The 57,671-nt window shown below is 36.3% G+C and carries 43 protein-coding genes, 2 tRNA genes, 1 other RNA gene and 1 pseudogene (1 of these 47 running past the window's edge); 29 read left to right on the plus strand and 18 right to left on the minus strand.

Annotated features, from left to right (window positions below):
- Positions 1–132, plus strand: a 132-nt coding sequence (locus ACFIK6_RS05255; protein ID WP_375642136.1) for a DnaB-like helicase C-terminal domain-containing protein, incomplete at its 5' end; no start/stop codon positions are given.
- Between the two features lie 151 nt (positions 133–283).
- Here ACFIK6_RS05255 and ACFIK6_RS05260 read toward each other — a convergent pair.
- Positions 284–360 (minus strand) — tRNA-Met (locus ACFIK6_RS05260).
- A gap of 164 nt (positions 361–524) precedes the next feature.
- Here ACFIK6_RS05260 and ACFIK6_RS05265 point away from each other — a divergent pair.
- Complete coding sequence (locus ACFIK6_RS05265; protein WP_375642137.1) at positions 525–1,481, plus strand: Gfo/Idh/MocA family protein; 957 nt, start codon at positions 525–527, stop codon at positions 1,479–1,481.
- 49 nt (positions 1,482–1,530) lie between these two features.
- Positions 1,531–2,649, plus strand: a complete 1,119-nt coding sequence (locus ACFIK6_RS05270; protein ID WP_375642071.1) for a DegT/DnrJ/EryC1/StrS family aminotransferase — start codon at positions 1,531–1,533, stop codon at positions 2,647–2,649.
- Positions 2,650–2,973: 324 nt separating this feature from the next.
- Here the strand turns inward: ACFIK6_RS05270 and ACFIK6_RS05275 are convergent.
- Positions 2,974–3,616 (minus strand): annotated as a pseudogene (locus ACFIK6_RS05275) (hypothetical protein).
- Between the two features lie 27 nt (positions 3,617–3,643).
- Positions 3,644–4,240 carry a DUF1134 domain-containing protein gene (locus ACFIK6_RS05280; protein WP_375642072.1) on the minus strand — a complete coding sequence of 199 codons (597 nt, stop codon included), beginning with the start codon at positions 4,238–4,240 and terminating at the stop codon, positions 3,644–3,646.
- Between the two features lie 213 nt (positions 4,241–4,453).
- On the opposite strand from ACFIK6_RS05280, the gene chpT reads away from it, so the two are divergent.
- Positions 4,454–5,092, plus strand: a complete 639-nt coding sequence (chpT, locus tag ACFIK6_RS05285; RefSeq protein ID WP_375642073.1) for a histidine phosphotransferase ChpT — start codon at positions 4,454–4,456, stop codon at positions 5,090–5,092.
- A gap of 224 nt (positions 5,093–5,316) precedes the next feature.
- On the opposite strand, the gene ctrA is transcribed toward chpT, so the two are convergent.
- Positions 5,317–6,018 carry a response regulator transcription factor CtrA gene (ctrA, locus tag ACFIK6_RS05290; RefSeq protein WP_273724203.1) on the minus strand — a complete coding sequence of 234 codons (702 nt, stop codon included), beginning with the start codon at positions 6,016–6,018 and terminating at the stop codon, positions 5,317–5,319.
- A 565-nt stretch (positions 6,019–6,583) separates the two neighbouring features.
- On the opposite strand from ctrA, the gene ACFIK6_RS05295 reads away from it, so the two are divergent.
- Positions 6,584–6,970, plus strand: a complete 387-nt coding sequence (locus ACFIK6_RS05295; protein WP_375642074.1) for a flagellar export protein FliJ — start codon at positions 6,584–6,586, stop codon at positions 6,968–6,970.
- A gap of 145 nt (positions 6,971–7,115) precedes the next feature.
- Here ACFIK6_RS05295 and ACFIK6_RS05300 read toward each other — a convergent pair whose 3' ends face one another.
- Complete coding sequence (locus tag ACFIK6_RS05300) at positions 7,116–7,391, minus strand: DUF1153 domain-containing protein (RefSeq protein WP_273724205.1); 276 nt, start codon at positions 7,389–7,391, stop codon at positions 7,116–7,118.
- Positions 7,392–7,794: 403 nt separating this feature from the next.
- Here ACFIK6_RS05300 and mnmA point away from each other — a divergent pair, with 403 nt between their 5' ends.
- Positions 7,795–9,018: a tRNA 2-thiouridine(34) synthase MnmA gene (gene mnmA / locus ACFIK6_RS05305; protein ID WP_375642075.1), complete on the plus strand. Its 1,224-nt coding sequence runs from the start codon at positions 7,795–7,797 to the stop codon at positions 9,016–9,018.
- Between the two features lie 278 nt (positions 9,019–9,296).
- Here the strand turns inward: mnmA and ACFIK6_RS05310 are convergent, their stop codons facing one another.
- On the minus strand, positions 9,297–10,106 hold the full coding sequence (locus ACFIK6_RS05310) for a TrmH family RNA methyltransferase (RefSeq protein WP_375642076.1): 810 nt from the start codon (positions 10,104–10,106) through the stop codon (positions 9,297–9,299).
- A gap of 755 nt (positions 10,107–10,861) precedes the next feature.
- On the opposite strand from ACFIK6_RS05310, the gene ACFIK6_RS05315 reads away from it, so the two are divergent.
- Positions 10,862–11,770, plus strand: a complete 909-nt coding sequence (locus ACFIK6_RS05315; protein ID WP_375642077.1) for a cation diffusion facilitator family transporter — start codon at positions 10,862–10,864, stop codon at positions 11,768–11,770.
- Positions 11,771–13,074: 1,304 nt separating this feature from the next.
- Here the strand turns inward: ACFIK6_RS05315 and ACFIK6_RS05320 are convergent.
- Positions 13,075–13,911, minus strand: a complete 837-nt coding sequence (locus tag ACFIK6_RS05320) for a DUF1460 domain-containing protein (RefSeq protein ID WP_375642078.1) — start codon at positions 13,909–13,911, stop codon at positions 13,075–13,077.
- 653 nt (positions 13,912–14,564) lie between these two features.
- Between ACFIK6_RS05320 and ACFIK6_RS05325 the strand changes: the two genes are divergently transcribed.
- Positions 14,565–15,785 (plus strand): MFS transporter, encoded by a 1,221-nt coding sequence (locus ACFIK6_RS05325; RefSeq protein ID WP_375642079.1) that lies wholly within the window; start codon positions 14,565–14,567, stop codon positions 15,783–15,785.
- 869 nt (positions 15,786–16,654) lie between these two features.
- On the opposite strand, the gene carA is transcribed toward ACFIK6_RS05325, so the two are convergent.
- Positions 16,655–17,851, minus strand: a complete 1,197-nt coding sequence (carA, locus tag ACFIK6_RS05330) for a glutamine-hydrolyzing carbamoyl-phosphate synthase small subunit (RefSeq protein ID WP_375642080.1) — start codon at positions 17,849–17,851, stop codon at positions 16,655–16,657.
- A 257-nt stretch (positions 17,852–18,108) separates the two neighbouring features.
- Here carA and ACFIK6_RS05335 point away from each other — a divergent pair, with 257 nt between their 5' ends.
- A complete protein-coding gene (locus ACFIK6_RS05335) occupies positions 18,109–18,561 on the plus strand; it encodes a GatB/YqeY domain-containing protein (RefSeq protein ID WP_375642081.1) in 453 nt (150 codons plus the stop codon).
- A 674-nt stretch (positions 18,562–19,235) separates the two neighbouring features.
- Here the strand turns inward: ACFIK6_RS05335 and ubiC are convergent.
- The 4 genes from ubiC to ACFIK6_RS05355 all read right to left on the minus strand — a co-directional run bounded on the left by ubiC (position 19,236) and on the right by ACFIK6_RS05355 (position 24,545).
- A complete protein-coding gene (gene ubiC, locus ACFIK6_RS05340) occupies positions 19,236–19,742 on the minus strand; it encodes a chorismate lyase (RefSeq protein WP_375642082.1) in 507 nt (168 codons plus the stop codon).
- Between the two features lie 716 nt (positions 19,743–20,458).
- Positions 20,459–20,710 (minus strand): GlsB/YeaQ/YmgE family stress response membrane protein, encoded by a 252-nt coding sequence (locus tag ACFIK6_RS05345; protein WP_375642083.1) that lies wholly within the window; start codon positions 20,708–20,710, stop codon positions 20,459–20,461.
- 863 nt (positions 20,711–21,573) lie between these two features.
- Positions 21,574–23,265, minus strand: coding sequence for a Na/Pi cotransporter family protein (locus tag ACFIK6_RS05350; protein ID WP_375642084.1), 1,692 nt, complete (start codon positions 23,263–23,265; stop codon positions 21,574–21,576).
- A gap of 62 nt (positions 23,266–23,327) precedes the next feature.
- Complete coding sequence (locus ACFIK6_RS05355) at positions 23,328–24,545, minus strand: mechanosensitive ion channel family protein (RefSeq protein ID WP_375642085.1); 1,218 nt, start codon at positions 24,543–24,545, stop codon at positions 23,328–23,330.
- Between the two features lie 134 nt (positions 24,546–24,679).
- Here ACFIK6_RS05355 and dnaG point away from each other — a divergent pair, with 134 nt between their 5' ends.
- The 3 genes from dnaG to ACFIK6_RS05370 all read left to right on the plus strand — a co-directional run bounded on the left by dnaG (position 24,680) and on the right by ACFIK6_RS05370 (position 30,076).
- Entirely contained in the window at positions 24,680–26,617 is a 1,938-nt protein-coding gene (gene dnaG / locus ACFIK6_RS05360) for a DNA primase (protein ID WP_375642086.1), read from the plus strand.
- Between the two features lie 390 nt (positions 26,618–27,007).
- The gene (gene rpoD, locus ACFIK6_RS05365; RefSeq protein ID WP_375656829.1) at positions 27,008–29,023 is read left to right on the plus strand and encodes an RNA polymerase sigma factor RpoD; all 2,016 of its coding nucleotides are present in this window, start codon (positions 27,008–27,010) and stop codon (positions 29,021–29,023) included.
- 591 nt (positions 29,024–29,614) lie between these two features.
- Entirely contained in the window at positions 29,615–30,076 is a 462-nt protein-coding gene (locus tag ACFIK6_RS05370) for a YcgN family cysteine cluster protein (RefSeq protein WP_375677439.1), read from the plus strand.
- Positions 30,077–30,104: 28 nt separating this feature from the next.
- Here the strand turns inward: ACFIK6_RS05370 and ACFIK6_RS05375 are convergent, their stop codons facing one another.
- Entirely contained in the window at positions 30,105–30,848 is a 744-nt protein-coding gene (locus ACFIK6_RS05375) for an SIMPL domain-containing protein (protein ID WP_375677440.1), read from the minus strand.
- 170 nt (positions 30,849–31,018) lie between these two features.
- Between ACFIK6_RS05375 and ACFIK6_RS05380 the strand changes: the two genes are divergently transcribed.
- Positions 31,019–31,095: transfer RNA gene (locus tag ACFIK6_RS05380), tRNA-Ile, on the plus strand.
- A 1,687-nt stretch (positions 31,096–32,782) separates the two neighbouring features.
- Positions 32,783–32,965: a hypothetical protein gene (locus ACFIK6_RS05385; protein ID WP_273722851.1), complete on the plus strand. Its 183-nt coding sequence runs from the start codon at positions 32,783–32,785 to the stop codon at positions 32,963–32,965.
- On the opposite strand, the gene ACFIK6_RS05390 is transcribed toward ACFIK6_RS05385, so the two are convergent.
- Positions 32,889–33,203 carry a helix-turn-helix domain-containing protein gene (locus ACFIK6_RS05390; protein WP_007347852.1) on the minus strand — a complete coding sequence of 105 codons (315 nt, stop codon included), beginning with the start codon at positions 33,201–33,203 and terminating at the stop codon, positions 32,889–32,891. The two genes, ACFIK6_RS05385 and ACFIK6_RS05390, sit on opposite strands and share 77 nt — an antisense overlap.
- Positions 33,204–34,516: 1,313 nt before the next feature.
- On the opposite strand from ACFIK6_RS05390, the gene ACFIK6_RS05395 reads away from it, so the two are divergent.
- Positions 34,517–34,828, plus strand: a complete 312-nt coding sequence (locus tag ACFIK6_RS05395) for a hypothetical protein (protein WP_375642089.1) — start codon at positions 34,517–34,519, stop codon at positions 34,826–34,828.
- A 738-nt stretch (positions 34,829–35,566) separates the two neighbouring features.
- Here ACFIK6_RS05395 and ACFIK6_RS05400 read toward each other — a convergent pair.
- Together ACFIK6_RS05400 and ACFIK6_RS05405 are read right to left on the minus strand one after the other, a co-directional pair.
- Positions 35,567–35,746 carry a DUF1508 domain-containing protein gene (locus ACFIK6_RS05400; RefSeq protein WP_142416545.1) on the minus strand — a complete coding sequence of 60 codons (180 nt, stop codon included), beginning with the start codon at positions 35,744–35,746 and terminating at the stop codon, positions 35,567–35,569.
- A gap of 391 nt (positions 35,747–36,137) precedes the next feature.
- On the minus strand, positions 36,138–36,677 hold the full coding sequence (locus ACFIK6_RS05405) for a helix-turn-helix domain-containing protein (protein ID WP_375642090.1): 540 nt from the start codon (positions 36,675–36,677) through the stop codon (positions 36,138–36,140).
- A gap of 360 nt (positions 36,678–37,037) precedes the next feature.
- On the opposite strand from ACFIK6_RS05405, the gene ACFIK6_RS05410 reads away from it, so the two are divergent.
- Complete coding sequence (locus tag ACFIK6_RS05410; RefSeq protein WP_375642091.1) at positions 37,038–38,090, plus strand: DUF475 domain-containing protein; 1,053 nt, start codon at positions 37,038–37,040, stop codon at positions 38,088–38,090.
- Between the two features lie 471 nt (positions 38,091–38,561).
- On the opposite strand, the gene pncA is transcribed toward ACFIK6_RS05410, so the two are convergent.
- Complete coding sequence (gene pncA, locus ACFIK6_RS05415) at positions 38,562–39,170, minus strand: bifunctional nicotinamidase/pyrazinamidase (RefSeq protein WP_273722866.1); 609 nt, start codon at positions 39,168–39,170, stop codon at positions 38,562–38,564.
- 46 nt (positions 39,171–39,216) lie between these two features.
- Complete coding sequence (locus ACFIK6_RS05420) at positions 39,217–39,753, minus strand: hypothetical protein (RefSeq protein WP_375642092.1); 537 nt, start codon at positions 39,751–39,753, stop codon at positions 39,217–39,219.
- Between the two features lie 161 nt (positions 39,754–39,914).
- On the opposite strand from ACFIK6_RS05420, the gene ettA reads away from it, so the two are divergent.
- From ettA to ACFIK6_RS05485, 13 genes are all read left to right on the plus strand, one after another.
- The gene (gene ettA, locus ACFIK6_RS05425; RefSeq protein ID WP_375642093.1) at positions 39,915–41,564 is read left to right on the plus strand and encodes an energy-dependent translational throttle protein EttA; all 1,650 of its coding nucleotides are present in this window, start codon (positions 39,915–39,917) and stop codon (positions 41,562–41,564) included.
- Between the two features lie 671 nt (positions 41,565–42,235).
- Entirely contained in the window at positions 42,236–43,174 is a 939-nt protein-coding gene (locus ACFIK6_RS05430; RefSeq protein WP_375642094.1) for an ArsR/SmtB family transcription factor, read from the plus strand.
- Positions 43,175–45,318: 2,144 nt separating this feature from the next.
- Positions 45,319–45,696 (plus strand): hypothetical protein, encoded by a 378-nt coding sequence (locus ACFIK6_RS05435; RefSeq protein ID WP_375642095.1) that lies wholly within the window; start codon positions 45,319–45,321, stop codon positions 45,694–45,696.
- Positions 45,697–47,062: 1,366 nt separating this feature from the next.
- Positions 47,063–47,572 carry a lytic transglycosylase domain-containing protein gene (locus tag ACFIK6_RS05440; protein WP_375656821.1) on the plus strand — a complete coding sequence of 170 codons (510 nt, stop codon included), beginning with the start codon at positions 47,063–47,065 and terminating at the stop codon, positions 47,570–47,572.
- A gap of 83 nt (positions 47,573–47,655) precedes the next feature.
- An RNA gene (gene rnpB, locus ACFIK6_RS05445) (RNase P RNA component class A) lies at positions 47,656–48,046 on the plus strand.
- Positions 48,047–48,310: 264 nt separating this feature from the next.
- Positions 48,311–49,309, plus strand: a complete 999-nt coding sequence (rsmH, locus tag ACFIK6_RS05450; protein WP_375677441.1) for a 16S rRNA (cytosine(1402)-N(4))-methyltransferase RsmH — start codon at positions 48,311–48,313, stop codon at positions 49,307–49,309.
- Positions 49,306–49,710, plus strand: a complete 405-nt coding sequence (locus tag ACFIK6_RS05455) for a hypothetical protein (RefSeq protein WP_375642098.1) — start codon at positions 49,306–49,308, stop codon at positions 49,708–49,710. The genes rsmH and ACFIK6_RS05455 overlap by 4 nt, the downstream gene beginning before the upstream one ends.
- On the plus strand, positions 49,710–51,452 hold the full coding sequence (locus ACFIK6_RS05460; RefSeq protein WP_375677442.1) for a peptidoglycan D,D-transpeptidase FtsI family protein: 1,743 nt from the start codon (positions 49,710–49,712) through the stop codon (positions 51,450–51,452). The genes ACFIK6_RS05455 and ACFIK6_RS05460 overlap by 1 nt, the downstream gene beginning before the upstream one ends.
- A 23-nt stretch (positions 51,453–51,475) precedes the next feature.
- Positions 51,476–52,927 (plus strand): UDP-N-acetylmuramoyl-L-alanyl-D-glutamate--2,6-diaminopimelate ligase, encoded by a 1,452-nt coding sequence (locus ACFIK6_RS05465; RefSeq protein WP_375642100.1) that lies wholly within the window; start codon positions 51,476–51,478, stop codon positions 52,925–52,927.
- Complete coding sequence (murF, locus tag ACFIK6_RS05470; RefSeq protein WP_375642101.1) at positions 52,924–54,345, plus strand: UDP-N-acetylmuramoyl-tripeptide--D-alanyl-D-alanine ligase; 1,422 nt, start codon at positions 52,924–52,926, stop codon at positions 54,343–54,345. Before ACFIK6_RS05465 ends, murF begins: the two co-directional genes overlap by 4 nt.
- Before the next feature lie 21 nt (positions 54,346–54,366).
- Complete coding sequence (mraY, locus tag ACFIK6_RS05475) at positions 54,367–55,437, plus strand: phospho-N-acetylmuramoyl-pentapeptide-transferase (RefSeq protein ID WP_375642102.1); 1,071 nt, start codon at positions 54,367–54,369, stop codon at positions 55,435–55,437.
- A 4-nt stretch (positions 55,438–55,441) separates the two neighbouring features.
- A complete protein-coding gene (gene murD / locus ACFIK6_RS05480) occupies positions 55,442–56,836 on the plus strand; it encodes a UDP-N-acetylmuramoyl-L-alanine--D-glutamate ligase (RefSeq protein WP_375677443.1) in 1,395 nt (464 codons plus the stop codon).
- A 144-nt stretch (positions 56,837–56,980) separates the two neighbouring features.
- On the plus strand, positions 56,981–57,671 hold the 5' portion of the coding sequence (locus ACFIK6_RS05485; protein ID WP_375656814.1) for an FtsW/RodA/SpoVE family cell cycle protein. The gene runs 464 nt beyond the window's last position; 691 of the gene's 1,155 nt are visible here — the first part of the coding sequence; it begins with the start codon at positions 56,981–56,983; the stop codon falls past the right edge of the window.

Raw genomic sequence — 57,671 nt, forward strand, 5'->3', positions numbered from 1 at the left:
TGGCAAGAGGCAATGGAACAAGCCAAGGGTAAAGCCGAGGTTATTATAGCAAAACAACGCCATGGTCCGACAGGAATTGTTCCCCTTGCCTTTCAATCCGATTTTACATGCTTTAGTGATTTGGAAAAATAGGAGCAGAAAAATGCGTTAAAGGGAGCTTTAATACCCTTTGAGAACACCTTTAAAACTCTTTGAGAAAAAAATAAATTGGTACAAAACCTAGTGTCAAAATATACAAAACCCGCTGGCAAGCTACACAAGCTACACACACAACAAAAAGTAATGGTAGCGGAGGAGGGATTTGAACCCCCGACACAAGGATTATGATTCCTCTGCTCTAACCTACTGAGCTACTCCGCCAAAATAAGCAATCACAATTGTAAATAATTACATCTTTTGCGGATATAAGGGGTAGAATAGTAAGATGTCAAGCATCGTTTTTAAGCTTTTCTCTTGTCATTCTATATTATCCTCGATATGTAAAAGTGTAATTTTCATATGATAAAGTAAGGTAAGGCATGAAAATGGTGCCACGTGTAGCGGTTTTAGGATGCGGTCATTGGGGTGAAAATCATATACGGACACTTCACTCTCTCGGGGCTTTAGCAGCGGTTTCTGATATTGATAATGATCGTGCTGCTAGTTTTGCAACGATGTATGGTGTAGAGGTTGTTACACCAGATGATCTTTTTACTCGTCGAGATATTGATGCGCTAGTATTAGCGTTGCCGCCACAATTGCATACGCAAAATGTGCTCTGTGCTGTTAAAAATGGTAAAGATGTTTTGGTGGAAAAACCAATAGCCTTGAATGTTTCTGATGCTAAACGCCAAGTTCAGGAGGCTGAGGCTTATGGGCGAGTTTTTATGGTGGGCCATATTTTACGTTTTCATCCAGCTTTTGAAAAAATGTGTGAATTGGTGAAAAACGGAGAAGTGGGAGATGTGCGATATATTTATTCCCATAGATTAGGCTTTGGAAAATTTCATACACACAGTGATGCTTTATGGGATCTTGCCCCTCATGATCTCTCAATGATTTTGGCGTTGACAGGATGTGAACCTTCCGAAATTCGCGGTGAGGGGGCTGCTGTCGTTAATCAGATTTCTGATTTTTCTCATATTCATATGACTTTTCCAAATGGTGTGCGTAGTCATCTTTTTACTTCACGCTTGAGTTCTTATCGTGAGAGGCGTTTAACTGTTGTGGGGACAAAGGCTATGCTCGTTTTTGATGATATGGAACCGTGGAGTCGTAAATTGGCAATGCACCATTTTGCCGTTTGGAAAGAAAATCAAGAGTGGGCTTTTAGCATGGATGAGCTGAATTATATTGATGTTTGTGAAGACTTACCGCTTACTTGCGAATTACGTCACTTTCTTCATTGTATTGAAACGCGTCAATCACCTCGTACAAATGGTGATGATGCTATTGCGGTTTTACGGATTTTAACAGCTGCTGGTGTCAATTATGATAGATAAAAGAGATAGGTAGCGCTTTTGCATTCTTGTGATGATCAATGGAGTTAATATGCAATTCATCGACCTTGGGGCGCAGCGTGCGCGTATTGAAGATAAAATTAATTCTGCAATTGCGCATGTGGTCGCTAGTGGGAAGTATATTTTGGGGCCAAAAGTAACAGAGTTTGAAGAGAAATTGGCAGAATATCTGGGCGTTAAACATGTGATTGCATGTGCTAATGGAACAGATGCTTTGAAGATGCCTCTTATGGCTAAAAATATTGGTCCAGGGGATGCTGTGTTTTGTCCTAGTTTTACATTTTCAGCAACGGTTGAAGTGGTTGCTTTGGTGGGGGCTGAGCCTGTTTTTGTTGATGTTTTACCTGATACATTCAATATTGATGTTGAAAAACTTTCTCACGCTATCGAAATGGTAAAAAAAGAGGGACGTCTAAAGCCAAAGGCTATTATTGCCGTTGATTTATTTGGGCTTGCTGCTGACTATGTGCAAATTGCTCAAGTGGCAGCAAAAGAAAATCTTTTTGTAATTGAAGATGCTGCTCAATCTATGGGCGGAAGAAGCGGTAATACTATGTGCGGTGCTTTTGGTGATGTGGCTGCTACAAGTTTTTATCCTGCAAAACCATTAGGGTGTTATGGCGATGGAGGTGCTATGATGACTAATGATGATCATTTTGCAAAACTTTTACGCTCTATTTTGTTTCATGGTAAAGGTGAAACGCAATATGACAATGTACGTATTGGTATGAATTCGCGCCTAGATAGTATTCAGGCTGCAATTTTACTAGAAAAGTTTGCGATCTTTGAAGATGAAATGGAAAAGCGTGTAGAAATTGCTCAACGCTATTACAATGGCTTAAGAGATATTGTTACAGTTCCAGAAATAGGAGAAAATATTCGTTCTGCTTATGCACAATATACGATTAAGGTAAAAGAACGTGATAAATTAAAAGATTTCTTACAAAAAAATTCTATCCCTACAATGATTTATTATAAAACTCCTTTACACCAACAGCCAGCTTATAAACACTTCCCTTATGTAAAAGATTCCCTTTCTGTTTCAGAGTCTTTAGGAGAGTGTGTTTTAAGTTTACCAATGCATCCTTACTTGACACAAACGGATCAGGATATGATTATTCAAAAAATAAGAGATTTTTATCACTCTTGAGAGCGTGTTTTATCCTTAAAATTATGGTCAAAGCTCTATTGGTGACCCATTTTAGAAGGTATTTTTTGTTAGAGTGTGTAATCAATGTTTTTGGTATTATTTACTTTCTAAGAGCTATGAAATGTTGTCCTTTAGAGCGGTGATATGATTAGAAAGTGAATCTGCTTGACAAGAAGATGTTTTTTAATAGAACTGTATGGGTTAGGAAACCTTGTCCTTTAGCTTAGCAAGAAAGTCGCGTTTAATAAAAAGGATTTGGGTTATGAAAGTTACCGTGAACCTTTGTTGATTTTACTCTTCATTTAAGGTGTTTTAAAAGATAACCTATTTAAGGGGGCTTTTGGAGAGAAGAGTTATTTTTTTGCGAATACGTGATGCTAGGTCATTTTTGCTTTTGGATTTTTGAATCAATGTGTTGATGGGTGATGTATTCCCCTCTTGTAGCGCTATTTGAGCTGCTAATGTTGCTGCGAGTTCTTTTGTTTCTTCACGGAGTTCTTCCAGCAATTGGTGGTTAGCGGTCGTGTTAAGCTCATAAGTTTGGATTTTTTGTAAACGTTGCTGATAGTGTGCGATTTTTTCACGCATCATTTTTCTTTCCTTTGAAAGTGTGTATTGTGGCGATATTTTGTTTGATTGCTATCGCTTCTTTGGTGAGAGCGTCTTGTGTGGGGAGGCATAGCCGATAAAATTGTTCTGTTACTTGGCTCAGTTGTATTTTTTGTTGGGCGTATTTTTTTTGCAAAAATTCGTACTTTTGTTGGTTGTTTGCTAATTCTACAGCATGTTGTGCACGAAGAAAATCGTGATTTGCTTCTATTTCCGCGAGTGATAATGGCATTTGCGCACAAACATCTTTATACGCAAAATGAACGGCTTTACGCCAAATAAAAGGAGATAAAAGGACCAGTAACCAGGAAGTGAAAGAAACTCCAAGTATAAAAAAAAGAAATGATTGAATAAGCATAATGCCCCTTTTCAAATAAGAATACGTTTAAAATGGATTCCATGTCGGTCTAGGTGTTAATTTTAAATACCCTACATTGATACCAAGGCGTGCGCCGACTCCTGTACGTATTGGGATTAACAAGGTATTATGGTATTTGAGGACATGAAAACCAACACCTGCAATTAAATAGGCCGAACCTGAAATACCACCATAGCGTCTCCATAAATTATTTATGCCATTAAGATTGTAAACTAAGATCATTAAACGGGAGCCTTGGCCGCCAAAATCCCATCCTACTGAGGGACCTTGCCAAAAAACTTTATGTTGACCATAGCTTTTGGTAAAAATCCTTCCTTCGCCATAGGTTAATCCAGCAAAAAAGGCACCAGAAGCTTCTTCTCCTAAAATATAGGCATTGGGATAACCGTATTTTGAAAAAATATTTTGAATTGCAACAGCCAGACCACTGGCTGTTTTTCCAAAAAAAATATGACCAGAATCAATAATTTCTTGGAGTGAATAATGGGGTTCGTTTTGCTCTATTGGTTTTAGTTGAGCATGTGCAGTGTTTATGGTGATGAATAAAAGGAAGATTAAAGATATAATATTTTTGTACCAGTATTTGAGCAGAGAGAGAGCCATGGAGTTTTCTCCTTTTATTAGTGATAAACAAAAAGATAATATTAGAATTTTCATTCTATTCAAATAAAAAATAAGATATAAGGTTATTTAAATTCTTGAATTTATTTCTGATTTTTTTAGCATGATTGTTAATTTTTCCTATTATGCATCAGATGTTAAGAGTTTTTCTTTAAAATAAAGTTTGTTTTTTGAATCTAGGAGTTTTCAATCATTATGACGTTAGATATTTCTTTGAAGCCTATGGATCTTGCTGCTTTGCTTTGTAGTCGTATTTGCCATGATTTGATTTCACCTGTGGGGGCTATTCAAAATGCAATGGAGCTTTATGATGAAGGAGGAGCTGAAGAAGATGCTTTGCAATTGGTGCGTTTATCCGTTGCGAGTGCTACTGCACGTCTACAATTTGCGCGATTGGCTTTTGGTTTTTCTGGTGCAAGTGGAGGACAAATAGATACACGGGCTGCAGAGCAGGTTGCTCAACAATATATGAAAGAAGAAAAAGCAACTTTAAAATGGCAATCTTCTTCTTTATTGTTAGAAAAAGATGAAGTTAAACTTTTGCTTAATTTATTATTGATTGCAAACGCAACAGTTTCTCGTGGTGGTGAAATTGTTGTTATGATTTTGCAAGAAGAAAATAAACGTTCTTTTCGATTTGAGGTTTTCGGTAGAACTCTCCGGATACCCCCTCATTTTCTTGCGTTATTTCGTGGAGAAGTTCAAGAAGGGCTTATTGATGCACATGTCATTCAATTTTATTACACAATGTTACTTGCTCAGATGACAGAGATGAAAATAAATATTGATGAAAGTGATCGTTGTATTGTTTTAGAAAGTGTAAAAAAGCTTTGAATAAGAGAGAAGCGCTTAAGCCGTGTTGGGAAAAGTGGCTTCAGTTGAACTTATGAGCGATAGGATTATATGTGTAAATTTGGTGTGCTTACTTCTTAAGCTTTAAGCGCTTTCTATATGAGATTTTTGGTGTGCGAGTTTTCTATTTTTAATAGAGAAAAGATCCTCGAGAAAAAATCTCGGCCCGCTACACTCCGAGATTTTACAATGTGCATGTTCACTGCTTAAGCGGTTTTTCGTACGTTCTCTTCAACTGGATCACGTAATACGTAACCACGTCCCCAAACTGTATCAATGTAATTTACATTAGAAGAGACTGCTTCCAATTTTTTCCGCAATTTACAGATAAAAACATCGATAATCTTTAGTTCTGGTTCATCCATTCCACCATAGAGATGATTGAGAAACATTTCCTTGGTAAGAGTGGTACCTTTGCGTAAAGAGAGAAGCTCTAGCATTTGGTACTCTTTACCGGTTAAATGAACGGGGCGCCCTGCAACTTCGACGGTTTTTGCGTCAAGGTTAACGGTAAGATCACCGGTAACAATAACCGATTGTGCATGTCCTTTAGAACGACGAACAACTGCATGGATACGCGCAATGAGCTCATCCTTATGAAAAGGCTTCGTCATATAGTCATCTGCTCCAAAGCCAAAACCACGGACCTTGTCTTCAATGGCATTCATACCAGAAAGGATCAGGACAGGAGTTTTTATTTTTGCCAACCTTAGAGTCCGCAAAACATCATATCCTGACATGTCAGGCAAATTCAGATCAAGCAAAATGATATCATAATCATAGAGTTTTCCTAAATCGATACCTTCTTCACCCAGATCGGTGATATAAACATTAAAGTTAGCCGACTTTAACATCAACTCAATGCTTTGAGTAACTGCTCTATCATCTTCAATTAATAATACGCGCATTTTAGATCCCTCACTTCGCTCCTTCACGAATCATAAGGAGCATTTCTATTTTATATCAGTTAGCAAAACCACTGCTATAAAAACAATTCATTAAATCAAACACTTACAACAAAGTGTTTATAAACATTTCAGTAGTACGCGTAACAATCACTACTCAATTCCCCACTATCCATGATAGTGGTTAACAAAATATTTTTATTTTTGAAAGAGGCTACAAAATTATTTTAGAAAAATCGCTTATTTTTTAACATAATAAAAAAAGAAGGGCTTTCTCTATAAACTTTAACTTAAAAAAAATTGTAAAAGAGCATTATAAATTACTTTTTTACAATTTCAGTGTTTGTTTACTGAGCTTTAAACCTCTTCATTTTATAATGGGGTGGAAAAGTAAAGAAATAGTTATTGCTCTTTAAAGCAGCTTGTCTTGTCAGATGCTTTAAAGAAAGGCAAAAATTATTATAATTTCAAGTTAATAGACTGTTTTTGTCGGATAGACATATAACTAGAAGATATTTATTGGGTGTGAATGCGAGTTTTGAGTTGGCGCAATCAAGGAGTAGTGAGTATGAAGCCACGAGAAAATATGGTGCGATTGAGGATGTTTCAAGTGCGTGGAAAGCGCCGTGAAATTGCACAGCTTGAGATGATGATCGCAGAATTTGAACGAATGGTGTTAGAGCTGGAAGCACAGATTACTAATGAAGAACGTAAATCTGGAAATAATGATGTTCACCATTTTGCTTATTCTGCTTTTGCGCGTGCAGCGCGGCAAAGACGTGATAACCTGATCAATTCGATTCGTGATTTACAGCTTCAAAAAACAAACGCTGAAATTGCTCTCCATGAAGCTAATACAGAGCTGCAACGTGCACAGCTTTTGGAAGCACGAGAAAAGAAGATTGCTGCGGATGATGAGAATATTTTGATTCAATCTAATTCAATGGTTGGCTAATTTAATGGCTGAATGATCAAAGCAATTATTAAAAATCCATTCTTTCAGATTTATCTTTTGGATATGGTATAAAACAGCCAAACTTTTATCTAGTTTGGCTGTTTTATAAATTGCTTTATGTTATCAAATCGTAATCAATGGCAACTTAATGCCTGTAGTTTTGAATCTTGGTCGTTCGTAATCCCGCTAAACCGTGTTCATCGATCAAACTTTGCCATGAAAGAAATTCTTCTACAGTCAAAGTATAACGTTGGCACGCTTCGTCAAGACTTAACAATCCACCTCTGACAGCCGCAACAACTTCAGCTTTGCGACGAATCACCCAGCGCCGTGTTGTTTGCGGCGGTAGGTCGGCAATTGTAAGCGGACTTCCATCTGGCCCAATAACATATTTCATTTGTGTTTTTATCAAATTGCTCATTCGTATCCTCTACCTTGAGTCAAGGATTTGATTCGTTTATAGAGCATGAAATTTAAAAAAGAGCTAAAAGCGCTGAAAGAAAAAATTAATAAAGTGCTTGAGCATGTAAAAAGAAGCTCAAGTTGAGGTGTGTAGAAGAGATTCTTGCAATATTTTACCGGATTTTTCAAAAGAGCAAAAAAGGTTTTCTAAAAGGATTTCTCCCAAACGATTGCTATTATGCCTTATTTCTATCATTCTTTTTTTGTTTGCAGCAGCTTTTAAGAGAGTAATGCCTATGGTTGTGGAAAGGATAAAAAAATAATATAAAGACAACCTGTCGTGTAAAAGTGCTGAAGAGCGCGCATCAGAATATTAACATATGGGTAGCCATTAAACAGAGCATTAAATAGAGAATAAATATATGTTTTTAAACAGTCTTGATTTACCAGGACAACCTAAGGATTCTCGCATTGTTGTTGCAATGTCAGGGGGGGTTGATTCATCGGTTGTTGCAGGTCTTTTGAAAAAGGAAGGGTATAATGTTATTGGCATTACGTTGCAGCTTTATGATCATGGGGCAGCGACGCATCGGGTGGGGGCGTGTTGTGCAGGACAAGATATTGAGGATGCACGCCGCGTTGCAGAAACATTAGGAATACCGCATTATGTTCTTGATTATGAAAAGCGCTTTCGCGAAGCTGTTATTGATCCTTTTGCGGAGAGCTATGCTCATGGAGAGACACCAGTACCATGTATTGCATGTAATCAAACGGTTAAGTTTGCTGATTTATTAGCAACGGCACGCGAATTGGGGGCAGATGCTTTGGCTACGGGACATTATATTCGTTCGCGTTCCCATGGAGCGCATCGAGCACTCTTTCGTCCTCTCGATAATGATCGTGATCAGAGTTATTTTCTCTTTGCAACGACACAAGAACAGATTGATTATTTGCGTTTTCCACTTGGTGACCTTCCAAAAGCTCGCGTTCGTGAAATGGCAGCAGAAATGGGCTTTGTGGTTGCCAATAAGCATGATAGTCAGGATATTTGTTTTGTTCCACAAGGAAAATATTCAGATGTTATCGCAAAACTGCGTCCAGAAGCAGCTAATCCTGGCGTTATTGTCCATATTGATGGAAAGATTTTAGGTAAACATTCGGGAATTGTTAATTATACGGTTGGTCAACGTCGTGGTATTGGGGTGTCAACGGGTGAAGCGCTTTATGTGGTTTATCTCGATGTGGAAAATGCACGTGTTATTGTTGGACCGCGTGAAATGTTAGAAACGCATAAGCTTTTTTTACGTGATGTGAATTGGCTTGGTGATGAGTCGTTAGATAATTTCCCTTCTCAAGGTATTGAGGTGGCTGTAAAGGTGCGTTCAACGCGTCCTCCTCATCTTGCGCGCTTACATTATAAAGAAGGTGTTTTTTCCGTTGATTTATTGGAATGTGAAAATGGTGTGGCACCAGGGCAAGCTTGCGTTCTTTATGATGAAAATGGTCATGATGCGCGTATTCTTGGGGGAGGATTTGTAACACATTCAGAACGTGCGGCCGATACTGAAATGATGTTGAAGCGCGTTTTATGTAATCTCGAAACAAAAGATTCTGTTTCTTCTGAACTAAAAACAACAGCTTCATAAAACATAGTAAATTGATTTATAATGATATTTTGTACTCTTAAACTTGAATGAGACTTCCGGAAGATTTTCTCATTGGAAGTTTGTTTTATGATTGAATCCATCAACATTATGTCTTCTGAACGTCATAAGTGGGGTTAGGGTGTAGAAAGCATTGATAAGAAAAATGTAAAAATGTTTTTTATCAATGCTTTAAAATGCTAGGGAACGGCAATATTATTGGAGACTGGTAGATAACATACAACATCGGCTATGTTTTACAACTTAAAGTGTTATCATCTTTAGTGGTCAAAGTTCGTAAAATGGGCAAGTGCAATACCTGAGGCTGTGGCAACATTAAGGCTGTCAAAACCGTCAGTCATAGGAATACGTAAGGTTTTTGATTGTTGTAGTATATGGGGTGGTAAGCCATCGCCTTCTGTTCCAAAAATAAGTGCTATTCTTTTAGTTTTGTTGGCTTTCTTGAGAGTGTGTGAAGCAGCAGGGGAGAGTGCATAAAGATGAAAGTTTTCATCGTTTAGAGCAGTTATAATGTCATTTATATCAGCGTCTTGCGTATAGGGTACTTTGAAAGCAGCGCCGGCAGAAACTCGTATTGATTTGCGATAAAGTGGATCGCATGAGGTTTTGTCGACAATAATACCATTACTGGCAAAGGCTGCTGCATTACGAAAAATTGATCCCATATTATCGTGATTCGAGATACCACATAAAACAAGAATCAAAGCTTTTTCTGGAAGATATTGTAAAAAACTTTGTAAGGATGGCAGTGTTTTGCGTTTACCAATACCCAGAACACCACGATGAACATGGAAACCGGTGATATTATCCATAACTTTTTGTGGAACGCAATAAATGGGACATAGAGGCTGTGTTTTTTCTAAAAGCGGTAGAAGTCCAGAGAGACGGTTTGTTACGATGAGCAGTGAGATGGCAGAAAAATCTTTCGAGTGCAGTAATGCGGACAATGTTACTTTGCCTTCAGCAATAAATTGATGTTGCCGTCCAACAAGATCTTTTTCACGGATATTATGATAGGCTTTTAGGCGTGGATCATCGGTTTCATTGATTGTTATGATATTCAAATGCATGAGAGATTTTTAGTGCTTTTTTCTTATGATTTCCAGATGTTCGAGTTTATTTTATTTTAACAAAGAGAGAAAAAAACATTATTTTAAAACTTATGGTAGAATTTGTGTTGACAACGCACAACCATAGGTATAGTATGAAAATACTGATACGGAATCATATATTTTTTTTCGTATCGGGTGCAGTGTCTTGGGTCCCCGCTATTTCCCAAGTTCTGTATGCCCTTAATTTCTAAGGGAAAAGAATCTGGGTCCCCAATGCCCAGATTCTTTTTTTGAGGGTATCATTGTTCTTCTTTTTTATATCTCAATTTTTTAGTAAATCATATTTTAAAATTCTGTTGACCTGTAAAGTTACAGTAGAGTGCTAAGATATTTTTTCTAAGGTGCAAAGATGGCTTATAGATGGGTTATAATGCACATCATAAGACTGAAGAATAATGCATGATCGTGATACATTTGAGCAAAAACAAGTTTTTCGTTTATGAGACGTGAGATGGCTTTAAGCTATTCAGAAAACGGTTAATAATGAAGGTGATGTGTTTGATTGCTCTTGGGAAAGCTCTTTGTTTATTATTTTCCTCTCTTCTTCCTTTATTGGTGCTGTTCGTGTAACTGGGCAGTTTTTACGATAATAATGGTAAGCTGAGGTGTTTATTGTATGGTGAAGCTTCTATAATATTGTCGATATGCCAAAAGTATCATTATATAGTTTAAAATATTAATTCCCTTATTTCGTGAAGAAAAGGATGAGGTTCATGGATGTAAAAATCAATATACAAAGCTTAACTTTATACTCTATTTTTATTGCGTGTATCGTTTTTGCTTTGAAATATTGGGCATATCACATCACAGGTTCGGTTGCACTTTATTCTGATGCATTGGAATCAATCGTTAATATTCTTGCGTCATTGGCAGCATGGTGGGCTGTTAAAGTGAGTATGAAGCCAGCGGATCATGATCATCCCTTTGGGCATCATAAAGCAGAATATTTTTCCGCAATTCTTGAAGGGGTACTCATTATTATTGCGGCAATTGTTATTTTAAGAGAAGCATGGACAGCTCTTTCTACCGTTCAATTATTGCAGAAGCCTGGAATATGGCTTGTTATTCATCTTATTGCAACCGTCATAAATTGTATGTGGGGAATGGTTCTTATTTGGCAGGGAAAACATCATCGCTCACCGGCTCTTAAAGCGGATGGAGTGCATTTTATAACGGATGTTTTTACTTCGCTTGCAATTTTAGTTGGTCTGATTGCTGGTTTTATCGGGGGATGGGGAGCTTTAGATCCAATTTTAGCGATAATCGTTGCTGTTAATATTCTCTTACAGGGCTGGAAGGTGATTAGAAATGCTGTTCAGGGATTAATGGACGTTGGCGTTGAATTGAATGAAAGCATGCGGATTCGGGAGCTGATTTCTGCAAATGCATCGGGTGCACTTGAGGTCCATGATTTACGGACGCGTGTTGCTGGGAGGGTTACTTTTATAGAGTTTCATTTGGTTGTGCCTGCTGTAATGCAGGTAGGAGAAGCACATAAAATTTGTGATAAAATCGAAGGTGTTCTTCAAAAAGAATTTGATAATGTGCGTATTTCTATTCATGTCGAGCCTGAAGATGAGGCAAAATTGCCTCCCGGTACAACGGTGATCCCTTTTATATAAAAAGATTTTTTTCAAATTGCCTGTCCTGTTATGGGAACTATTTTTTATGATGAGGCGATTCATACTTCCCGAAAATACAATGATGCTCTTTCTTTGATTTAATTTTTGCATCAATCAAGTATAAAAGGTTAAACAGAGTATTTAAGGCAAGATTTATTCTATTTCGTTAAAACACTGTCATTTAAGGTGTGGTGAGATAAGGCATATAAAATTTGATCTATTAAGTCTTTTTAGAGTATTGAGTAAATATTCAAAATAGAGCTTGCCGGTGTATTCTTGTGTAAGTAAATCTCTTGAAATGGTTAGTAGCTTAAATTTACTTAAGAGAACGAATTGTTTACGGATTGTCGGGAGTAGATGTTTCGTTTCTTAGGGCGAAGAGGAATGAAGCTTTCGTAATAAGTTTAATGAGATTTAATTATAAATTTTATATAAAAGTTATGAATAGAATTTTAAAGTTTGTGATCATAGATTACTCATCATTATTGTTGCTAACAAATGTGTTGTTTTATCGATACAATGTGTTCTGTTTTAAGTGTTCTTTATTGCATGAAAGATAGGGGACTCATTAAAGAATGAAAAAACAAAAAATAATGCTCATATCTCTACTCTTTAAAGGATATTATTGTTATTGCTTTAGAAAAGCGCAAAGCTGAACTAAAGAATGACACTAAAGATAAAAACTGTTTTTCAATTGATGCTTTCATATTTTTATTTCAATCTGGCATCAAAAAATTTACAATAACGCATACAGTATTGGTGCATCCTAATCATAAAAATGCTGCTATATCAGGGCTATTTAAATTTATAGACACAAGAAAAAGCAAAAACTTTATAAGGAAAACAATGCTATAAAGTCAAAAATTTATACGCAATAAATTAGAGAGATAGATCGAAGTTTTATAAAATACTTTATGAGACAACAACCAAACATATCTGGCATTGCTTTTACTTATTTTTACAAACGTTTGTCTATGTCTTTTGTGCTATATTCGTAAAGATCAGATTAATGGTAATCTATAGATAATTCTTGGTTAAGAATATGAAAGGAACGCGTGATACTATAGTAGAGTTTTGCCTGTCTTTATCGTTTAACCAGTAAAAGTGATTACAAATCCGTGATTTCTCCAAAAGTGATTTTTTCATACCTATAAACAAAAGTTAGATCAAAACGACTTTTTCCTCTTAAAACTGTAAACAAATATATTGTAGCCGTATAGCTTGAACGAAGTTAGATATTTACCTGAATAACTACAGTATCTATTTTAAGAATAGAGAAGATATTTCATATCGCTATGATGTTATTAAAGAGCTCTTAAAACAATGATTCCTGGTGTTTTTGAAACATAATCCATAAAAGGAGAATCAACGACTTTTTCGTTTTCTTTTCGTGAAGAAGCATTTCTTAACATTGGCCCTTTATCTGTCATGATAAAGAAGCCCACGTGTGTTACGTCCAATCCAGCAAGTTTCGTATAAATACCAATGAAATCACCAGATTGTAAACGACCTATAACCTCCTCATTAATAAAGTTACTTGGAATATACGTTATCGTGCGTTTCACAACTGGCAACCCAGGTAGATAGCTTCCACCATCAGCTTTTTTGTTGAGATATTTTTCTATTTTTACCGCATGGGGACTTATTTCAGCGGTAATATCAGTGGCGAGTTTATATTCTCTATAAGTCCAGTCCGTAAAAAAATGTTTCCGATTTAAAAAATCAACATTACCGTTAATATAACGCGTTTTTATGACGTTATTTATGAATTCTGTTTGGGATGTTGATTTGCGCAATGCTTCAACATAATCTAGATAAGTAAAGCAATCTAAGCCTCTAAAATCGATAATCAGTTTTTCTGGTGTATTTTCTGAGCCATGTAACATATTTGCTTGGTAAGGTGTCCCTAAAAAAGATTCAGAAAGAAAATCAATTAGTGCCCCTTTTTCCTGATAATTTGTCTCTGAACGTTTTTTGAGAAGAGCATTTAATTTATTTAGAGTATAGGGATCTAAGTTTACGTTGGTTGTTTGTTCTGTTTCTATTTTATTTTCTAAAACACTCTCTTGTGAATCAGAATCCTGAACATCACATCCTGTTACCAACATTAAAATGAAAATTAATAGGGATATTTTTCGCATTTTATACACCATTTTTGAATTAAAAATTCATGACGAACTATTTCTAAAAGTGCTATTTTTTTAAATGCTGATCATGATCATCGTTAAATTTAATGGTAGCATATAATCATTAGGAGTACCAATGAATATAAAGATAAAATCATGATTTTTAAGGTTACACAAATTGCAAGCGATATGAATATTTTCTAAAATTATAGAATTAAAGAATTTTTCTCTATAATATACTTATTTTTTTAAGAGCTTATCTTTTAAAAGGTTTCAATTGCTATAGGATATCTAACGTATCCAATGGAATTGAGATTCCTGAAAACGGTGGTATGAGAGGGGGAAATGATGTCTGATAAAATTCATCATAATGTCTCTAAAACTATTGAAAATACTCTGTGTTTCATGAAATTTTGTTCATGAGTTTGTCACATAAATATTTTGTTCGTATAATGCGAAAAATATTTTTTATGCTTTGACAATGATATACCAATTAAAGATATACAAATTAAAACGTAATTTTATAGTTTTATCTTGACTCTTACTTAAATTTTTACTTTGTTATTATTTTATATGTGAAAAGTATACGGTATAGAATACTTTTAAAAGGAAAAGGGAGTTAAAAGAGAGCGGGGGAGTAATTGTATGCGTAAAATAGTGTGTATGTTATGCAAGACCAAATGCTCAATCCGAAATTTGTTCAGCGTGGGCTCACTTTAGTGTTCATCACTTTATTGTTAGATATTCTTGGCATTGCAATTATTTGTCCTGTTTTGCCTGAATATTTTTCTCAATTAACTGGAAAAGATGTCAGTACAGCTTTTGTAGAAAGAGGAAAATTACTTGCAGCTTATTCAGTGATGCAGTTTTTGTTTGCTCCTGTTATTGGCAATCTTTCTGATCGTTATGGTCGTCGTCCTATTTTGCTTGTCTCTATTATCTGCTTTGCTCTTGATAATCTGATATGTGCTATAGCATGGAGCTATTCTATGTTATTTATCGGGCGTCTTTTGTCAGGGATAAGTGGTGCTAGTTTTGCAACTTGTACAGCTTATCTTGCGGACATATCCGATGATAAAACCCGTACACGTAATTTTGGTCTGTTAGGCGTTGCATCCGCATTGGGGTTTATTTTAGGATCGTTTATTGGTGGTTTTTTAGGTCAGTTTGGTCCGCGTATACCGTTTTATTTTGCTGCTGGTTTTTCACTCATTAATTTTATTTTTGCTTGGCGTATGCTTCCAGAAACTCTTTCTCTATGGAATAGGCGCTTTTTTGATATTAAGCGGGCAAACCCCTTAGGTGCTTTTTGGCATCTGAAACAATACCCGATGGTTCTTTGGGTGTTATTGGTCTTTTTTCTTTATTGGTTTGCGGAATCTGTATGGTTAAGCATTTGGGCTTTCATTGCAAAAGAACGCTATGATTGGAGTTCTTTTTCGATTGGGCTCTCCTATAGTGTTTTTGGGATAGGCCAATTTATTGTAGTCGCTCTCATTTTGCCTTATTTTTCTAAACGATGGAGTGATTGGCATATTGTTATAGTGGGGCTTTTGTTTGCTTCTGTTGCTATGTTGGGCTATACATTCGCGACGCAGGGGTGGATGGTTTATATGGTTTGTGCGTGTACAATGCTTGAATATCTTGTTCATGCACCTATACGTGCTATTGCTTCAGCGCAGGTACCGACAAATGTACAAGGAGAACTGCAAGGAGCGATGACATCTGTTATTTCGTTAAGTTTAACATTTGGTTCTGTTTTTTATGTGTTTCTTTTTGAATGTTTTACAGATAAAAATGCACTGTTTTATTTTTCGGGTGCTCCTTTTGTTGGAGGCTTTTTTCTTCTTGTCGTTGCAACAGTTATTTTTGCCTTGCGGGTACGTTAGTTTGTTGAAAGGGGCTGGTACATACTATTTTGCTAGAGAATGCACAAGATAAACAAAATGTATCATTTTATAGGCAGAAAGTTTTTTGTGATATTTGTTTCACAAAGTGTTGTATAAAATATCGATATATTCTTCTCATTTAGTGCAAATAATTTTTTTATTTTGTGATATTGTTTGTATAGTAGAGTCCGTATTTTTTCTATTGCTTGCAAATTAATATCCAGTGCTAATGCAGCAGCATATTGAAAACAAAGATTAAAACGTATCTGCGTTAGATGTATCAGTACTGTATGAACAATTCCAAATTTTATATGGCAAATTGGAAGTAAAATATTGCGTATATTTGTTTGCATCACTTCTGGAATCGAAAGAAAACCTCATTTTGGAAGAATATAAAGTTGTAAAATTGAAAAGCCGTTTCCTGTTTTGACATCACTTTTTTATTCGGCTTTACACCTTTCAAAACCATCTAAAGCAATATCTTTTAAAAAGTAGAGATTTGTTGCATTGTCTCACACTTTAATTTTTTTATTCTTTAATAGGAATTATGCTTTTCATGCAAAATAGAATGCTTAGAATTGTATTGTGAATCCAATACTTATTTGAAGGTTAGACACTTTACTCTTTTTAAAAATGGTTTTTATCGACACACTTATCTTGCTTGGAGGGAGAAGCCAATGATGTTGATGGATACGACCTTAAGAGGAGAGGAATGAGAAAATTTAAGCTATTCAGTTCTCTCATTTTAGTTGCAAAATGATAAATAATAACACTTATTCAATAAGTTGTGTGTATAAAAATAATATAGTTTTTGCGTAGGAAGATGATATAATTTAAAGGAGAGAAGCTAGAAGGGGGGACATTTTATTTTAAGATATTTTTTTATAATTCATAATGAGATCACAGAAATGCTGAAAGAGATAGTGGCTATCTTGTGGTCCAGGAGAAGCTTCAGGGTGATATTGAACAGAAAAAACTGGTTTTCCAATGATTCGGATACCACAGTTTGAACCATCAAAGAGAGAAATATGTGTTTCTTGAACATGTTGGGGTAAAGTGGTTGCATCTACAGCAAAACCGTGATTCATCGATACAATCTCAACTTTTCCACTGTTAAGGTCTTTAACTGGGTGGTTGGCACCATGATGTCCTTGGTGCATTTTCACGGTTTTTGCACCAACCGTAAGAGCGAGAAGTTGATGACCAAGACATATTCCAAAAATTGGTAAATTATGATCAATTAATGTTTTGATTATTGGAATGGCATATTGAGCGGTAGCTGCGGGGTCTCCTGGTCCATTAGAAAGAAAAACGCCATCAGGGTTCATTGCTAGAATTTCTTTTGCAGTTGTGTGGGCAGGCACAACAGTAATGCGTGCTTTTTGTGTTGCCATAAGGCGAAGAATATTGCGTTTAATACCATAGTCAATTGCAATGATATGAAGATTGTGCACATTGTTTGTACCATATCCTTTATTCCAACTCCATGGTTTTTCATCCCATTGCATTGATGTTTGGGATGTCACGTCTTTCGTAAGGTCAAGATTGATGAGACCGTGCCATTTTTGCGCACGTTTCTTTAAAGAAGGAATATCAAAATTTCCATTAGAATCATGTGCAATGACAGCATTTTGCGCACCTTTTTCACGAATAAGAATTGTGAGCGCACGTGTATCAATACCACAAAGTGCAATAATTTTACGCGTTTTAAGCCATTGATGAAGATTTTCATTGGCACGATAATTTGAGGGATTTGTAATGTCTGCCTTGAAAATAGCGCCAACAGCACCATGACAATTGAGAGGAGTGAGAGCTTCAATATCTTCACTATTTGCCCCTACATTTCCTATATGAGGAAAAGTAAAATTAACGATTTGTTGTGTGTATGACGGGTCTGTGAGGATTTCTTCATAGCCTGTGATGGCGGTGTTAAAGCACACTTCAGCTTCAGCAATGCCTGTAGCACCTGCTCCTTTGCCTTCAATAATGGTTCCATCAGCTAAGACTAAAAGGGCTGTAGGTTTTTTGATCGTCCAAGGGTGGCTAGGTGAAGTCGTTTGTATCATAGTATGTATCCACAATTTATTCTCTGAAAGGTATAATGATCAACTTTACACAAAAACCATATCTTTAACAGATGCTGTGTATATTATTCTGGTAACGTTTCGCTTGAAATAGGCAGTATAAGTATATTCCATGAAGAGGTAAAGTCTTGTTTTAGTTTTTCGAAGATCGAGTCCTTAATTATTTTTTATTCTCCATTGCAAGATGGATAAAGATTGGTTAAAAGGCATTTTCTTCTTGAACAAAATTGGATAAATTTATGTTGCGTAACCAGATTGATGGGGCTCTTCGGGCTGCTTTGAAAGCGCAAGATAGTGCGCGTCTTGCTACACTTCGTTTAATGAATGCTGCAGTGAGGGATCGTGATATTCTTTATTATGATGAAGGGAAGCTAGAAGTGGATGATCAGCAGATACAATCTGTTTTCACTAAAATGCTTCGACAGCGTGAAGAATTGATACGAGTCTATAAAGAGTCGGGTTGCTTGGAATTGGCAGAGAGAGGACAAGCAGAAATAGAAGTTATTCGTGAGTTTCTTCCCTATCAACTTAAGGAGATGGAAGTAGAAAAGGTTCTTTGTGAAGCTTTGGCACAAACAAAGGCTGAAAAATTACGTGATATCGGTAAGGTGATAGTATGGCTTAAAGAACGATATGCGGGGCAAATGAATTTTTCTAAAGTGTGCAATAGTCTTCGTAAGAAATTGCAATAGATCTTATTAATTCAAGGGGAGTGGAAAATATTTTTTATTGTACGTCGCCTTTGTAAGACAGTAGGATGTTGATAAATGTCATTTATCTTGTACATACATACTATTATAAAAAAGTAATTTTTTGAAATAAACGAATCTTTTTGGAACTCATAGAGTAATAAAACATCTTTTATGTATTATATTTTTCTGTTCTTCAAAGCTGTTAGATCATTAACAAAACAAAAAAATTATAGAGTTTCTACTTTTTAAAAAAGATCTATTGTCTGCACTGTTAAAAATTTTAAAATAAAATGATTAGCTAATTGATACAGATTTCCAATTTTGGAGGAGTGTGTTGTTGTCTTTTTGCTGTTGCAAAGCATTTGTTTGATAAAGCGTTGCTGTATTTTTAGAGGGGTGATTATTCAGCAAGAAATTTAAACGTAGATGGTTTTATCAATATAGTATGTATCTTCTTAATTCAAGCGCTGGTTTTAATGATAAGAAAATCAGAACTTTAAAACGTTTTTTCTATGGGAGACATTTTTTAGCTGAGTTGATGAAATAAAAAGATATTTTGAAAAGAATTCTTTGTTTGTATTGTGTTTTGAGATGATTTTGAAATTCTTTTCTCTGATTAAATCCCTTATAAGCTATATAAAATCTATAAATTATGCAGAATAAATGAGTAACCTTTATTTGTGGGGATACAGTGGTGAATCCGTTAAAAATAGTTCAGTTAGCAACAATGGCTTACCCGTTAACCGCAAACGGGAACGGCGTGCCCATAGCGCACCTTGTTGACCAATATGAATGTAATCGCGCGTTAATTTGTCATTGTTAAATAAATAATGTCCTAGAGGTACAGTTCCCAAATGCATCAAGGCTTGATTGTGTAGGAGGGTTTCTTGTGGAATGACAGTGCGTCCAAGGAGCCAAGGTTTATTATCTCCCATCAATATGATTTCACGCAGCCAATAACGCGCACTTTCGGGGAGATGCGCTGCTTCGTCTGTTAATTTATCTCGCGTAATAAAACATTCGCGTTGTGGTTGAACTTGGAGGAAGGTACAATATTTCTTTAATCGAAGCGTCATTGAGCCCGATTCCATGAGCCAATCGCGAATGTTTTCTGGTATTGGAGGATTTTGATCAGAGAGCCACTGTAGAGGTGGTAAGATGGAATCTTCAAGATCAGACATCATTTTACTCCACATTTAAAGTCTTATTCCATATGTTGTGTTGGGTGAACTAAATAGATAGCTCTATTGTAATACAAGGAGTATAAAAGCAGCAGATTTTAACAGGAAGATATCAAAGGGAAAGTCGAAAGCAAAGATCTTTAAAAGAAGATATGCGGGAAATATATATTATAGGATCATTTTCATTAAACAAGAAAAATAAGGTATTATGTTTTGTCCAAGGCGCTTTCACACAATACAATACGGAATTTTCTTTATCACGTTGTGCTTACCTTCTCTCTTTATTTCTTACGAATGCAAAAGAGTTCTTCGAGTTTTTGGTAAAAAGAGTAATGTTGATGGGGCGTATAGGCATTAAGTGTTATGCAGTGGAACTTTAATCATCGTTAGTGATTTTGTAACCTTATGGATTGTTACTACAGTGAGATGAGCTGGATTTGCACACTTGGTACAAAAATAAGTTCGTATTTCGTTAAAATAACGCAACATATCTCTCCTGATATGTGTAAGTTTATATAGGTATGAAATGGTGCGTTATAAAGGTCTTTACTGCATTTCGTTTTAAAATACGGTGATAGTGTATGCCCAAAATCGCAGCTTAAGCATCTCACCATCATATCAAAAGTGGTAACAACGAGTTACAGGAAATATTTCAAACTTTGCTAGTTGTTTCCCAGTTTTTTATTGAATTCCAAAAGGTGTAAAAAACAAATGTTCTATGATCGAATTTTTTGTCCTATCCATATAAGAATACAGGCTCCTATAAAACCTGAAATAAGATAGCCAACCCAACCAGCAAAACTTACACCTAAAAGACTAAAAAGAAAGCTTGCTAGCGCAGCGCCAATAATCCCTAAGATAATATTTAATAATATCCCTGTTTGGCTTTTCATAATATACTGTGCAGCCCAACCTGCAATCCCGCCGATAATAATAGCTGCAATCCAACCGATGTTTGCATTTTCCATGATACCCTCCTTTGCCTGAATTTAAATTGTAACTAGAGTAAACTTTGTAAAAATCAAGATTTATCCCTTTTTTATCCAGTGGAAAGGATATTTCTGTTAGAGATCTTATTTATTACTTTCCTTTATATTAAAATAATATTCCACATTTACATCACAATAATACTTAATAAGTATAACTATATAATATATTTCAATGTATAAATAAATTACTTAATTGAGAAATATGAATAAAAGAAGAAAATATTAGTGAAAGTATTTTAAGAAGTCATAAACTTTATTTATATGCTTTTTTAACCTCTCTCTTAAGTAAAAAAAACAATTGTGGTTAAAGCAATAAGTAAAATGGATATTTAAAAGTTTGGAGTTTGACAATTGATATCAATGATGGTTGAAATGAAATTAAAACTGTTTTGTTGACACGTTATAGAATGCTTGTATAGGTTGAACCTCTACCAATCTTGATATAAACGTTGCATTTTTGTGGGGTTTTGCATTCCTTATAGAGCATTTCTGTTTTTGCTGCTACTGTGGGGCAATTCTCTTTTTACAAGGCGAGTTTAGGTTGAAACCATTATACTCTTGACTTTCTCTTTATGTGTTTAACAGTCTTGGCTTTGGGGTGGTTAGGCATTTTTACGTCTTTCTTCAAGAGTTCTATTTTACATGCTGCTTTGTTTGTAATGTGCAAGCAAATGACTTTGAGTAATTCATCATGAATAGATTTTAAATGAAAGAAATTTACGATGAAGAAAGCTCATTTAAATTGTCAAATAATAAAATATTTTGATTAAATAAATAGCTTGACCTTATTCAAAATTGAACAATCGATGTGATGTGTTTCTTATTCAAGTTATTTGAAAAGTTTAAGGTTTTTCTGTTTGTTCTTCAGCAGGGTTGCGTAGGCGAGAACTTTGAAGAAGTCCCTGTTCTTCTAAAATGGGGTAGATCATTGAGGTCAAAAGAGAGTTGATTTGTTTGAGGTCGCGGACAGTGTCGAGATGAAGACTGGACGATTCTACATTTTTGAGATCCCCTTCACGCAGACGTTTAAAATGTTTTAAACTCATCTCTTTTTCTAAGTTTCGTAGTTGATCTTTTTTTTGTACCAATAGGTGTGCAGTATGTGTATCACGTGAGACGAGAACGTTAAATGCTATATGGGCGTTGGCTAGTACAATGGCGTGGAAACGAAGAAGATCACTCCAGCCCTCGCTGCTGAACTGTAAACCTTTTTGTTGTTTCTTTTTAACCAGCATCAGCATATTATGAATAATGATATCGCCTGCTTGGTCTAATTTTATACAGGCGCTTAGAAGTTCTTGCGTTTGAAGAGCTTCTTCATCAGATAATTTTTGTCCCGCTAATCGTGCAAGATAAAGTTTGATGGCGGTATGTTTTTTGTCCAATATGGTGTTGAGTTGGTTGAGTTCACGAATAATATTGGGATCAGGATTTTCATAAAGTCCCATGATTTTTTCTAGCATGATGTCTACAAGATCACAAATATGAATGACTTCACGCATGACATTCGAGAGAGCGAGAGAGGGGTGTTCAAGAACACTGTCATCAAGAGCTGTTTGATCCGATAAATTGAGTGTTTTATCGGGTTGCGTTTTTTTTGCACTTATATGAACAATTTGAGAGGTTAATTTTAAAACCCATTTTGAAAGCGGTATTCCAGCAAGGAGAATGAAAACATTAAAAATAATGTGGGCGTTGATCACTTGAGTAGGGGCGTTATTGCCAAGCCATGTGATGGGAGGGTGAAAGGAGAGAAATAAGATAAGTACAAGGATTGACCCTGCCCCACGCATGAGTAAATTTCCTAAGGGAACGAGGCGGGTATTAGGAGGGGCGTTGCGCGTTAAAAGTGGTGCTATAAGAGAAGAGCCAAAGTTGACACCAAGAACCATGACAACACAGAGTTGCGTATGAATAAGATCGTAATTGGCAAAATTGACCAGCAAAATAATTCCTGCAATGGATGAATGTAAGAGGTAGGTTAAGCCAGCAGCCAACAAAAAAGTGGAAACAGGATCGGTTGAAAGATAACGAATGATGCTAGGCAAAATTTCGCTTTCACGTAAAGGTTCTGTCGCTGTACTTATCATCTCTAAAGATAAAATCAAAAGACCAATACCGATGACAATACGTCCTATTTGACGCCATTCACGTTTTTCTGTTGTCATGAAGATACAAGTGCCAATTAAAAGACAAAGGGGCACAACAAGAGTAAGGTCATAGGTGAGAATTTTTACAACGATTGCTGATCCTAATTCTCCTCCACGTACAGCCATAAGTCCCGCTACTCCAGAGACAAAACCAGATTCAACGAAAGAACCAACGAGGAGCGTTATTGCTGTAGAGCTTTGTAAAATCATTGCTGTAAAAAGCCCAAAACTTACAGCAAACAATGGTTTTGAAATGACGTGGTACATTTTATATTTAAGCCTGTCACCATAGGCGCGTTCAATTCCTGTGCGCACCATGCGTGTGGCCCAGAGAAGTAAAGAAATAGCGCCGGCAAGATGAAGGAGTACCAATGAACCATTCATGATACTTTATTCTTTCTCTGTTGTTGAGAAGATGTTTTCCTCAAAATTGAAGTTTATTGTTTTTATTTCGTTTTTGCTTTTAGTACTTGATTAAAATCATAACCGCTTGGGTTTTGAAAAACCTTTAGACCAAAACAGGGCAGAATGGAATAAAGGTGATCAAAAATATCACCTTGAATTTGTTCATAGTCTATCCAAACGGTGGTGTTCGTAAAGCAATAAATTTCCAAGGGTAAACCATTTTCTGTAGGAGGTAATTGCCGTGCCATAAAGGTCATATTAGGGTTGACGTTTAGATGCTGTTGTAGATAAGAAAAAACATAAGCACGAAAAGTTCCAATATTGGTTAAACGGCGCGTATTGGCTAAGACATCATGATTTTTATCTAATTGGGCGTTCCATTGATCAATTTCTGCTATTTTTTGCGTGAAATAATTTTCTAATAAATTAAATCTGGAAAGATATTTTTGTTCTTCTTCTGTGAGAAAATGGATACTTGATTGATCAATAAAAAGGGAGCGTTTGATGCGTCTGCCACCCGATTCTTGCATTCCACGCCAATTTTTAAAAGGGTCTGTCACAAGTTTACGGATAGGAACTGAGGTGATGGTGTTGTCGAAATTTTGAACTTTAACAGTATGCAGGGCAATTTCAATAACATCACCATCGGCACCGAGATTGGGAATTTCAATCCAATCACCAACGCGAACCATATCAGTGGATGAAATTTGAATACCGGCAACGAGAGAAAGAAGCGTATCTTGAAAAATTAACATGAGAACCGCGGCCATTGCACCAAGACCGGAGAAGAGAATAAGAGGGGAGCGGTCAATCAATGTAGCGACCATTAAAATTGTTGCAACAGCAAAAAGTGCAATTTTAGCAATTTGAATATAACCTTTTATTGGTTTTAGTCGTGCTGTTGGTCGTTGTTCGTAAAGGATGTTAATGATATTGAGACAGGAAGAAATTGTCAGGACAACAAAAAAGATAATGAAGGCGTTGGCAACATTACCGATGACAGTGCTAAATGCATCGGGCAATGTTGGTATAAAATTAACACCAATTGAAAGAATAAAAGCTGAAGTGATATTCGCCATGTATTGAATAGCATTATTAATATCGATCGTTGTATTTTTTGGGAGAAAAGAAGAGAGTTTTTTTGCTCCGTGAATGAGTAATTTTCGTCCTAGAAAGTTCACTAAAAGGGCAGCTATAGTAAGAATAACAAGCCAAGAAATAGCCTCTAACCACGGATATTGAACAATAAATTCGATCACTTTTTATTCTCCATTTCTAAAAATATATGCAGTTGAGAGTTTAAAATTTTACAACTGCTTAAGAGGAAGTATTGGAATTATGCTCTAAAGTCGTTAAATATGCAAAAAAGAATTTTTAAACTCTGTGAGAGATAATGCGTTTCCCGCCTGATTTCCTTAATGAACTACGTACGAGACTCCCAATTTCAACAGTGATTGGTCAACGGGTGGATTTTGATCCTCGAAAGAGTAAGCCTTCACGGGGAGACTTTTGGTGTTGTTGTCCATTTCATGGTGAAAAAACGCCAAGTTTTCATTGTGAGGATCATAAAGGGCGTTATTATTGTTTTGGTTGTGGTGTAAGTGGAGATATTTTTACCTTTTTGTGTGAGCTTGATGGATTGCACTTTTCAGAAAGTGTAGAGCGTTTGGCTGATTTTGCGGGAATGAAACTCCCCATTTTGGATTCACAAAGTCATAAACGTCAACTGGAAAAAGCTGATCTTTATGATGTGATGAAAATTGCTACAGATTTTTTTCAATATAATTTACGCGATAAAGGAGGTACGCAAGCACGTCGTTATCTAGATGCACGTGGCGTTACACCAGAGCTTGTAGAGCGCTTCCGCATTGGTTTTGCGCCGGTAAGGCGTACAGCTTTGAAAGAAGCTTTGAGTGCACGGGGCATTTCAATAAAGCAAATGGAAGAATGTGGACTTCTCACAGTGCATGAAGAGAGCGCGGATTCTTATGACCGATTTAGAAATCGCATTATGTTTCCTATCGAAGATTTACGCGGACGTGTGGTGGCTTTCGGAGGGCGTGCATTAGAGAAAGAGACACGAGCAAAATATCTCAACAGCCCTGAAACAGCGTTGTTTCATAAAGGAAATATACTTTATAACGCGGCAGCGGCTCGCAAAAATAGTCGCTTTGTTGGCGATGAAAAAATTCATTCACTCCTTGTTGTTGAGGGGTATATGGATGTCATTGCATTGACTAAAGCTGGTTTTGAAGGAGTCGTAGCGCCCTTAGGGACAGCATTAACGGAAGCGCAAATTGAGCTTTTATGGCAGATGGGAAAGGAGCCCATTTTGTGTTTTGATGGTGATGATGCTGGTTTAAAAGCTGCTTTCCGTGTTGCTGATCGTGTGTTGCCTCTTTTAAAGGTTGGGGTTTGTGTACGCTTTGTTTTGTTGCCACAAGGGAAAGATCCTGATGAAATTGTTTGTGCTGGTGGAGCACAACTTTTTTCTTCTTTTTTGCAAAAAGCAATTCCTTTGAGTGAACTTTTATGGTGGCGAGCTACCTATGGAAAGCATTTTGAAACTCCAGAGACACGAGCAGCACTCGAAAAACAACTAAAACAACAAATCTTTACGATTAAGGATGAAGATGTCCGTCGTTATTATTTGCAAGATATAAAAAAACGCCTTTTTGATTTTTTTCGTCCCTCTTTTTCGAAAAAAAGGGGGGGAGGGCGATATGATCAATCTTCACCAAATAGGATCTTTAAAGATCAATCCTTTTCTCTATTAGCAAATTCTGAAATAGTACGAAATTCTTCGCAATCTATTCCTTTGCGTGAAGCAGTGATTTTACTCACTTTAGCTTACTATCCTGAGTTGTGGTATGAAAATTTTGAAATTCTTTCTGAGTTAGAATTAAAAAATACTCAATTGATAATTTTCCATCAAGCTATGTTAGAAATTCTTGGGAATCAACAACTTCATGACAAAGAGACGATGGTTGCGTTCTTAGAAAAAAGAGGGCAAAAGGCTCTGTTAGAGCGTATGAAACATCTTGTGCAAAATATTGGTATGCGTGTTATCCTTGGTGGAGCACCTATAGAAGATGCACGCGCTATATTAAAACAAGCTGTCTACTTGCATCTTCAAGAACACCACCTACATAAGAGGTTACAGGATATTGAAGAGCAACTTGTAGAAAATCCTAAGAGTGAGGTTTTTGATCTGCTTCGTGAGGTAAAAAATGAGCTGGAGCAGATGCAGGCAACAGAAGCGTTAATTGAAGGGTTTGGAAGTTGGTTGGATGAAAAAATAGACGGGAATACACAAGATACGATAAAATGATTCGCTTTTTTAATGCGAATCAGTCACTTAAATTTTAGATGAGGAAGTTTATGTGGAGTGACATATTCATAAAGATAATAATTAAATTTTAGGAAAAGCGGGTAAATTTTAGGAAAAGCGGGAAATTGGTTCTTACGATAGGGTGCAGAGATTATCTCAGAAGGGCTGAGAGGTGTCGGGGAGACTTCTGGAGTTTTCCCGCGTTTTTATCTGGATGTCAAGTTTGTCTGGATGTCGAGGTGTATACAAAATGTATTCTTTCCAATAGTAATCTCTTAAAAGGAAGTATATATGAGAAACTATTGGTAGATTTTAGTGAGAACAAAAAAACTGGTCACATGGAAGCTATGGTTACATGGAAACTGTGAAGTGATCGAGTGGAGTTATGGTATGGCAACAAAGGTTAAACAGAAAGATAATGCAGAAGTAACAAGCCAAGCGAGTTTGGATGGTCCTCTTCTTGATTTTTCTGATGATGCCATCAAGAAAATGATTAAACTTGCCAAAAAAAATGGCTACGTAACAATGGATGAACTCAATGCAGTTCTTCCTTCTGACGAGGTTACATCCGAACAAATTGAAGATATCTTGGCGATGTTCTCTGAGATGGGGGTTAATGTTGTGGATGATGAGGATGAAGTTGAGTCTGAAAATTATGAAGAAGAAGTTACGGTTGAGGGTGGTGATTTAGTAGAAGCCTCTAGCCACGCAATTGCAACGACAACAAATAAGCGCGAAGTAACAGATCGTACGGATGATCCGGTGCGTATGTATTTGCGTGAGATGGGAGCTGTTGAGCTTCTTTCGCGGGAAGGCGAAATTGCCATTGCTAAGCGTATTGAAGCAGGGCGTGAGACAATGATTGCGGGACTTTGTGAGAGTCCTTTGACTTTTCAGGCTCTTATTATCTGGCGTGACGAGTTAAAAGAACAGCGTATTCTTCTGCGTGAAATTATTGATCTTGAAACGACTTATGCTGGTCCAGAAGCAAAGCAGGCTCCTGTTATTGAGCGAAGTGAAGTTAATAAGATAGAAGAAGAAAAAATGTCTTCTGGTATGCGTAATATGGGGGAGAGCGCGGGAGAGAGAAATATTGAAGAAGATGATGATGAAGACGATGATGATGTTAACTTATCACTTGCTGCAATGGAAAATGAACTTTGTCCTCAAGTTATGGAAACATTGGATTTTATTGCTCAAACCTATGTGAAATTACGAAAATTACAAGATCAGCATGTTGAAAGCAGTTTGGCAGAGCGTAAAGAGGGGGCCCTTACATCTTCTCAGAAGAAGAAATATATTCAATTAAAGGGTGAGTTGATTCAAGCAGTAAAATCTCTTTCTTTGAACCAAAATCGTATCGAAGCTTTGGTTGAACAGCTTTATGACATCAATAAGAGATTGATTCATAATGAAGGTAAGCTGAAACGGATTGCCAATAGCTATGGCATTGGCCATGAGGATTTTTTAAAAGAATACCAAGGACGTGAATTGGACGCAGATTGGATGAATTATATTGCTGCTTTGCCTACACCTGGTTGGAAAGAGTTTTCGGTGCGTGAAGCAAAAGAAATCCAAAAACTGCGAAGTGAGATACAAAATCTTGCGCAAGAAACGGCTATTTCGATTGGTGAATTTCGTCGGATTGTTATGCAGGTGCAGAAAGGTGAACGCGAATCAACCATTGCGAAAAAAGAGATGGTAGAATCTAATTTGCGTCTTGTCATTTCAATTGCAAAAAAATACACTAATCGTGGTTTGCAGTTTCTTGATCTTATTCAAGAGGGCAATATCGGTTTGATGAAGGCTGTGGATAAGTTTGAATATCGGCGCGGCTACAAGTTTTCAACTTATGCAACATGGTGGATTCGTCAGGCTATTACACGTTCAATTGCTGATCAGGCGCGCACAATTCGTATCCCTGTTCATATGATTGAAACAATTAATAAAATCGTTCGTACTTCACGTCAGATTCTCCATGAAATTGGACGAGAACCAACACCAGAAGAATTATCTAGCAAGCTTTCTATGCCGTTAGAAAAGGTACGAAAAGTTCTTAAAATTGCAAAAGAACCTATTTCACTCGAAACGCCTGTTGGTGATGAAGATGATTCCCATTTGGGTGATTTTATTGAGGATAGGAATGCGTTATTACCAATTGATGCGGCTATCCAAGCTAATCTGCGAGATACGACAACACGCGTTCTTGCTTCATTAACACCTCGGGAAGAACGTGTTTTGCGGATGCGTTTTGGAATAGGGATGAATACGGATCACACGTTGGAAGAAGTAGGACAACAATTTTCAGTTACGAGAGAGCGTATTCGTCAGATTGAAGCAAAGGCACTTCGTAAATTGAAACATCCTAGTCGTTCACGAAAATTGCGCAGTTTTCTCGATTCTTAAATAAAGGAATTCGTGTTCATTTTAATAAATCCCTTTTTCTTCTCAATGAAGGGGGAGGTCTGGTACGTTGTACTTGCATGCTTTCTTGAAAAATATGGGAAGAATTTGAATAATCTAGAAAGTGTACGATGTTTAATGTTTTTCTTAGCTTTGGAATTTTGTATTTCTCTTTCTGAAAATAACAGATGTAGGGCAAAGACTGGTGTGGTAGTCATTAAAAAAATGAAAGATAAAACATTATTTTGCGTGTAGAAGCTCATTTCTTAAGGAATGGGATCTAATAAGAATAAACTTATATTGCAACATACGGACTTTTTGATGAGAAATGTGTATTCGTTGCGGAATTTTTTTATCATTTTAGGTGACGCATTTTATTTTTTGTCAGTTTATAAAGGGATATTTCAATAGATTATGTTCATTTATATGTGCTATTTTTTGAATATTCTCTTTTTATTCAGATAGATTTTAAAAAACGATTTAAAGTATACATTGAGTTAAATCTTTTTAAGAGACAGAAATAGATAAAATTATAGAAATTAAACGTTTCATTTTTTATAGATCGTCTTAATTAAAAAAGGTGTGTCTGAGTTTATGAGTGGAGAACTTCCCTTTTGGAAAGTAAAAAAATTAGAAGAGATTTCCATTTCTGAGTGGGAGAGCCTTTGTGATGGCTGTGGCCGTTGTTGTCTCCATAAAGTTGAGGACGATGATACGGGTGACCTTTATGCAACCAGTATTGCTTGTCGCCTTTTAGATGGAGAAACCTGTAGGTGTCGAAATTATGCCCATCGTCAATCAATTGTACCAGATTGTATATCGCTAGACATTACGACAGTTAAAACAGCGCGGTGGCTTCCAGAAAGTTGTGCTTATAGATTAATTTATGAGGGAAAAGATCTTCATTGGTGGCATCCATTGGTATCAGGAGATTGTCAGACGGTACATACAGCGCGTATTTCTGCACGCGGACAGATAGAGGTCTACGAAGACGAATTGTTATCTGAGGAAGATTATCTTCATCACATTACTGATCTTCTATGTGAAGGCCAGTAATATGATTTTTTATACAACAGTTGGTGACTTAATCGATCGCAAAGACTACAGTGACGCTCACATTATAATTTAATTCGCCACCTGCAAAATTTGTATTTGCGTAGCTTGCATCTGCTGCTCTACTCATGAGGCGTGGTGTTGGGTGGTAGTAATCATCTTTTTCATTGATTTCAATAATTTTTCCTAATTTTAAATCGGCTGCTTGCGCTATCGTTTGTGCTTTTTCAATGGCTTCAGTAATGGCTTTTTTACGTGCTTCTTGATAAAATGGCTTTGTATCTGCGTTGGTAAAAGTAATGCCGTTAACTGAATTAACACCTAGTGTCATCGCTTGATCAAAGATTTTACCAGCATTGGCAAGATCACGAATGCGCACGGTTAAAGAATTTGAAACATGATAAAGTTTTTCATTATTCTTTTTTTCATGGTGTTTATCAGAGGTCGATTGATAAATGGATAAGCCTGATGTTTGCAAATCATTTGCTTGGATGCCATTGTTTTTAAAGGCTTTTATAATATCATTGATGGACTGATTATTGGAAGCTAATGCCTTTTGGGCAGTTTTGTCATAGGTAACAACGGCTAGATTAATAATTGCCATATCCGGTGCGGCTTGACTTTCTCCGATTGCAGTTACTGTAATCGTTGCATTTTTCATTTTATTTTCTTCAGCATAAGCACGTACAGTCAATGATGTGGCTAAGAGTGTAAATGCTAATATAACTGTTTTAACCAGAGAACACTTCAGTGGTTGAATTTTCTTTTCTATCATATCTATTCCTTCATATTTATCAGTTAACTATTCTCTCATTTTTAAGAGTTCTTGTAAAGAAATTAGGGCACTGAAAAAAAAACCAATAGAAAAGAGAAAAAGATGGGTTATAATCTTTGTCAGCTCTTGTATCATAGGGCATTTTAGTTTAGAGAGAAACAACCTATGTGGGGCCTGTAGCTCAATTGGTTAGAGCCAGCGGCTCATAACCGCTTGGTTGGGGGTTCGAGTCCCTCCGGGCCCACCAATAGGGAAATGTCCAATAGAAAAATGGATAGCTTATATAAAAGTTTTGAGATTCTACTTTTTTCGTTTTTTATTTAGTTGTTTTCCTATTTGTTCTAGAATCCTTTCGTCGTTATTTGTTGCAGCTTTTTCTCAGTCGCTTAACATAAAGTGAGGGGATGTTTTTTTTAGTCTCATCAAAGAAGTGCTCTCATTTGCAACATTGTAGCATTTGGATTAACTGATATGCATCGCTATTTACTTTCTTAATTCATATACTGTTTCGTACTTTTTCTGTATAATGTTCGTCATAAAATAGAAGGCTAAGAGCTTCATTGGATAAGTTTATTTATGCTTGTTCTGCAAATAAACAGATCTCAGTAAGACCAATTTTAAAGATTGTATCTGTTCAGAACAAATGGCTCAAAAAACATTTAGTGTAAATTTGCTTTTTTCTGAGTGATGTTAATGTCTTTTAGACGTTCGAATAGCATTATCGTGATGAAAGGTTGTATATAAGAGAATGTGATCCATAGGTGTTCATATTATAATATATCACGGGGTCAACGATGATAACATTTGTTGATATTGTCTTTTTTCCAAGAGAGGAGTTCTATTTGATTTTTGAGAAATATTGTTCATAATGATGGTGGCGTGTTCTGTGAAAAGAATTTCATCAATTGATCGATTGCTTCTATCGCTTTGCATCATCCAGATTTTATTGTAATAAGCATTTTATTATTCTGTAAGAAATGCTTTCTATGATATTGGAAAATTCGTTAAAATGCCGTTTTCTGTCTTTATGCATTTTTTTCTTAATGCTCAAATTATAGAGTTTTCATGTAATCCGAATTATTATTGAAGAGCAGACGTCTTTTTTGATTTTACTTTCATAAGGGATCGGCAATATTTCGGTAAAGCTAGCATTTTTTGTATTGCTAACAGTTTTCTCGTATTGATTGTGTAGAGAGTTTTATCTTGGTTATGAGTTTTCTCTCTTATGAAAACTTATTGGCAGAGAGGGTGATTTTTTGGGGAAAGTACACTTCTTCTTCAAAGGTACACTTTGAAAATATAATTCTTCATTTACATAAGGGAATTTCTCTCTTGTTGTAAATCTGCATACAATTTACGTACAAAGATTATGCGTGATGATTCGTTTTATTTTTTAATAGTATTATTTTTGCTTATGATAGAGACTTATATTAGTATTTACAAAGTGCGTTTAGAGGGGAGGTTCCTATAAACGTGTTACAGAGTTTTAGGTAGTGTGGCTCTGTTTATAAGAATTTATTCCTATAACATTGTTATATTCTTGCTTTGCAATATTGTTTAAAAAACATAGATGGTGCTATGTAGAATAAAATTGTGATATATTTTTTCAAAAAAGCTTTTTCGTGTTCTCTTATATAGAGTTCAGGAGTGTCTTCAGGGATATTTTCACATTAGTTTTTATTGGTTCGAATCATAAGTTATGCGTAACATTATTCGCGTTTTTGATAGATCATACCAATTTCCATAAGAAGGTCTGGATCACGTGATGCTTGTTGTTTCACCATGGTACATGGCTAATAGAACTTCATCTGATTTTGTAAAATAAGTTTGTACACAATTGCTTTCATACTGCCTATTGCAAATATTTTTTTCTAAGGTATGAGATATATTTAAACGCTTTAGCGTTATATAGTTTGACTACATGGAGTATGACTATGAAGAATGATAAAAAATTTGAAACAACTTTATCTGATATTATTGTGAAATGGGAGTCTTTATCGACGTCTCAAAAGCAAGCGATATTGGATAGAGTAGAAAATTCTACAGGTTCTGCTCATTCAACAGAACATTTAAGGCTTCAATCTTCTTTTTATCTCCAGACGAAATCAAAGTTATGAGTTTTAAGTCTTCATCGGAGATGTTGAAACCAGTTATTACATATATGGCACTAGCATTTCCCAGTGTGTTCAAAATAGCCATGAGTTTATCTACTGAAGGCCTCTTTCCTCCATTTATCATTTGTTGGACATAATTTTGTCCACAGCCTGCAGCTCTGCTTATTTCAATCATTGTTCGTCCGTCACTTTTAATCAATTCAACTAAGCGTTGGAACCAATCTTTTTCAGTCTTTGTCATTTTTAGACCTTTACATATTTACGCTATAGCGTTAATATTGCGTTGCGAATCCAGAATATATGATACAAGGAGCGTGAAAATATCCATGTGTAGCTCTTCGCTAATGAAGCATATAGAGTTGTTTTTAACTAATAACAAAATGTCCCCATACACTTTCAGATTCGAATCAATAAAAAATGGTTGCTTAGTTCCACGGTTGTGAAAAAATAAACGTGTATACCAGAAACGGCGATACACACTCGTATGTTTATGAGATTTCACTGTGATAGTATACGTAGCAGCATTATAAATCAAGATATACCCCAACATCAGAATTTGTAAAAAAATTCTGCGTTGAGGTGGTGTGTGAATATAATGAAGCTTTAGAGCCTTAAGAGACAGGATAATGGCTGTAGAAAAAATGTAAATTCATAGGCAAAAAATACTAATTTCTCCTTTATTGTAATAAATTAGATCACTATCAGATGGTAGATCGTATATATGCGTTAAAAAAATTTGGAAAATATCAAAAAAGTGATCTTGGGTATTTTATTAAACAGGAAGGTAATCTGAGTCACAAAGGTGGTTGTTTGGGAGAATTGTACATTTGATTAATGCCCTTAGGGGATAAATGTGTTTTTATGATGCTGCGTTTTATAATGAAGCCTGTATTTACAATGATATTGTTATTGATAACAAGGCATTAACATATGGTTGTGTAGTTGTTCGTAAGAGTTCGCATGTTTATGAAAAATAAGAACTTTACCGTTATTTGAATATGAGTGGAGATGCATATGTTTACGTTAATGCTGTCTTTTTGATCAAGTTTTAAATGCTCAATGTATTGAATGTTATGGTGATACTCGTGATTGTAGAAAGGCTCGAGTTATAATGATGCTTTAGTTTATGGTGATGTAAAGATTTTTGGGAAGGCAAAATTTTACAGAAATGCTGTGCTTTGTGACACTGAAGATTTGTGTAATAATGAAAAACTTTCATATATAGCCGCATCCCACATGGCGTAAAAAAGGAAGATAGGAACGATTTGGGTAAGGCTTGTATGATTGCATGGCATCGTCAGTTTTATTTTACGTTCCTTATTTTTTGTATTTTGTGTCAATAAGTGTGTCGCAAATAATTGGTGTAAGCGTGTAGATTTAGCCGCTTTCAGAGATTTTTTTGCGTCATTTATCAATGCTTTAATGGAGAAAATAAGAATGCCGAGAGTGATTATTCACACTTGGAACATGCAGTTTATTGTATTCTTTTTTTGATTGAGGATGAAACAAATTGGTCAAGATGATCACTTTCGCGACAATTTAAGGGAGATCCAAATGAGTGTAAACGAAATTTTATTGGGAGCAATGGTTGTTGTTTTGTTGTGCAGTGGGGTTATATTTCGGTTTGCTTTATATTATCGCAGTCAAGTGAAAGTTTTAAAAGAGGAATCTAGAAGAATAAAGCATGAGTTTTTAAGAGATTCTATGAAGATGACTGAAGAACGAGATAGAGCTATTAGAGAGCAAAGTATGGTGATTAAAAGACGCGACCAAACAATTGAAAAACTGAAAAAACAAATTAAGCAATATGAAAAAAATGAAAAGAAATATCAAAAAATGCTTAAAACTGAAGATGATAAAGAGTGATTATATTCATATTTTGCATTAAAAGGCTTGGAAATGTGTTAGGAAGATTGGAATGATGAGAGAGACAAACTTTAATGGTACTGATGGAGAGATTGTATCTGAAGAGAATATTCAAGTTTACTCTGATTTTATGAAAACATTTAAGTTTATAAGACAGAGCATCGTTGGTCATAAAATTAAGAGTTTATGATGATAAACCAGTTTATAGGTATGCTGGTTATTAAAAAGCGCGTCTATACAATTCAGAAATTTTATATTATTGCTAGAAACAATTTTGCATGTTCCTTTTAGATATAAGGTATAAATGCTACGATAGTTCAGCTAATAGGTATAAAAAATTGCATGATAATAGAAGAAAGAGATATTCGCTTTTTATGAAGATGAGATGGCTAAGTCAGCTATGATTATTAGATACAGAAGAGGAATATGAACGTAAAAGATATGAATATCTTGTAGAGTAATTATATTTCATCATTGATGATTTATCTTCTTTTCATGTGCATTTATTTTTTATGGAAAATACAAGACTTAAAAGATTTTTTTAATAAATGCTATAGAGAGTTGAGTATGACTGAAAATAAACATATAATCTGAAAGAATTTGACTGTTATTTGTGAGTGTGAGAAATAACACAAAAGCTCCTTCCCTTTGAGGGAAAAACAATTACTTTTTATTTGTCATAAAAGTAACTCACATACCATTATATAAAATAAACGCTTGTTTTAATGGTAAAAAACGTTATGACTGGAGCTCTCTAATAAGAGCTTTATGCGTAATTTCTTTGATTTGCTCAATATTGATTAGGATATCTTGTTTTGTTGGATAACCTTTACTAGAAAAAGCAATCTTTTGCGCATCTCCTGAGATTAAACGCCAGTACCATTGATTGTGAACTCCTTGAAACACCTCAAAATACATGCTTTCCACCTCATAAAATAGCTGATAATTTTCAGGATAAATATTTAACTAATCCGTTTGTGAGTACTAATGTATGTCTCTATAGGAAGTCGTCAATATATTTCCCTTAAATTTTCTGACCTTAAAAATAATTTCTATGAGAGCTATTATCCTTTTAACAAGAAAAAAATTCTTGTCAATAAGATATGAATGAGAATTTTATACTAAAAAATTATTTTTTTTAATTTAAAAACACTATACTTTCATTTACAATGCAAACGTTGTTATTGTCGTTACAGAAACAAATTTTATAAATTAGACAAAATTCCACCAGCGCGGATAAAGTAAAAAATACTTTTCTCCATACTGGTAGAGTTTAATCATTTCTTGTTTTTTCTTTTGAAATAGACGTTTATTGATTAACTATAGCCTCTTTTTGGGATACGCTTCGAATGAGTAAATCAATGAATAAGCTAAGGGTATAAGAATTGGCCATTTTAGCTTTCATATCGATAAGAGAGGTTGTGGTTTTAGGGTTAAAGCCATTTGATAAACCTTGTCTTGACAAATATTGCTGCAACTTTTCATAAGAACTGTCGATTTTTTCTTGATTTAGTTTTTCGTTACGATCACTATCGGCAAGTGTTTCTTCCAGTCCCTCGATTTTTTTAATAAAATAATTCCAGTCAAAATCACCTTTTGTATATTCGGTGTCAAACATTTTTCCTTGTCCAGTTAAAAGCCAATTAATATTGACACCATATAACGTGCGGTATGTTTGTAAGACACTAAGATTGGGTTCTCTCTCTCCACGCTCATAAAAAGCAATGGAATTTTTTGTCATGCTAAAACTTTTAGCTAAGGTCTCACGTGATGGATCGCCTAAAGCAAGACGTACATAACGTAAACGCTTTCCAAATATGGTTTTTGATTCAGTTTCAGGACGTGCCACGAATTATCTCCCTCGGTAAATCATCATGGTATAAATCATTAAATAATAAAAGCACACTATGTATTAATATTCTATGATATAATGTCAATATTTATAGCTTTAATTTCTTTTTATTTTTTTATTTTCGTGGATAGAAAGCAATCTTTCACTTATTGTATTGACAATTGATACTCACTTCAAAACAACATTCCCTGTTTGCTACATTTGTCTCTTGCTTTTTTTGAGAGAATTTTCATGTAACTTTACCATATATATTCTATACACCTCTGCATTAATAGATGCAACTTTAAAGAGATGCAAACTTTGGATTTGTACTGGGTGTGCTTTAGATGAATTAGAAATAAACTTTGAGGAATGATCATGGCCCTATTACGCTATTTTGGGTTTGCTTTTTTTTTCACGATTATTGGTGTCTTTTTAGGAGGGATTATTGGTTGGTTTGAAACGGAAAGTATTACTGGTTTTCTTAAATATTTTTTTATTTGCTTTGTTTTAGGAGTTTTGGAAATTTCTTTATCTTTTGATAATTCTATTATCAATGCGCGTGTTCTTAGTAGAATGGATCCGTTGTGGCGTCGTCGTTTTCTTATATGGGGCATTTTGATAGCTGTATTTGGGATGCGAATTGTTTTTCCATTATTGGTGGTTGTCGTTGCTGTTGGGATTAATCCAATTGCGGCAGTCAAATTAGCGATATGGGAACCACATCGATATGCTGAAGTTTTAACCGATGCACATATGGGGATTGCTGCTTTTGGAGGCACTTTCCTTATGATGGTTGGCTTAAAATATTTTTTTGATTCTGAAAAAGAGGTGCATTGGCTTAATGTTATAGAGAGACCTGCTCAAAAGTTTGGGGCGCTTGTTGGGATTGATATTGCAATTGTTTTGATTTTGATCTTATTTGTTTCAGGGCAGATTGACGCAGAAAATAAAATAACTTTTTTATTGGCAGCCCTTTATGGACTTTTGACCTTTATCGGTGTTGAAGTTGTGGGTCATCTCTTGGATACTCCTCAAAAGACTTTAACAACAGTAGCTCACGGGGGAGTAGGGGCGTTTCTTTATTTAGAAGTTCTTGATGCTAGTTTTTCTTTCGATGGCGTAGTCGGTGCTTTTGCCTTTTCACACAACCTTTTTATTATTGCGATAGGTCTTGGTATCGGCGCATTTTATGTTCGTTCTATGACAATTATGTTGGTTGAAACAGGGACATTATTGCATTATCGTTATTTGGAGCATGGTGCTTTTTATGCAATTCTAGTTCTTGCAGTGATTATGTATCTGCAAACGATTATATCGGTTCCTGAAGCTTTAACAGGACTTGTGGGAATCTGTATTATTGGAATGGCATTATATTCTTCGATTCGTTTTAAGCATCGTCAATTGGATAAACATGTTGTGTCTAAGTAATGGAGATTTTTATTTTTTTCACGCTTTTGTTTATCGCATATCTTTGAATAGAAAGAGGTCTTTCATGCAAAATGAAATACTATTTTATTGCTTATTTGCGTTTTTGTTTTAAAGTTGAGTCCATCGCATGATACTACCCCACGAAGGGAATGGTGTACAATCTCTAGGATGTTTTTTGACCTAAATATAGGGCATAAATATAGGGTAGAAAGCTGGAGCTATTATACTTTTTACCAGCTTTCAATTTATGACAAGCTCTTGTATTTAATGGTTTGTAAGAAGCCTTTTTACTGTTTTTTTGAATGATTTTTATTCATATATTCATTCTCTTTGTAATGTGTAAGAGAATGGTTTTGAAACAGATTTGAAATGAGAGGATTTACGATATTCTGGACTCTCACTTAAATATGTGAAAAATAACTTATCCTTTATAAATCAGTATATTATAATGGTAGATTAGAGAAGAATATTTTAAGAGACCATTAAAAGTTCTATACCAGCTTCGTTCATCGTTTTAAGCATAGTGTTTAGTGATCCGTTTACATCAATACCAGCGCAGGCATTTAATGAAACACTGACTTTAAAACCGCATTGTATAGCATGAAGAGCAGAAAATCCGACACAAAAATCAGTTGCTAAGCCACACATAATGAGCTTGGTAAAACCATGTTCTTTGAGATAAACTTGTAAACCTGTTGGTGTTTTTTGATCATTTTCAAGAAAAGCAGAATAGCTATCCATTTTTTGATTATAGCCTTTTCTAAGGATAAGTTGTGCTTTTTCTACTCTAAGAGATGGATGAAATTCTGCTCCTTGTGTTCCTCGTATGCAATGATCAGGCCAAAGTATTTGAGGACCGTAGTCAAGAATGATGGTATCATAGGGCTTTTTTTCAGGATAGCAGGAAGCAAAGCTGCAATGGTTTTTGGGGTGCCAGTCTTGGGTTAAGATAACGTGGTCAAAATGATTTATGAGATTATTGACGGCGGGTAAAATAGCATCACCTTGTGGTACGGCAAGTGCTCCACCTAGTAAGAAGTCATTTTGAACATCAATGACGATTAAGGCTTTTTTTTCCATAAATATATTCCTATACGAGATGAGCTTTTATTGTATTTTTAAAAAGCTATATGTCGTCTTGAAGTTTTGAAATGATGTGCTGGATATTGATATTATTTGTATAATTATCAAGCCAAAAGAGGGGGATGGATAAGTTTTTACAATTGGTTTTATAATTTTTTACAAATTGTAACCACGTACCAATGGGAAGTGCACTGTAGTCATTTTTTGCTACGTGTTGATGCAAAGCTTTCATGATCATTGGGCTTGGAACGTCAGATCCCATAAGGCGGCGATCGTTTTGTAAACGTAATTTAAGCCATATCAAGGCAAGGGGGGAAGACCATTGTTTTCCGTAGCAAAAAATCGATGAAAAAAGGGAAGGATTTTTTACTGCGTAATATAAAGCCCATAAAGCGAAAAAAGAAGGCGCATAGAGAATTGCTTTTCTTTTTGGTACCATATTACATTGATAAGTCGGTTTAATACGATAAAAATACAATGTTATATCTGGTATGGAAAAGAGAGGCAATGTTTGATAACAGGTTTCAGGTACAGCTAAAAAGATTTGCTTTTTGCTTTTTGGGGGGATGTTTTTTTGCATTCAGGACCATACTGGGGCTTGTGAGATTAGAAAAAATGTACCAATATAAAGCGAAAAGCTTTTGATACGATGCAAGTGCTCTTTACTGTACAGTTTCAAAAAGCAAAAGCAGTTTTTTCAAAATCCTAATCTTTAATATCGCACAATATAAAGAGAAATTTATGGCACGTCAATTTATCTATCATATGGCTGGGCTTAACAAGTCTTACGGCAATAAAAAAGTTCTAGAAAATATTCATTTGTCTTTTTATCCAGATGCGAAGATCGGTATTTTAGGGCCGAATGGTGCAGGGAAGTCAACTATTTTACGTATTATGGCTGGGCTAGATAAGGAATATACGGGAGAAGCATGGATTTCTGAAGGAGCACGCTGTGGCTATCTACCACAAGAACCTTTGCTTGATGCGAGCAAAGATGTGCGTGGCAATGTGATGGAAGGTGTTGCAGATAAACAAGAAATTCTTGAGCGTTATAACGAATTGATGATGAATTATAGTGAAGAAACGGCGGATGAAAGTGCACGGCTTCAGGATATTATTGACAGCCAGAATCTTTGGGATTTAGAAAGTCAAGTGGAAATGGCTATGGCTGCTCTTGGTTGTCCGCCAGCCGATGGAGATGTAACAAAACTTTCGGGTGGTGAAAAGCGGCGTGTTGCACTTTGTAAATTGCTTTTGTCAAAACCTGATTTGTTACTTTTGGATGAACCGACAAACCATTTAGATGCTGAAACGACGGCTTGGCTTGAAAGGCATCTACGTGAATATCCTGGGGCTGTGCTTTTGATAACCCATGATCGTTATTTTCTCGACAATGTGACGGGTTGGATTTTAGAGTTAGATCGCGGTAGAGGTATTCCTTATGAGGGGAACTATTCTGCTTATTTGGGGGCTAAAGCCAAGCGTTTGGCTCAAGAAGGCCGTGAAGAGGCAGCGCGTCAACGTGCTTTATCACGTGAGCAAGAATGGATCGCTTCTAGTCCAAAAGGGCGACAAGCAAAGTCAAAAGCTCGGATTAAGGCTTATGATGAGTTGGTTCAAGCGGCACGTGAGCGCCGTCCTGGAGAGGCGCAAATTATTATTCCTATTGGAGAAAGATTAGGACAGGTTGTTATTGAGGTTGATAATCTCTCTAAAGCTTATGGTGAACGTGTATTGATTGATTCTCTTTCTTTTAAGCTTCCTGCTGGTGGCATTGTCGGTGTTATTGGGGCCAATGGTATGGGAAAGTCGACTTTGTTTAAAATGTTGACGGGACAGGAACAGTCCGATTCAGGTCAAATACGTATCGGTGAAACAGTTCACATGAGTTATGTGGATCAGAGTCGCGATTCCTTGGTGGGGAATAAAACTGTTTGGGAGGAAATTTCTGGTGGAAATGACATTATTAAATTAGGCAAATATGAGATGAATAGCCGCGCTTATTGCGGGGCTTTTAATTTCAAAGGGGCAGATCAGCAGCAGAAGGTGGCAAATTTATCAGGAGGACAGCGCAATCGCGTACATTTGGCGAAACTTCTAAAAGAGGGGGGGAATGTGCTTCTTCTTGATGAACCGACAAATGATCTTGATACTGAAACATTAGGTGCATTGGAAGATGCATTGGAAAATTTCGCTGGTTGTGCAGTTATCATATCGCATGATCGTATGTTTCTTGATCGGTTGGCAACACATATTTTAGCCTTTGAAGGTGATGGTCATGTAGAATGGTTTGAAGGTAATTTTGCTGAATATGAGGCTGATAAAGTTCGTCGTTTGGGGGCGGAATCTCTTAATCCTAAGCACGCAAATTATAAACCTCTTACACGCTAGAATTTTTTATCTTATCTCAACTTTGTTGGAATAATAGTGTATTTTACTTGTGTTTTTTATTTCATAAATAAAGTGTATCTATATTTTGGAAGTTTTTATTCATTGAAAAGAGTAAGAGACACTTTATGAAATTATGACCTATATAGGGTTATTCTACTCGTGATATATAACGGGTTATTGCTTGTAAAATTGCAATGAAAAGGAGGGGATGAAGAGCATAGTACTCTTTCTACAAATGCTCTGGTCATTGAGCATTATCATCTTTACTTAATAAAAATGCAAGTTGGCACCATCATGTTATTTATTTTCTCTCAATGGTGTGCAGTTCTTGTTTTGAGGTGGGCATAAAAGATATTTTTATCCATATGTCCCCTCTGTTTATGAGCTGTAAGAGAATGATTTGGATTGATTTATCATGAATCGATTTTAAGTGAGAAAAATTTACGGTATTCCGGTTTTTTATTCAAGTTGAAAAATGATAAATTGTTATTATAAATCAATGTATTCTCATTATAACGAGAAGCAGAGAGATAAGAGCTGTTCGTTTTTACATTGGCCTTTTTTTTCATAGGATGATAAAATAGAGAGAACAAAATAGAAGAGAATATGCGTTTTATGCTTGACTTTTTTTCCTATAAACAAATGTTTATAGGAGTGTTTAGGGGATAATTATGAAAAAAAGTGCAAGTTTAGATGCAATGATTGTGCTGCTGAAAGCGATCGCGGAAGTAAGCCATTTACGTGTTCTTACCCTCTTGCATCATGAAGATTTAACAATTCCTGATTTTATTTTTATTCTTGATCAGTCGCAAGCGTGTATATCACGATATTTACGTTTATTGTACGAAGCACGATTGATTGAGCGTTATCAGAAGGGAGATAGCCTTTATTTTAAGCTTTGTCATGATTTTTGGGGTAAAGACATTGTGAAGGGTGTTCTTTCGGCTTTGCCAAAGCATGATGTGTTGTTAGCGCATGATTTAGAACGTTTGAAGGATGTTAAAAAGCAGCGTCAAAAAACGAGGAAGAAGCATTTTTTACAAAATGCGTTGCAATGGGATGTATTACGGTCATCTTATATGGCAGATCATGGTGTGGAAAACGCTTTAATTGAAATCATTGGCAATAAACCATTTCAGACGATGCTGAATATTGGAATAGGTGGAGACTCTGTCTTAAAATTGTTTTCTAACCTTTATACGCATGCGGTTGAAGTCGTGCTTGATAGCAATGTTGTTCACTTGTCTGTTGGAGATACAACTTTTGATTTAGTTATTCTTCATTGGGTTTTGCATTTTCTTGAAAATCCTGAAATATTTCTTCATGAGATATCAAGTGTTTTGCGTCCTCATGGACGTTTATTGATTGTGGATTTTGGTTATCATGAAATTGAGTCTTCATATTCTGATCAAGCGCATATGCGTCTTGGATTTTCGGCTTTACAAATAGAACAATGGCTAAAAAATGCCGGACTTATTCTAGAACAAACGGTTTGTCTTACTCCTATACAAAATGAAAACAGTGAGGAGGGCATGGTTACACTTTGGCTTGCTCGTGATCCGCGTTTATTGGTTGACGATATCAAAGATAAACAAGTAGATTTTGCATAAAGAGCGTTTGTTAACGTGCTTTATTCTCTGATTTTTCTCAAGAAATAGCGCAGAGATAAAACTTTATTTAATTATGGCTCATCTATTGTTTTTTACATTTGTATTATGTTTTTATATGAGAGTCTTGGTGTTTCATAAGGGCGTGTAGCCTGTAATCATGAAAGCACCTTCTATAGAGATTATTTAAGGTGTCTTGATATCATATTTGTTTATTAGCCAATATATTGATTTTAAAAGATCATTATTTTTTAGACCCAATGAGAGGTTTGAATACAGGAATATTTTTTCATTTCAAATTTCCTGTTTCAGAATCCAAAAGAGTCTGTTTGTCTGTTACAAGAGAAGATATTTATCTAAATAATACCGTTTGTAAAAGGAAATACATTTTCTAAATGTGAGAGTGGCTGCAATATAATACCGCACAATATAATATAGTGATGGTTTATACCTTCATAAATGTCAAAAATGGTGGTGCACAATAGATCTTAAAATGTCTCTTTAAAACAGCTACTTAGATAAGAAGTCCCTTGGAATTTTTAGTGAGGTGTGCAAAAAGATGCTCTAAAAAGAACAAAAAAGTAAAAGGGTAAGACAAGGTGTTATTTTCATTATTTAAAACACAGCGTTATGAGCGTGTTTGAAAGTCGTAAAGGTAAATAAAAGGAATGGTAAAGATGGCAATAGGTTTTTATCTTTTGGCTTTTATGTTTGCCGCTCATCTTATGAGGCAGTCCGTGGGTATAGCGTAAAATTGATAGGGCACCACCGTCTTTAGTTTAAGTAAAAGTTGTAAGCCGCATCATTGTTTTATGTTTCAGTTCCGCATGTTACTGCAGATCTTTCTTTAAAATGGTTCATAGAAGGTATTTTTGACTCTTTTTATGTTTTTATCCATATGCCTCTTCTTGTTTGTGATGTGCGATAGTGTGGCTATTCATTAATTCAATAGACGAAGATTGAAAATAAGGGAATCTTACGTTCTTGAGATCTCTCATGTAAATTGTAAAACGATGCGTTATGATTGTAAATCAATGAGTTGTTTACGTTAGAAGAACAGACTATAATAATTTTTGAGCATAGAAACTACTGTGTGTATTATTTTACAGAATCATTTAAATGATAGAGATTAAGAGAAAATGTCTGCATTGATCTCGGTTTGTTATGTTAAAATGCGGTAAAGACTGTAGGTTATTGTAAAATAGTTTATCGTTATTTGGAATGATTATAGGACGTGATTCGAAACAAATACCTTCAGAGTTCTCATTTTTTCATAAGATGGAGCTGTTTAAATTTTCCATTGATTGTTACATGAAGGATGTGACAATACTTTAATGATCATTTACAGAAATTTTTTATAACGATAGATAAGATTTTATTTCTATAACTTATTGTTTTTATTTAAATAATGCATAGCTTTCTTGCAAGAGGATGTTTTTCATTTTTTACGGTTATTTGTGTAAGATTTTAAAAATCTACGTTTTTCTTTTTGTGGTGATGGCTGTTGGAAAAGTGATTCTACTTTTACATAGTTTGATTTTTATAAGGTGGATACGTAGAAATTACGTTTTTTTAATTATGGTCATCGGAGTTATGAAAGAAACTATTTAAAAGTTATAATGATGGTAGATTCTAATTGATAATTCTTGAAATAAAATTGCTTCAAATTGGGCCATTTTAAACTTTTTTTGCCTAAATTTAAACATTTTTAAACAATTTATAACTCTTTTGTGTTTTTTTGCGTAGAAGATGATAAGAATTCCTTGTTGTTTAAAGAATTTTATTCCATAGCAAGAATATTGCATCGGCTATCTTAGTAGTTGATGTGAGAGGACGATCGGGGAACCTCCTCCCCCCCCCCCGCGTGGATCCCCTAGATTGTCTGGCCTGACTGAGGATTTCCTCAGTCAGGCTTTTTGTAATTGTTTTAGGGGATTTTGTAGGTGTTATTGGGGGAAGTGTAAGATCTGTTATTAGTTTCGCCTTTGGTGCCTGAATACACAGGGGGGCAGGTCTTGTTGGCGGATAGTGTTAGCGTATTCATTTTCAATAATTTGATTTTTCTTTATTGAGGCATTATTGAATGCTATAAGGGGAATCATAAAAGGAATCTATGTTTGTGTTCTGTGATCTTTAGGTAAGAGATAATGGAATCTTCTTCGCGTCGTATTATTTTTATTTTATTTGTATTTTTTATTTTTGGCGCTGTCTTTTTTGCTTCCCGAAGCGGTGCTGTTTATCAGTTTTTTTCCGGTCGCTCTTCTTCTTCTTCTCAGAAGCTTGATGTAACAGAGGAGGAGTTGTTAGAGAGATTGTCCGTATCTTTTCCAGATATTATCAAGCATCTTTCTAAGATGAGTCCTCAACAGCAAGAGTTGTTTATTGCGCAGCTGCGTCGTGACATAATTGCGCTTGCTTCTAAAAGTGGTCAGAGTCGTGAGCAGGCTCAAAAATCTGGTGAAATTGTTGCTATGGCTCTCTCAAAAGCGATTTCTCGTCCTTCCATTGCTAATGCTTATTTTTAGATATTTTTTAATTGCGCTTTTGGGTTTTATTTTAAGGAGCAAGAGTTTTTCGTGAAGTTTTGAAAAGTGCGAGGAGATAATCAGTTTGTAAGATAATAAGCAAATTATCTTACTCAAAAGATAAGCAATCGGAGTATAAGGATAATGTTGTAATCATTACAGGAGTGATAGCGAGTTTATCAAGGGTGTTGCTCGAGTTAATCGCATTATCAATCGCTACAATGACAAAAGCAGTATTGACTATAATAAAACACGTTAATCGCGTTTTATATGCCAGTTATTTTTTATTTGATATGAGAAAATAGAAAATTTTTAAAGGATTTAAGATTCCTTTGTTCTATGGATTTTAGGATATTTATTCACTTGTATGATTTCTGAAAATGAGGTGCAAGGCTGATAAGGTGATAGTCTGTGACAAAGAAAAAAATATTTGAAGGAAGATTGAGAGGTCTATTTTTATTTAAAAAGGCTTTGAGGATATTGAGTTTTCTAACATTTTTCAAAAAAACAGACAAAAGTAATTGTTAAGCTTTGCTGTAGGGACAAAGACGGATATAGCTTTTTTAGCATATTGTTTTATAATGATAATTTATCATTTTCATATTGAGTGAGAAGCTTAAGAATTGTAGAATTCTCTCATTTTAATTTTATCCATGGTGAAAAAATCAAAATCAGTTTCTTGTACACTACAAGTGGGAGGCTTGTGTGGATAAAAGCTCTTTTAAAAAAGAAGTAAAAAGCTTCTTTGGGGCATCTTGAGAGCTAAAGGTCTGTTGCAATATTTTGAATTGATAAAGAGTATGATGGTTTTAGTATATTTATGAATTTTTATGCGCAACGACAGGGGGAGGCATTTGTGTGACATGTTGAGTTTTATCGGACATAAAGAGTGCTGTGGGTGTTGATTGACCAGAGAGAAGCGTTGATAACGGTTTATATTTTTTATGAAACTTTTTTGATATTGAGCATCTTCGGTAAAAAGATGCTCTTGTCTCTCTTGCTTTGAGGGATTGATCTCAATAAAAAAATTAATAATCTTATGTAAAAAATATTACATCTATTTAAGATGTGATTTTTTTAATATAAAAGTTGAGTGATACAATAGCGATAGCAGCAATTTATATCTTATATCATTTTATTTAATACGCTATAAGATTAATTATAGTCTCTTTATTTCTTTTATTTTATGATAGAGAGGAATCTATAATTTGTGCATAAAGAGATTTTCTTTTGTTGCATAATTTTATCTTTAAATTGTCTTACTCTTTCCTTTTTCAAGCCGTTCTTTTGCTTTCTTTTTTTGTACAATACATTCGCAAATTATTTGCGGCTAGAATTTGAGAATGTTTGAGTGAAGAGAAAGAAAATGCAATTTTTGAAAATCTTGTTAAATACAGCGTGTGCTGTATTTTTTGTATTTGATATAAGTTGGACTCATAGTGTCTTAAATGTTGCGGAATCAGGAGAAGCTTTAGTGGTTGTTGCTTCTAAGATTCCTGATCGTCCTTATGAGTTTCTTATTCAGAAACTTGCGAATAAATATAATGTTCCCGTTAATTTAGCACATGCTGTTGTAAAAGTTGAAAGTAATTATAAGGCAGGTATAAAGGGGGCTGCGGGCGAAATAGGTTTGATGCAAATTAAACCCTCTACGGCTCGAGGATTGGGTTTTAGTGGTTCTGTACAGGATTTGTACGATCCTGCGACCAATCTTGAATATGGTATGCGTTATTTGGCACGGGCGTATAAACTCAGTGGTGGAAGTACGTGTGGTACAATCCTTAAATATAACGCAGGTCATGCTGCAAAAAAAATGAATTCTATTTCGGCGAAATATTGCGCAAAAGTGAAAACTTATCTTGCTTCATTAAAATAAAAACATCTTTTTAGACAGTTTTGCTATAAAATATTTTATGATGCTATTTTCACGGAGCAGAAAATGTTTTATAAATTAATGCGTCAGTCGGCTGGGCAGCCGCGCTTGTCTGATGCTGAAATGCGGCAGGTGAGGAAAGTCCGGGCTCCATGGAAAGACGGTGCCGGGTAACACCCGGCGGGGGTGACCCTAGGGAAAGTGCCACAGAAAGTAAACCGCCTATTTTTATAGGTAAGGGTGAAAGGGTGGAGTAAGAGCCCACCGCGCATTCAGTAATGAATGTGGCAAGGTAAACCCCACCGGGAGCAAGACCAAATAGAAATGACGTGCAAAATTTAATTTGCAGCCGATTTCCGGGCGAGTCATTCGGGTAGGTTGCACGAGGCGGATGGTAACATCCGTCCCAGATGAATGGTTGCCATGTAAAGTGTGAGCTTTACTCTACAGAACCCGGCTTATAGGCCGACTGATATTTCATGACGATACGTGATATTTTATAAGATCGATTATATATGCTCTTTTATGGAGTCTATTTGTTTGAAATGGACACTTGAGCAAAGAGTATTTTTAAAAATTATAACATTTCTTTAAGTATAATGCGTTAGGATCTATTTTGGGATAGCTTTAGTTTTTTCGTTCATTGTGGTTAATATGAAAGTTGAAGGCTAGGTTATTCTAAGATCAGTTGCTATGAGAGAGCTGTTGATTTGAGACAGCATAACTTCAAGATGGATTATTTTGATAAAGCAGGATCAAAGAGCTGAACGCCATATTCCAGTGTTGTTGCAGCCAGTTTTGGCTGGGCTTATGCCATTGGTTGGAGCAAAAGTGATTGATGGCACCTTTGGTGCTGGTGGTTACACGCGCGCTTTGTTAAAGGCAGGGGCACAGGTGATTGCTCTTGATCGTGATCCTCATGCTATTAGTGCGGGACAATCGCTTGTTGAAGAATTTTTTCCACGACTTCGTTTGGTCCATATGGCGTTTTCACAACTCGATCGTGTCGTTGAAGAGAAGGTGGATGCAGTTATTTTGGATATAGGTGTCTCTTCAATGCAGCTTGATGAAGCTGAAAGAGGTTTTTCTTTTCAAAAAGATGGTCCATTGGACATGCGAATGGCTCAGACTGGTTTTACAGCCAGCGATGTTGTCAATCATTTAAAAGCAAGGGATTTAGCACGTATCTTTAAGATATTAGGAGAAGAGCGTTATGCGGGGCGAATTGCACGGATGATTGAAAAGCGTCGTGTTATTCAGCCTTTTTTGCGTACAGGTGATTTGGCGTATGCTATCGAAGCGTTGATAGGACGTAAGCCGGGAGATCGTATTCATCCTGCAACACGTGTATTTCAGGCTCTTCGTATCTATGTTAATGATGAAATTGGTGAATTAGCATGTGGTTTATTTGCTGCTGAACGCGTTTTAAAAGCTGGGGGGCGTTTGGGCGTTGTCAGTTTTCATTCTCTTGAAGATCGTATGGTCAAAAGATTTTTTTCGGCTCGTTCTGGAGAATGTATGAGATCACGCTATCTGCCTGAAATAAAGGCTGCTCCAGCGACATTTTTTTCTTTGTTTAAAGGGGGGATCACGGCAACTAAAGAGGAGTTACAGAAAAATCCTCGTTCACGTTCTGCAAGGTTGCGTATTGGTGTACGAACTGAAGCAGAGGCTCTTGCAGCAGATATGAAATTATTTGGTTTAGCAGAGATTGCCAGTTTTGAAGGCAGCAAGAAATGACAGTTTTTCGTACATTTGATATGATTTTAGTGTTGATTATGATTTGTATGGCAGGTCTTACCTATAAGGTAAAATATGATGTTCAAAAACGAATGAACGAAGTTCGTCATCTTGAGCATGAAATTGCTGCAGCAAAAAATACGGTAAGTTTGCTTCGTGCTGAGTGGGCTGTAATGATAAGGCCTTCACGCATGCAAAAACTTGCGAAACGTTATCAAAAAGAACTTGGGTTAGAAGTTATACAGCCGCGTCAAGTCGTGGAATTAAAAGACATTCCGGTACGGGGACATGATCAAATTGAAGAAGTGATTAAACAAAATATCTTGGAAGATAATCAGGATATTTTGACAAATAATTGGGCTTCCCAGATAAATGGTGTTGTCCAAAAAGGCGCGCAGTAATGAAATCGACTTTTTTATTCTCACAGAAGAAAAAGCGCTTAAAGAATTCATTGAATAATCATAATGTTTCTGTTCGTCGGTCCTATTCTAGTCGTCCACGTTTGCTTTTTTCGTTGTTCTGCTTTTTAATTTTATATGGCATCATGGGGGCTTGCCTTATTTCTTATGGGTTGGAAGGTGGACAGATTGAAGAAGCAAAAGGGCCAGGAGTTCTTCAATTGATGGCACGGCCTGATATCGTTGATCGTAATGGTCGTTTATTGGCAACAGATATTAAAACTTATTCACTTTTTGCTGAGCCACGACGTATTATTGATGTGGATGAAACAATTGAATTGCTCTCAACAGTTTTACCTGATCTTAATTGGCAGGAAACCTATAAGCGCTTAAAAAGGAAATCTGGTTTTTCTTGGATACAGCGTGGGTTAACACCAATGCAGAAGACGCAAATTATGGCTCTTGGTATACCAGGAATTGGTTTTCGGACTGAAATTCGTCGTTTTTATCCTGATGGACCTGTAACTTCCCATATTCTCGGTATGGTGAATGTTGATAATCAGGGCATTGCAGGTATGGAAAAATATATTGATGATGCTGGGTTGAGTGCTTTGCGTGCCGCTGGTCTTGCCATGGAAGAATCATTAAAGCAAGTTCAGCTTTCGATTGATGTGCGTGTTCAGGCAATTGTTCATGATGAACTTATTCAGGCTATGAAGCGTTATAGGGCAATTGCTGCAGGAGCTGTTATTTTAAATATACATACGGGGGAAGTTTTGGCTTTGGCATCACTACCAGATTTTGATCCTGGAAATCCTATTGAAGCTTTAAAAAGTGATCGTCTCAATCGGATGACGGCAGGAGCTTTTGAAATGGGATCGATCATTAAAAGTTTTACAACCGCCATGGCTCTTGATTCCAATATTTTTCATTTAAACAGTATTATTGATGCTTCAAAGCCAATAAAGGCAAGTAGTGGGTATACTATTCATGATTTTCACGGAAAAAATCGTCCCTTAACGTTATGGGAGGTTTTTATTTATTCTTCCAATATTGGTTCTGCTAAAGAGGCATTGGCGATAGGGATTGATAAACATCGTGTTTTTTTACAAAAACTTGGCTTACTGGATCGTCTCACGACAGAGTTGCCTGAAGTTGCCCATCCTATTGTACCACATCATTGGAAGGATATTCATTCTATGACGATTTCTTTTGGGCATGGTATGGCAACAACACCCTTGCAAACAGCTGTTGGGGCTGCTGCTTTAATGAATGGTGGTTGGTTAATTGCTCCGACATTTTTAAAACGGACAAAAGAACAAACTTCGCACCACGCAAAACGGGTTTTGCAGGCTAAAACAAGTCAAAATATGCGTTACCTTTATAAATTAAATAGTGATATTGGTTCTGGACGTAACGCAAAAGTCGAAGGTTATCGGGTTGGTGGTAAGACAGGAACAGCTGAAAAAGTTGAAAATGGAAAATATTCTAAAACAAAAAATTTCAATAGTTTTCTTGCTGCTTTTCCGATTGATGATCCTGTTTATGTTGTTTTAACAATTATTGATGAACCAAAGCCTGAAGAGGGACAGCGTTCAGCAACAGCGGGGATGAATGCTGGACCAATGCTTGCTAATATTGTTCGTCGCACAGCTAGTTTTCTTGGTGTAAAACCCGATTTTAAAAAAGAATATGAACCTCTTTTAAGTAAAAAGAGCAATTCAAGTTTCGTTAAACAACAGTAAAATAAATACAAAGGTGCATCGTTATGTTGTTTGGAACAGTTTTTACAGAATGTCTTGAAGATCAGAATCTTTCTTCAATGGAAATAACAGGAATTAGTGCGGATTCTCGACAAGTCTTGCCAGGCTATGTTTTTGTCGCTGTTCAAGGAAAAAAAAGTGATGGAAGACACTATATAGATGATGCGATAAAGCGTGGCGCACGAGCAATTGTTACAGATTGTCATGCTGTTCTTGAGGATTTATCTGTTCCCATTTTACGTGTTTCTAATGTTCGTCATAGTTTAGCGTTGGCAGCTGCACGTTTTTACGGTTCTCAGCCTGAAACGGTCGTTGCTGTGACTGGTACAAGTGGTAAAACATCTGTTGTCTCTTTTATTCGGCAAATTTGGACTCATGTTGGATTTTGTGCTGCGAGTATAGGAACGGTTGGTGTTGTTTCTCCTAAACGGAATGTTTATGGTTCTCTCACAACACCTGATCCGGTCGTCTTACACCGTCTTCTTTGTGAAATTTCTCATGAAGGTGTGACTCATGCAGCTCTTGAAGCTTCTTCGCATGGGCTTGACCAAGGACGACTTGATGGAGTCCGTTTAACGGCTGGTGCCTTTACCAATTTAGGGCGAGATCACATGGATTATCATACGGGGGTAGAGGATTATTTGCAGGCTAAAATGAGGTTGTTTGATACACTTTTGCCTGTATCTGCTCCTGCTTTGATTTTTGCTGATGATGTCTATTCACAAAAGGTTATTGATGTTGTTACACAAGCGCGCCGCCGTGTCTTGACAATTGGTCGTAAGGGGCAATTTATCACGATTAATCGTGTCGAACATCAACGCTCAAAACAGTGTATTGAGTGTCGTGTGGAAAACAATATTTATACATTTGATTTGCCTTTAGCTGGAGATTTTCAGGTAGCCAATGCACTTATGGCAGCGGGGTTAGCAATTGCAACGGGTGTTTCACCTCGTAAGGTTTTTTCTGCGCTTGAAACTTTGCAGGGGGCACCTGGGCGGTTAGAATTTGTCGGAAAGACAGAAAATAATGCGCCTGTTTATATTGATTATGCCCATAAACCAGAAGCTTTGGAGCAGGTTTTGCTTTCTGTTCGTCCCTTTACGCAAGGGCGTTTGATCGTTGTTTTTGGGTGTGGAGGAGATCGGGATCAAGGAAAAAGACCTTTGATGGGAAAAATTGCGGCGGATAAAGCGGACATTGTTATTGTAACGGATGATAATCCCCGCACAGAAATGCCAGAAAAAATACGCAAAGATATTTTACAGGCAGTGCCAACAGCAATAGAGATAGCAGATCGTGGTGAGGCTATTTCTTACGCGGTGGAGCTTTTGAAAGTTGGTGATACACTCATCATTGCTGGAAAAGGTCATGAGGATGGCCAAATTATAGGGCAGACAACTTATCCTTTTTCAGATCGTCTGAAAGCGATAGAAGCTCTAGAGGACCGAAAGAAATGACAGCTTTATGGGGTAAGCAAGCACTTGTTACTGCAATTAATGGTGTTGTAATGGGAAGCATGCCAGAAACCTTTTCTGGGGTTTCCATTGATAGCCGTACTCTTGCGCAAGGTGATATTTTTTTCTGCATTAAAGGGCATCATCTTGATGGTCATGATTTTGCTGCGCAAGCTTATGAACGAGGTGCGGGCGTTCTTATCGTTGCGGAACACCGTTTGAGGGATATGAAAAAGATATCTGCTCCACTTATTGTTGTTCCTGATGTTTTGCAAGCCCTAGAAAAACTTGCACAAGCGGCACGCAAACGTTCAAGAGCTAAGATTATCGCGATAACGGGATCGGTGGGAAAAACAACGACAAAAGAAGCTTTGAAACAAGTACTTGCAACGGCTGGGAACGTTCATGCGAATCTCGCTTCTTTAAACAATTGCTGGGGGGTTCCACTCACTTTAGCACGGATGCCCATGGAGAGTAATTATGGTATCTTTGAAATTGGCATGAATCATAGAGATGAAATTCGCTCTCTGGTCAAACTGGTTTGTCCACATGTGGCTCTCATTACGCATATTTGTGCAGGACATATGGGTTTTTTTAAAAATCTTGAAGAAATAGCAACGGCAAAAGCTGAAATTTTTGAAGGATTAGATGAGAAAGGCATTGCCATCTTAAATGCGGATAGTGATTTTTTTTCTTATCTCGTTCAAAGAGCAAAGAAATGCGGTGTAAAGAAGCTCTTGAGCTTTGGTGAGACTGAAAATGCTGATTATCAAGCGCGAGATATCCGTCTTCTAACCGATCGTTCTTCTATGATTGTACATATTAGAGGGCGGGATAGGGAGGTTCAAATTGGTGCTCCCGGACGCCATATTGTGCAAAATTGTTTAGGGGTTATTGCTGCTTGTGATGCTATGGGGGTTGAGTTAGAGCCTGTTTTTCTTTCTTTTCGCCATTTTTCTTCTCAAAAGGGGCGAGGTGTTCGTTATCGACTGTCTTTATCAAATGGGGGTGAATTTTATCTCATTGATGAAAGCTATAATGCTAATCCTGCTTCTATGCGTGCTGCGCTTGAGCTTCTTGCTACAGGACCTGTAGGGAAAAAGGGGCGGCGAATTGCTATTTTAGGGGATATGCTAGAGTTAGGGGAGTATAGTGAAAAGCTTCATCGTGATTTAATAAAGCCAATACGTCTTTCCGGTGCTAATCCGGTTTTTCTATTTGGTGAGGCGATGAAATCTTTAGTCAGTGATTTGTCTGCTGGTGTTAAGGTTCATTATGCTGAAAATATTGAGAAAATTTTATCGCTTCTTTTAGCAGAAATTTCTTCTGGGGATCTGCTTATGGTTAAATCATCCAATGGCCTTTGTTCATCAAATATTGTGACTGCATTGCTTGATCGCTATAAAGCGGTTTCTTCATAGTTTTAAGAGGTTTTTTGTACCATGATGCTGTTTTTTTCTTCGTTTAGTGATTGGCTTCCAGGTGTGAATGTATTTCGTTATATTACGTTTCGCACGATAGCGGCTATGCTTACTTCGGGGCTTATCGTCTTTTTATTTGGACCTAGCATCATTGCTTCTCTTAAATTGCGGCAGGGTAAGGGGCAACCGATTCGTGCCGATGGCCCTCAAACACATTTTAAAAAGGCTGGAACACCTACAATGGGTGGATTAATGATTTTAACTGGCATTGTAGTATCGGCATTTTTGTGGTGTAATTTATCGAATATTTATTTTTGGGTATCGCTATTGGTTATGCTTTCTTTTGGGGCAATTGGATTTTATGACGATTATCTTAAGGTCACAAAACAAACAGACAAAGGATTTTCTGGGAAAGCACGGTTAAGCTTGGAGTTTTGTGTTGCCGCAATTGCTGCTTTTGTCATCTTGAAAATTGGCTCATCTGGATTTGCTTTGCCTTTTTTGAAAGATTATCTTATCAATTTGGGCTGGTTTTTTATTCCTTTTTCTGCTTTTGTCATTGTCGCGACTGGTAATGCGGTTAATTTGACGGATGGACTTGATGGGCTTGCTATTGTTCCTGTGATGGTTGCAGCCTTGTCTTTTGCTCTGATTGCTTATCTTTCTGGTAATATGAATTTTGCTGATTATCTCCAAATCCATTATGTATCGGGAGCAGGTGAATTGGCTGTTTTATTGGGAGCTGTTGTTGGGGCAGGGCTTGGTTTTTTATGGTTTAATGCACCACCTGCAGCTATTTTTATGGGAGATACTGGTTCGTTGGCTCTTGGAGGACTCTTAGGGACTGTTGCGGTTGCTACGAAGCACGAAATTGTTTTGGTTCTTATTGGTGGGCTTTTTGTTGTGGAAGCTTTTTCGGTTGTTATTCAGGTTGGTTATTTCAAATTAACAAGAAAACGCGTGTTTCTTATGGCACCGATACATCATCATTTTGAGAAAAAAGGCTGGACTGAAAGCCAAGTTGTGATACGCTTTTGGATTATTTCAATTGTTCTCGCTCTCATTGGTCTTTCAACACTTAAATTGCGGTGAGATTTTGATTTCTGTTGCGTGTTATAAAGGACAAAAAGTTGCTTTATTTGGATTGGGGAAGTCTGGATTAGCAACGGCACAAGCATTGATGCGTGGCGGTGCAGAAGTGGTGGCGTGGGATGATAGTCCTTCAAGCGTGCAAATGGCTTTTCGGCACAATATTCCAACGCGAGATCTCCGTTATGAAGATTGGTCAGAATTTGTTGCATTGATTGTAGCTCCTGGAGTTCCTTTAAGTTATCCTCAACCCCATTGGGTTGTTGAAAAAGCACGAAAAAAAAATATAGAAATTATCGGTGATATTGAATTATTTGTGCGTGCGCGCCATCATTTTTTACAGCGTTATGGTTTTTGTGACCAAGATGTTCCTTTCATTGCGATTACGGGGACGAATGGGAAGTCAACCACAACATCTTTACTTGCGCATTTGTTGGAAAAAATGGGCTATGATGTACAGGTGGGGGGAAATATCGGAAAAGCAATATTGACGCTTAAGCCATTTGTTAAAAAACGTATCTATGTGATTGAATGTTCATCATTTCAAATTGATCTTACTCCCTCTCTTCAGCCGACCATTGGACTTTTATTAAATCTCACACCTGATCATATTGATCGACATGGAAGTTTTGCCTGTTATGTGCAAACCAAAAGGCATCTGATTGCTCAGGCTTCTCAGGCTTTTATTTCAGTTGATGATGCCGCTTGTCGGGTTTTATATCAACAGTTGCTTCATGAGGGGAAGAAAATTGAGGCAATTTCTAAAGATCATTTTGTTGAAAATGGTTTTTATGCCGATGGGACCAAGCTCTTTTCTGTTTGTCAAGGACAGCGCCATATGCTTGCTGATTTGGCGTCTATGACTGCTTTGCGCGGACGTCATAATGCGCAAAATGCTCTTATGGCGTTAGCAACGTTGCAGGCTTTAAAAATAACCGATCCCTCTATGAACAAGCATTTAGCAAATTATAAAGGGCTGGATCATCGTATGCAGCAGGTGCGTAAAATGGGGGCGGTTTTGTTTATCAATGACAGCAAGGCGACTAATGCAGATGCAACAGCTCCTGCGCTTTCCACCTTTAATGATATTTTTTGGATTGTTGGGGGACAGGCAAAAAAGGGAGGAATAGAGTCTCTTAGAGAATTTTTTCCTAAAATTCGTAAAGCCTATTTGATTGGGAGTGCGGCGGAAGAATTTGCTCGCACTATTGGATCTGCTTTTCCCTTTTCTATGAGCTTAACTTTGGAAAATGCGGTGCGTGAAGCAGCTGTTGACGCAACGGGTTGTAAGGCAAAAGAGGTGACGGTTCTTTTGTCACCTGCTTGTGCAAGTTATGACCAATTTAAAAATTATGAAATGCGAGGCGAAGCATTTGTCTCTTTTGTGATGCAGTTACAATAAAAAAAGCATCAGTTATAAAAAAATATTTTTGCGTTAAGACTCCAGAATCTTTTTTTGTGTAATTTAGTTTTTAAAGTGTTTGCTAAACAGGCTGGGGAACCATCTCACTTTGAGACAATTTATAAAATGGATAAGGTGGATATCATGGTGACGCGTGCAGATAGAGATCCAATTGCTAATTGGTGGTGGACGATTGATCGCTCTATCTTTGCAGCTTGTTTAATTTTAATGGGAATTGGCATTATGCTGTCTTTTGCTGCCAGCCCTATTATTGCAAAAAAAATCGGAATTGCTGATAGTTTTTATTTTGTTCGGTGGCATATCATTTTCAGCATTTCAGCATTTTTTACGATGGTTACCATTTCTTTTTTTTCGCTTTCTAATATTCGCCGTTTATGTGCTCTTTTGCTCATTGTAACGCTTGCTCTTATGGTTGCAACCTTATTTTGGGGTCCAGAATTAAAGGGAGCACGGAGGTGGATTCAGCTATTTGGTTTTTCTGTACAGGCTTCAGAGTTTATGAAGCCAGCTTTTGTGGTTATGTCCGCTTGGCTTTTTTCGGAACAGATACGCAGGAGAGGAATTCTAGGTTATACGTTAGCGATTGTACTTTATGGCATTTGTTGTGTGCTTCTGGTTTTGCAGCCTGATATTGGACAAACAGTTTTAATAAGTGCAACATGGGGAGGGCTGTTTTTTATTGCTGGTGTACCTCTTACCATTATTTTTCTCTTTCTCATGTTAGGCGTTGTAGGAATTATTTTAGCTTATTTTTTTCTGCATCATGTGCGCGAGCGTATCAATGGTTTTTTGACAGGTGAAGGAGATACTTTTC

The sequence above is a fragment of the Bartonella sp. AS69XJJH genome (assembly GCF_042195585.1).
In the GTDB taxonomy this organism is placed as follows: domain Bacteria; phylum Pseudomonadota; class Alphaproteobacteria; order Rhizobiales; family Rhizobiaceae; genus Bartonella.

Coding starts and splice junctions, on each gene's coding strand:
- ACFIK6_RS05265 (WP_375642137.1), top strand. CDS start 525: ATGGTGCCACGTGTAGCGGTTTTAGGATGCGGTCATTGGGGTGAAAAT.
- ACFIK6_RS05270 (WP_375642071.1), top strand. CDS start 1,531: ATGCAATTCATCGACCTTGGGGCGCAGCGTGCGCGTATTGAAGATAAA.
- ACFIK6_RS05280 (WP_375642072.1), bottom strand. CDS start 4,240: ATGGCTCTCTCTCTGCTCAAATACTGGTACAAAAATATTATATCTTTA.
- chpT (WP_375642073.1), top strand. CDS start 4,454: ATGACGTTAGATATTTCTTTGAAGCCTATGGATCTTGCTGCTTTGCTT.
- ctrA (WP_273724203.1), bottom strand. CDS start 6,018: ATGCGCGTATTATTAATTGAAGATGATAGAGCAGTTACTCAAAGCATT.
- ACFIK6_RS05295 (WP_375642074.1), top strand. CDS start 6,584: ATGAAGCCACGAGAAAATATGGTGCGATTGAGGATGTTTCAAGTGCGT.
- ACFIK6_RS05300 (WP_273724205.1), bottom strand. CDS start 7,391: ATGAGCAATTTGATAAAAACACAAATGAAATATGTTATTGGGCCAGAT.
- mnmA (WP_375642075.1), top strand. CDS start 7,795: ATGTTTTTAAACAGTCTTGATTTACCAGGACAACCTAAGGATTCTCGC.
- ACFIK6_RS05310 (WP_375642076.1), bottom strand. CDS start 10,106: ATGCATTTGAATATCATAACAATCAATGAAACCGATGATCCACGCCTA.
- ACFIK6_RS05315 (WP_375642077.1), top strand. CDS start 10,862: ATGGATGTAAAAATCAATATACAAAGCTTAACTTTATACTCTATTTTT.
- ACFIK6_RS05320 (WP_375642078.1), bottom strand. CDS start 13,911: ATGCGAAAAATATCCCTATTAATTTTCATTTTAATGTTGGTAACAGGA.
- ACFIK6_RS05325 (WP_375642079.1), top strand. CDS start 14,565: ATGCAAGACCAAATGCTCAATCCGAAATTTGTTCAGCGTGGGCTCACT.
- carA (WP_375642080.1), bottom strand. CDS start 17,851: ATGATACAAACGACTTCACCTAGCCACCCTTGGACGATCAAAAAACCT.
- ACFIK6_RS05335 (WP_375642081.1), top strand. CDS start 18,109: ATGTTGCGTAACCAGATTGATGGGGCTCTTCGGGCTGCTTTGAAAGCG.
- ubiC (WP_375642082.1), bottom strand. CDS start 19,742: ATGTCTGATCTTGAAGATTCCATCTTACCACCTCTACAGTGGCTCTCT.
- ACFIK6_RS05345 (WP_375642083.1), bottom strand. CDS start 20,710: ATGGAAAATGCAAACATCGGTTGGATTGCAGCTATTATTATCGGCGGG.
- ACFIK6_RS05350 (WP_375642084.1), bottom strand. CDS start 23,265: ATGAATGGTTCATTGGTACTCCTTCATCTTGCCGGCGCTATTTCTTTA.
- dnaG (WP_375642086.1), top strand. CDS start 24,680: ATGCGTTTCCCGCCTGATTTCCTTAATGAACTACGTACGAGACTCCCA.
- rpoD (WP_375656829.1), top strand. CDS start 27,008: ATGGCAACAAAGGTTAAACAGAAAGATAATGCAGAAGTAACAAGCCAA.
- ACFIK6_RS05370 (WP_375677439.1), top strand. CDS start 29,615: ATGAGTGGAGAACTTCCCTTTTGGAAAGTAAAAAAATTAGAAGAGATT.
- ACFIK6_RS05375 (WP_375677440.1), bottom strand. CDS start 30,848: ATGATAGAAAAGAAAATTCAACCACTGAAGTGTTCTCTGGTTAAAACA.
- ACFIK6_RS05385 (WP_273722851.1), top strand. CDS start 32,783: ATGAAGAATGATAAAAAATTTGAAACAACTTTATCTGATATTATTGTG.
- ACFIK6_RS05390 (WP_007347852.1), bottom strand. CDS start 33,203: ATGACAAAGACTGAAAAAGATTGGTTCCAACGCTTAGTTGAATTGATT.
- ACFIK6_RS05395 (WP_375642089.1), top strand. CDS start 34,517: ATGAGTGTAAACGAAATTTTATTGGGAGCAATGGTTGTTGTTTTGTTG.
- ACFIK6_RS05400 (WP_142416545.1), bottom strand. CDS start 35,746: ATGTATTTTGAGGTGTTTCAAGGAGTTCACAATCAATGGTACTGGCGT.
- ACFIK6_RS05410 (WP_375642091.1), top strand. CDS start 37,038: ATGGCCCTATTACGCTATTTTGGGTTTGCTTTTTTTTTCACGATTATT.
- pncA (WP_273722866.1), bottom strand. CDS start 39,170: ATGGAAAAAAAAGCCTTAATCGTCATTGATGTTCAAAATGACTTCTTA.
- ACFIK6_RS05420 (WP_375642092.1), bottom strand. CDS start 39,753: ATGCAAAAAAACATCCCCCCAAAAAGCAAAAAGCAAATCTTTTTAGCT.
- ettA (WP_375642093.1), top strand. CDS start 39,915: ATGGCACGTCAATTTATCTATCATATGGCTGGGCTTAACAAGTCTTAC.
- ACFIK6_RS05430 (WP_375642094.1), top strand. CDS start 42,236: ATGAAAAAAAGTGCAAGTTTAGATGCAATGATTGTGCTGCTGAAAGCG.
- ACFIK6_RS05435 (WP_375642095.1), top strand. CDS start 45,319: ATGGAATCTTCTTCGCGTCGTATTATTTTTATTTTATTTGTATTTTTT.
- ACFIK6_RS05440 (WP_375656821.1), top strand. CDS start 47,063: ATGCAATTTTTGAAAATCTTGTTAAATACAGCGTGTGCTGTATTTTTT.
- ACFIK6_RS05455 (WP_375642098.1), top strand. CDS start 49,306: ATGACAGTTTTTCGTACATTTGATATGATTTTAGTGTTGATTATGATT.
- ACFIK6_RS05460 (WP_375677442.1), top strand. CDS start 49,710: ATGAAATCGACTTTTTTATTCTCACAGAAGAAAAAGCGCTTAAAGAAT.
- ACFIK6_RS05465 (WP_375642100.1), top strand. CDS start 51,476: ATGTTGTTTGGAACAGTTTTTACAGAATGTCTTGAAGATCAGAATCTT.
- murF (WP_375642101.1), top strand. CDS start 52,924: ATGACAGCTTTATGGGGTAAGCAAGCACTTGTTACTGCAATTAATGGT.
- mraY (WP_375642102.1), top strand. CDS start 54,367: ATGATGCTGTTTTTTTCTTCGTTTAGTGATTGGCTTCCAGGTGTGAAT.